Annotated in this window: 41 protein-coding genes and 3 pseudogenes; 27 read left to right on the top strand and 17 right to left on the bottom strand. The window is 42.5% G+C overall.

The features are described 5' to 3' along the window. The first annotated feature begins 254 nt into the window (after positions 1-254). Positions 255-1,781, top strand: a complete 1,527-nt coding sequence (locus DW981_RS07200) for a family 10 glycosylhydrolase (protein WP_118507249.1) — start codon at positions 255-257, stop codon at positions 1,779-1,781. Positions 1,782-1,804: 23 nt separating this feature from the next. Here the strand turns inward: DW981_RS07200 and DW981_RS07195 are convergent, their stop codons facing one another. The 5 genes from DW981_RS07195 to DW981_RS07175 form a co-directional block, all read right to left on the bottom strand. Beyond that, positions 1,805-4,312, bottom strand: a complete 2,508-nt coding sequence (locus DW981_RS07195) for an ATP-binding cassette domain-containing protein (RefSeq protein ID WP_118507248.1) — start codon at positions 4,310-4,312, stop codon at positions 1,805-1,807. Beyond that, positions 4,309-4,770 carry a hypothetical protein gene (locus DW981_RS07190; protein WP_118507247.1) on the bottom strand — a complete coding sequence of 154 codons (462 nt, stop codon included), beginning with the start codon at positions 4,768-4,770 and terminating at the stop codon, positions 4,309-4,311. The genes DW981_RS07195 and DW981_RS07190 overlap by 4 nt, the downstream gene beginning before the upstream one ends. Beyond that, positions 4,755-6,728, bottom strand: a complete 1,974-nt coding sequence (locus DW981_RS07185) for an ABC transporter ATP-binding protein (protein WP_182434181.1) — start codon at positions 6,726-6,728, stop codon at positions 4,755-4,757. Before DW981_RS07185 ends, DW981_RS07190 begins: the two co-directional genes overlap by 16 nt. A 198-nt stretch (positions 6,729-6,926) precedes the next feature. Further along, positions 6,927-7,340, bottom strand: coding sequence for a FeoC-like transcriptional regulator (locus tag DW981_RS07180; RefSeq protein WP_022026037.1), 414 nt, complete (start codon positions 7,338-7,340; stop codon positions 6,927-6,929). Positions 7,341-7,503: 163 nt separating this feature from the next. Next, positions 7,504-9,906 carry a M56 family metallopeptidase gene (locus tag DW981_RS07175; protein WP_118507245.1) on the bottom strand — a complete coding sequence of 801 codons (2,403 nt, stop codon included), beginning with the start codon at positions 9,904-9,906 and terminating at the stop codon, positions 7,504-7,506. Between the two features lie 363 nt (positions 9,907-10,269). On the opposite strand from DW981_RS07175, the gene DW981_RS07170 reads away from it, so the two are divergent. Beyond that, the gene (locus tag DW981_RS07170) at positions 10,270-12,237 is read left to right on the top strand and encodes an NAD(+) synthase (RefSeq protein WP_118507244.1); all 1,968 of its coding nucleotides are present in this window, start codon (positions 10,270-10,272) and stop codon (positions 12,235-12,237) included. Positions 12,238-12,240: 3 nt separating this feature from the next. Here the strand turns inward: DW981_RS07170 and DW981_RS07165 are convergent, their stop codons facing one another. The 5 genes and pseudogenes from DW981_RS07165 to DW981_RS07150 form a co-directional block, all read right to left on the bottom strand. Then, positions 12,241-13,185: a glycosyltransferase family 2 protein gene (locus tag DW981_RS07165; RefSeq protein ID WP_118507243.1), complete on the bottom strand. Its 945-nt coding sequence runs from the start codon at positions 13,183-13,185 to the stop codon at positions 12,241-12,243. A gap of 22 nt (positions 13,186-13,207) precedes the next feature. Beyond that, positions 13,208-13,381, bottom strand: a complete 174-nt coding sequence (locus DW981_RS15075; RefSeq protein WP_182434180.1) for a hypothetical protein — start codon at positions 13,379-13,381, stop codon at positions 13,208-13,210. An 11-nt stretch (positions 13,382-13,392) separates the two neighbouring features. Beyond that, positions 13,393-15,687, bottom strand: coding sequence for a transglycosylase domain-containing protein (locus DW981_RS07160; RefSeq protein WP_118507242.1), 2,295 nt, complete (start codon positions 15,685-15,687; stop codon positions 13,393-13,395). Positions 15,688-16,174: 487 nt separating this feature from the next. Beyond that, positions 16,175-17,269, bottom strand: coding sequence for a leucine-rich repeat domain-containing protein (locus tag DW981_RS07155; protein ID WP_182434179.1), 1,095 nt, complete (start codon positions 17,267-17,269; stop codon positions 16,175-16,177). Positions 17,270-17,344: 75 nt separating this feature from the next. Continuing rightward, a pseudogene (locus DW981_RS07150) lies at positions 17,345-18,751 on the bottom strand (S8 family serine peptidase); the annotation flags it as partial. A gap of 731 nt (positions 18,752-19,482) precedes the next feature. Here DW981_RS07150 and spoIIR point away from each other — a divergent pair. The 3 genes from spoIIR (at position 19,483) to DW981_RS07140 (ending at position 20,983) form a co-directional block, all read left to right on the top strand. After that, on the top strand, positions 19,483-20,289 hold the full coding sequence (gene spoIIR / locus DW981_RS07145) for a stage II sporulation protein R (RefSeq protein ID WP_118507239.1): 807 nt from the start codon (positions 19,483-19,485) through the stop codon (positions 20,287-20,289). A 230-nt stretch (positions 20,290-20,519) separates the two neighbouring features. Beyond that, positions 20,520-20,696, top strand: coding sequence for a hypothetical protein (locus DW981_RS15070; RefSeq protein WP_182434178.1), 177 nt, complete (start codon positions 20,520-20,522; stop codon positions 20,694-20,696). Positions 20,697-20,713: 17 nt separating this feature from the next. Further along, a complete protein-coding gene (locus DW981_RS07140) occupies positions 20,714-20,983 on the top strand; it encodes a DUF1934 domain-containing protein (RefSeq protein ID WP_243034682.1) in 270 nt (89 codons plus the stop codon). Here DW981_RS07140 and DW981_RS07135 read toward each other — a convergent pair. The 6 genes from DW981_RS07135 to DW981_RS07110 form a co-directional block, all read right to left on the bottom strand. Then, on the bottom strand, positions 20,980-21,279 hold the full coding sequence (locus tag DW981_RS07135) for a hypothetical protein (protein ID WP_243034681.1): 300 nt from the start codon (positions 21,277-21,279) through the stop codon (positions 20,980-20,982). The genes DW981_RS07140 and DW981_RS07135 overlap by 4 nt on opposite strands. 222 nt (positions 21,280-21,501) lie before the next feature. Beyond that, a complete protein-coding gene (locus DW981_RS07130) occupies positions 21,502-22,053 on the bottom strand; it encodes a hypothetical protein (protein ID WP_022024456.1) in 552 nt (183 codons plus the stop codon). Positions 22,054-22,128: 75 nt separating this feature from the next. Continuing rightward, a complete protein-coding gene (gene glgB, locus DW981_RS07125) occupies positions 22,129-24,354 on the bottom strand; it encodes a 1,4-alpha-glucan branching protein GlgB (protein WP_118507236.1) in 2,226 nt (741 codons plus the stop codon). A 74-nt stretch (positions 24,355-24,428) separates the two neighbouring features. After that, positions 24,429-25,271 carry a M14 family zinc carboxypeptidase gene (locus DW981_RS07120; protein ID WP_118507235.1) on the bottom strand — a complete coding sequence of 281 codons (843 nt, stop codon included), beginning with the start codon at positions 25,269-25,271 and terminating at the stop codon, positions 24,429-24,431. A gap of 91 nt (positions 25,272-25,362) precedes the next feature. Next, complete coding sequence (locus tag DW981_RS07115; protein ID WP_118507234.1) at positions 25,363-27,093, bottom strand: phospho-sugar mutase; 1,731 nt, start codon at positions 27,091-27,093, stop codon at positions 25,363-25,365. Positions 27,094-27,145: 52 nt separating this feature from the next. After that, positions 27,146-28,507, bottom strand: a complete 1,362-nt coding sequence (locus DW981_RS07110) for a PEGA domain-containing protein (protein ID WP_182434177.1) — start codon at positions 28,505-28,507, stop codon at positions 27,146-27,148. A 397-nt stretch (positions 28,508-28,904) separates the two neighbouring features. Between DW981_RS07110 and DW981_RS07105 the strand changes: the two genes are divergently transcribed. Further along, on the top strand, positions 28,905-29,429 hold the full coding sequence (locus DW981_RS07105) for a hypothetical protein (RefSeq protein ID WP_118507232.1): 525 nt from the start codon (positions 28,905-28,907) through the stop codon (positions 29,427-29,429). Between the two features lie 319 nt (positions 29,430-29,748). Here the strand turns inward: DW981_RS07105 and DW981_RS07100 are convergent, their stop codons facing one another. Then, the gene (locus DW981_RS07100) at positions 29,749-30,822 is read right to left on the bottom strand and encodes a hypothetical protein (protein ID WP_118507231.1); all 1,074 of its coding nucleotides are present in this window, start codon (positions 30,820-30,822) and stop codon (positions 29,749-29,751) included. A gap of 187 nt (positions 30,823-31,009) precedes the next feature. Here DW981_RS07100 and DW981_RS07095 point away from each other — a divergent pair, with 187 nt between their 5' ends. From DW981_RS07095 to DW981_RS06985, 21 genes and pseudogenes are all read left to right on the top strand, one after another. Beyond that, positions 31,010-31,741 (top strand): hypothetical protein, encoded by a 732-nt coding sequence (locus DW981_RS07095; protein WP_022024448.1) that lies wholly within the window; start codon positions 31,010-31,012, stop codon positions 31,739-31,741. Positions 31,742-31,796: 55 nt separating this feature from the next. Beyond that, complete coding sequence (locus tag DW981_RS07090; RefSeq protein ID WP_118507230.1) at positions 31,797-32,348, top strand: hypothetical protein; 552 nt, start codon at positions 31,797-31,799, stop codon at positions 32,346-32,348. Positions 32,349-32,633: 285 nt separating this feature from the next. Next, a pseudogene (locus DW981_RS07085) lies at positions 32,634-35,674 on the top strand (SrtB-anchored collagen-binding adhesin). A 238-nt stretch (positions 35,675-35,912) separates the two neighbouring features. Further along, on the top strand, positions 35,913-36,239 hold the full coding sequence (locus tag DW981_RS07075) for a YdcP family protein (protein ID WP_005339720.1): 327 nt from the start codon (positions 35,913-35,915) through the stop codon (positions 36,237-36,239). Positions 36,240-36,254: 15 nt separating this feature from the next. Then, on the top strand, positions 36,255-36,638 hold the full coding sequence (locus tag DW981_RS07070; protein WP_003432338.1) for a YdcP family protein: 384 nt from the start codon (positions 36,255-36,257) through the stop codon (positions 36,636-36,638). A 98-nt stretch (positions 36,639-36,736) separates the two neighbouring features. Beyond that, the gene (locus DW981_RS07065; RefSeq protein WP_048923953.1) at positions 36,737-37,495 is read left to right on the top strand and encodes a helix-turn-helix transcriptional regulator; all 759 of its coding nucleotides are present in this window, start codon (positions 36,737-36,739) and stop codon (positions 37,493-37,495) included. A gap of 64 nt (positions 37,496-37,559) precedes the next feature. Continuing rightward, positions 37,560-38,954, top strand: a complete 1,395-nt coding sequence (locus tag DW981_RS07060; RefSeq protein ID WP_048923954.1) for an FtsK/SpoIIIE domain-containing protein — start codon at positions 37,560-37,562, stop codon at positions 38,952-38,954. Positions 38,955-39,137: 183 nt separating this feature from the next. After that, on the top strand, positions 39,138-40,334 hold the full coding sequence (mobT, locus tag DW981_RS07050) for a MobT family relaxase (RefSeq protein WP_003062030.1): 1,197 nt from the start codon (positions 39,138-39,140) through the stop codon (positions 40,332-40,334). Between the two features lie 13 nt (positions 40,335-40,347). Beyond that, entirely contained in the window at positions 40,348-40,482 is a 135-nt protein-coding gene (locus DW981_RS07045; protein ID WP_003061156.1) for a DUF3789 domain-containing protein, read from the top strand. Between the two features lies 1 nt (position 40,483). Beyond that, on the top strand, positions 40,484-40,705 hold the full coding sequence (locus DW981_RS07040; RefSeq protein WP_003060793.1) for a hypothetical protein: 222 nt from the start codon (positions 40,484-40,486) through the stop codon (positions 40,703-40,705). Positions 40,706-40,772: 67 nt separating this feature from the next. Then, positions 40,773-41,192, top strand: a complete 420-nt coding sequence (locus DW981_RS07035; RefSeq protein WP_003060053.1) for a nuclear transport factor 2 family protein — start codon at positions 40,773-40,775, stop codon at positions 41,190-41,192. A gap of 90 nt (positions 41,193-41,282) precedes the next feature. Beyond that, the gene (locus DW981_RS07030; RefSeq protein ID WP_008687105.1) at positions 41,283-41,579 is read left to right on the top strand and encodes a hypothetical protein; all 297 of its coding nucleotides are present in this window, start codon (positions 41,283-41,285) and stop codon (positions 41,577-41,579) included. Next, complete coding sequence (locus DW981_RS07025; RefSeq protein ID WP_003062492.1) at positions 41,498-42,001, top strand: antirestriction protein ArdA; 504 nt, start codon at positions 41,498-41,500, stop codon at positions 41,999-42,001. The genes DW981_RS07030 and DW981_RS07025 overlap by 82 nt, the downstream gene beginning before the upstream one ends. Positions 42,002-42,018: 17 nt before the next feature. After that, positions 42,019-42,521, top strand: a pseudogene (locus DW981_RS07020) (antirestriction protein ArdA). 107 nt (positions 42,522-42,628) lie between these two features. Further along, positions 42,629-43,027, top strand: coding sequence for a conjugal transfer protein (locus DW981_RS07015; protein WP_003061368.1), 399 nt, complete (start codon positions 42,629-42,631; stop codon positions 43,025-43,027). Next, positions 43,005-45,455, top strand: coding sequence for an ATP-binding protein (locus DW981_RS07010; protein WP_003060327.1), 2,451 nt, complete (start codon positions 43,005-43,007; stop codon positions 45,453-45,455). Before DW981_RS07015 ends, DW981_RS07010 begins: the two co-directional genes overlap by 23 nt. Further along, complete coding sequence (locus DW981_RS07005; RefSeq protein ID WP_003060083.1) at positions 45,455-47,665, top strand: MFS transporter; 2,211 nt, start codon at positions 45,455-45,457, stop codon at positions 47,663-47,665. The genes DW981_RS07010 and DW981_RS07005 overlap by 1 nt, the downstream gene beginning before the upstream one ends. Then, entirely contained in the window at positions 47,662-48,669 is a 1,008-nt protein-coding gene (locus tag DW981_RS07000; RefSeq protein WP_003059774.1) for a bifunctional lysozyme/C40 family peptidase, read from the top strand. Before DW981_RS07005 ends, DW981_RS07000 begins: the two co-directional genes overlap by 4 nt. A 16-nt stretch (positions 48,670-48,685) precedes the next feature. Continuing rightward, positions 48,686-49,597 (top strand): conjugal transfer protein, encoded by a 912-nt coding sequence (locus DW981_RS06995; protein WP_003062215.1) that lies wholly within the window; start codon positions 48,686-48,688, stop codon positions 49,595-49,597. Between the two features lie 144 nt (positions 49,598-49,741). Then, the gene (locus DW981_RS06990; protein WP_003061887.1) at positions 49,742-50,056 is read left to right on the top strand and encodes a DUF6442 family protein; all 315 of its coding nucleotides are present in this window, start codon (positions 49,742-49,744) and stop codon (positions 50,054-50,056) included. Between the two features lies 1 nt (position 50,057). Beyond that, positions 50,058-50,267, top strand: a complete 210-nt coding sequence (locus tag DW981_RS06985) for a helix-turn-helix transcriptional regulator (RefSeq protein WP_007286202.1) — start codon at positions 50,058-50,060, stop codon at positions 50,265-50,267. The last annotated feature ends 105 nt before the right edge of the window (positions 50,268-50,372 follow it).

Below are 50,372 nucleotides of genomic sequence, written 5' to 3'. Positions count from 1 at the left end.
GTTCTCTGATGGCAGAAACCGTTCTTTGGCGGCTGCAAAATATCATATAGTTATTGACATAATAAGCAATATGTGGTTGTGGAGGATTTGAGGTATGGGAAGTTTGAGTATAGTATAATATCGCAGGAGTTACTCATTGTAATTACGATGTCAAACACCAGATTCAAACCTTTTGACACTGTAATCTCATTGTACAAATAAGCTGAAACACCGGCTTTTCTGTGCAAAACAAATAAGAAAGTGTAGAGGAAATTATGCATTACCACAATCCATTTCATCAAAAAAGACATACCACGAAAGCATCTCATGGTATAAAGTTTGTTACTTCAATCACTACGACCATTGCGCTGATCTTGGTCTGTGCGCTGGCAGTTTCGCAGATCATTCCGACAGACCGGACAAATCGATCTGCCAAAGTCGCACAGGGTAAAACAACCAGATCAAAAAAGCCTGTGAAAACGACATTTACCCCGGCTTCCGGTGAATTTCGCGGTGTATGGATCTCTTTTCAGGATATTGGAGAAAAGCGCTACACCAAAAAGCAGTTTGAGAATTTCATCAACAAGACGTTTGATAACTGCAAAAAAAATGGATTTAACGCTGTGATCGTTCATGTTCGTCCATTTGCCGATGCCTTGTATCCGTCCAGCTATTTTCCATGGTCTCGCTATGTATCCGGAAAAGCCGGGAAACATCCGGGATTCGATCCGCTCTCCTATGCGGTCAGCGCGGCACATAAACGGGGCTTAGCTTTCCATGCATGGATCAACCCTTATCGCATTGCCAGCAATACGACCAACGTATATAAACTCCCGAAAAAATCCATTGCCAGAAAATGGGCTGTTTCCAAGAAAGCTTCCAAACGCCGCAATGTATTAAAATGGGATGGGAAACTGTACTTTAACCCGGCTTCCAAAGATGTTCAAAATCTTGTTTGCAATGGTGTCCGTGAGATCGTGCGCGATTATGCTGTAGACGGCATTCATTTTGACGATTATTTTTATCCGAATCTGGGTGCGAAATACAAAAAGGTATTTGACTACAAAGAATACAAAGCATACGCAAAGCGCTGCAAAAAGAAACACAAGAAAAAAGTTTCGATCGTAACTTGGCGCAGAAACAACGTATCCAACATGTTAAAACGTGTTCGAACCATCGTACATAGATTGGATAATAATTGCGTATTTGGCATCAGCCCGGCAGGCAATATCCGTAATTTATATGCAAAAAATAATTATTACGCAGATGTCAAAAAATGGATGCGTTCTTCCAAATATATTGATTATATCTGCCCACAGATTTACTGGACATTCAGTCAAAAGACTTGTCCTTTCCGCGAAACCACAAACAAATGGCTCGCGATACCACGCGCAAAATCCGTAAAAGTATATGTCGGTCTGGGCGGTTACCGCGCCGGCATCTCTAAACGGGAGGCAAAATTAGGAGCGGACGCAGAGTGGGGCACAAGCCGCACTAATCTCAAACGCCAGCTCCTATACTTACGCTCACAAAACGGTTGTGGCGGTTTTATGTTGTTCTCTTATTCCGATTTGATCCGCAAATCGGCACGCTCAGAAATGAAGCGGTTTACAAAATTGCTGAAAACTGTACCTTCAAATGCTGTAGGACCAACTGCGACGCCAACGGCAGCTCCAACCACTGTACCGACGGCAGTACCAACAGAAACTCCAACAGATGCTCCAACGGACAGCTCAACAACTGCTCCAACAGAAACTCCAGCGGCAGCTCCAACAAACTCACCGACCGTTACCGGCAACTGATCCCGGAACGCACGGTGAAACCGTTACTTAACAGCTAACTCCGCAGGCGGCTTTGCCAGTATGTTGTGCACCGGAATAACGCTTACAATTGCATTTACCAGCATAATTGCCGCTATCAACGTTATCGCGCCCCACCATGGAAAGCTTAGATTCATTCCAAGGGATGGCACGGATGCGGCGAACTTCATAACACCTGTCGTGACCACAACCCCGGGAAGTGTCGTATAGCAATTGATCAGCAGCATTTCAAGTATAAAAGAACGGATAATACTTGCCTTGGAAATTCCAAGCAGGCGATACACCGTCAACTCCTCCATTCGTGATGATGCATTGGAGCGGATCGTATAATAAATGATCAACACAGACAAGATGACAGCAATCATTGCAAACAATGCCTTGCTTCTCGTCTTGTCTTTCATTTTGTTCCGATAGGCTTTCACTTGTTGCTCTGCCGGAATCGTCACTTTGACCCGAAACATTTTTTGATACGGTTTCAGTTCACTTTGCAATTGCTTTACCAGCTCTTCCCGCTGCTCCAAATCATCCACATAATATTTTATCTTCTGCATTCCAACTGCCAACTGGTCTGCTAATTGCTTACCGGCGGCATCTGTCAAAACATAATCAACATCACAGGAATTGTCAAATCCACCCACTACAATGTAATTTTCTCCTGCATTACTAACCGGTTCCTCTTCGTAAGACACGGAACTATTACCAAGCTGTTGCACCGGATATTCTTTCTGGTTTCCCTGAAATTCCTGATAACTTTTGATCTGATCATATTTTGACTGCGGAACCAGCATCTGATCATCCTGCAAGGTTACATTATCGTACTTACCCGGATACATCTTCTGCAGCTCTGATAATGACATGACCGAATAGGAACTCGCAACCATTCCTAGCAGCTTTGATTGACTGCAGTAAATGGACGCCTCGTTGTTGCCACTAATGCCAACTACCGTCAGATCTTTGCTGAATGTGTTAATAGAAAGTGTCTCTCCTAACAACTCCTTTGCGGACGCATATTGACCGGAAATAGCCGTGTCACTTTTCAAGAAACGATCCGCAACCAGCTTATCGATAACAATCTCATCCGATTTCTTTGGAAGCCGTCCATATAACAGATCTTTCTTCGTAACTTTCGATATGTCCACATAGGAAAAGTCGCGGATCACCTGGCTGCTCCCCCGCATCTGATATAACGTATCTGCCTGTATCACCAGGTCACGCGCAGCATCGTAAAACATCATATCCTTACGTTTCCCTTTCGAAAGCACCTTATTATAACACTCCTGCATGGTATCACCAACGGCATATTCTTCTGCCGGAGAAGCCAGTTTCATCTCCACCTGTACATAATGTGAATCATCCTTCACAATCTCTTCCCGATGCACCGTAACTGCTGTGATCAAGTCCGATATCGTCAGCGAAAGCATGATTGCTGTTATTAAAAGGATGACAACGATAAATGCCTGCTTTTTCCCCAACAACTTCAAATTTTCTAGTGTCATTCGCCAGGTTGCTTTCCAGGACAACCCGGATTTTTTACTCATTTCCAATGGAGGTAATTCATATGAGAAGTTCTCAACATCTTCCATCTCCAGTTTTTGTCTTGGCTCATCAAAGATTTCACATCCGGCTTCTTCCCCCGCAAAGATCACATCACTTGCCATGTCACTCCGAATATAAAGTTTCCCACTTTTCCATGCCATTTTTAATCGAATAGGTTCCTCTTTGCTGTCCGCATTTTGGTACACTTCAATTTCATTTTCATCGCTTTGCATGGCCTGACATGTGAGCTCCGGCAAATAAATATTACCATCGTCCGATCGTTCATAACTGCTGCCGGAATGATTATCGTAATCTTTTGTAATCTCTCCATCCTTGATCTCTAGAATACGATCCGCAAAAAACTCAGCAATACGGCGCTCGTGCGATACTAAAATAACCAGACATTCCTTGGAAATCGCACGCAATATACTCATTGTACGTATTGTATTTTCCTCGTCCAGATTGCCGGTCGGCTCATCTGCCAATATGATCTGCGGTGATTTCACAAGTGCCCGGGCAATAGATACCCTCTGCTGCTGTCCACCCGACAATTTGGATACCAGCTTCTTTTTGTAACGGCCTATTCCAAGCTGCTCCAATACATACGATACTCTCTCATCTTTTTCCTCATCCGTCAGATCATAATGACTAAGTGCAAGCTTTACATTATAAGCAACCGTGTAATCCTGCAGCAAATAATAATTTTGGAAAATATAGCCAAATTTTTCACAACGCAAATGCTCAATTTTCTTTGGCTCGTACTTCTTTAATATCGTTTCGTCTACAGTAAGTGTTCCTCCCTGAAACACATCCAATCCACCAATGGTATTTAATAACGTGGTTTTTCCGGAACCGCTTTCCCCCAAAATACATACCAAACCTGTCTGTGGCAGCTCCAATGTAATATCATTCAATACATGAAGCTCACTTCGTTTACCGCGGTTAAAATATTTCTGTAAATGTTCTATCTTGATCATTCGCTCACCTTCCCTTTTAACAAATGATTAAACGCTGCTACCATCACCATCGCAGCCACATAATTGTACATAAAGTACGCTAGGTACCCCGGCCATTCATAATAGTAGAGCATAGCACGCAGCGCCGGCACAAAGATTCCAACTACATTCATCACTACCGCGACCACGATAATAGCAGTAATACTGTATCGACGCATCTCCATATAATTGATCTTGCCGATCAATTTTGTGGACATACCCATGAATTTTAAGATTTTCTGGTCTTTGATCTGAATCTTAAATATAGAACGTAAGATCAATATCTCAGCAGCCATCATCACTAATAGTATTGCCACTGCAATGCCGATCGTCCTTAAACGTTCCTGTACCAGATCTGAATCGTATTCATCTGCACCAAAACGCAGTGTACTCACAGCCTCATACCCGGCTTTATCCAATGCCTTTAACACATGATCCATTTTGGCGTAACTTGTAATATATACCGATGCCTGCCTGCTCTCGGTGCGATAATACTTCTCATAAATATTCTGAGAAACCTCTGCAAAATTTGCCCACAGCCATTTATCTTCTCACCGGTTTCTACATTCTCGATCTGTTTGACATCCTTGCTTTTCATATCCTTGTCATACTGATCAATATGCAATAAACCGGACTGATCTAAAAGAGTCAAGTCATTATCTTCTGCCCGATACACCGCTGCTTCATATGCACCTGATACACAAAGTTCGTTATCCTTCTTCACGATATCGCCAACAATCGGCCACAATGTTGCCTGTCCCTGATATTTGCCAAGTTGTTGATTATAGGCATATTCATAGAATACTTTGCCACCGGTTACGGTACTTTGCAGCATTGTACATATCTCCGGCGAAAAGTACACCTGTTTATCCTTATTTTTTAACAGTCCGCTTACTTTCATCTTCCGCTGTATATAATTCTCCGTTGATGACCAAAGCACATCGCTTGTATAGAAAAATGTAATCGTATCACCAACCTTATATTTTCCCCGATCGTACAGTACAACTTCATCGATCTTCTTTGGCAGACTGCCCTTTACGAGATCCGATTTCTTCAAGCAGGAAGATGATCGCATGTATTGATCTTTCTTGACGTATTCAACGTTCTGCGAGTCGTACAGCCCCCCTTCATTGCTCGTACTCATCCTATTATAGCCGTACTCCTGTCTATAATCTTTTCCTTCCTCAAAATAATAATTGACGTCATTCACAATATCGTACTGATCCACCGAAACGACGTGCTTCATTTTGGTGAGTCGGTCAATATCTTTTTTCGTCATAAACTTTTGATCTTTACGTCTAATTGAAATGCGCTTATCGTCTTTGCGCGCAAAAGATGTTGCTGAATACTTTTTGGTGTAAATATCATCTGCATTCATTAGCAACTGCCCGATAAATAAAAACGATACGATAGCAGCAGCTAAGAAAAATCCCATAAACAATGCGATTTTTTCCGGCTGTCTCACTGCATTCATTCGCACAAAGATCCGCCCTATGGTACGATCGCGAAGTCGTTCCTCATTGCTTTCAGACTTTTTACCGGCTGTCATTTTCTCGTTGTTGTCCACATTCTCGGACATCTCCGATTTCTGATCCGTGTCCGTATTTTCGGATACTTCTGACTTCTGATCCGTGTCCGTATTTTCGGATACTTCTGACTTCTGATCTATGTCCGTATTTTCGGATACTTCTGACTTCTGATTCGTGTCCATATTTTCGGATACGTCCAAGATCAATGATCCATCATGCAATCGCACTTTTCTGGTAACATATTTTTCTACCTGTTCATAATTGTGAGTTACCATTATAACCAAATGGTCTTGCGAAAGATCTCGAAGCAATTTCACGATCTGCGCTCCGGTTTCACTGTCCAAGTTACCGGTTGGCTCATCCGCCACAATAATATCCGTATCCTTTGCCAACGCACGAGCAATCGACAATCTCTGCTTTTGACCACTGGACAACTTAGACGCACGCTGGTCTCTCTGTGCACTCAGGCCTACCCGTTCCAAATAATGAATTGCCTTGTCTCCAGCTTCTTTCTCTGGCACTCCCATGATCAAAAGTGCACTGACAATATTTTCTTTGGCGGTATAATGACCGATCAAACTATAATCTTGAAAAACAAAGCCGATCTTAGTACGACGATATTCTTCCCAGTCATCTTCATCATACTGAAATGTCGGCTGTCCATCCACATAAAGCTCCCCATCATCAAACGTATCCATACCGCTGATGATCCTAAGCAATGTTGACTTTCCGCTGCCGCTTTCCCCTGTGATCGCAACAAATTCTCCCATGCGAAACTCCAGATTGATACCCTGCAATGCCTGTGTCACTGCTGTTTCGGAATAATAATACTTCGAAATATTTTGCAACTTAATTCTTACTTGCTGCATATTTCCCTCCTTTTTCACGTTGTACATACTTTGACTCCCAACATACTTTGACTCCCAACATACTTTGTACTTTGACTCCCAAAAAAGCATATCATAAAAAAAGAGGCGAATCTTCCTGGAAAATTCTACCTCTACTAATATATTTTTTTCCGATTTCTGGAAATTTTAATGCAACATTCTATAATTATTGCTGTAATTTCACGTCCTGTCTTTGTTAATGAAACGCATCTGTCCTGCCTCTTCTCCATAACGCTTTGCAACAACTTCCAATCCCTGCAAATGACGACATTCGGAACATAAATTCCCGAAATCCAACGGCTTACCGCAGATCTGACAATACACCTGCGACACTGTTTTGCCATCTGTATTTTTGTACTGAATACGACCTTCACGGATCCATGCGCGTACCTTCGCATTGGAAATGCCAAAATGGTCAGCCACCTGAGATTCGTTCACATCATTTTTACGAATATAATCTTTCACTTCATTAAACAGATTCATTTCCATGCATGCCGGACATATATCTTTATTATATTCAGGATGTAATCTGCGTCCACACTGCTTACAGCTCTTTATCTCCGAATCTCCAAAACGATTTCTATCTACGATCATATTTTCCCTCCTCTTCTCATATTTCTGCAGCTGCCTTTATTCATAAAGCCGGCTGCCACGAACTTTCTGCTCTTATAAGAATAGCACTCTACGAAAATACCGTCAAGAAAAGATACGATCGAACCAGACTTCGTAAATTTGGAACATTGCTTGTCCAAGACCATCACGGATCTAAATAATCCCCCAAATTGCTATTTATTGTCGGAACAGGCTGTGGCGTTGTTGTGTTCTTACGTTTCGAGCTGCTGTCTGTTCCCTTATTTGAGGAAGAAGAATCGCTGTCTGTCCCGGCATTCCCGGTTGACGAATTCTTGGTCTGCGTATCATCATTCGACTGGTTATACTGCAGATTGGAAATCTGTTCACTATCCATATCATAAACATAACTTCCACTCACATCTACGCCATCTTCTGCTTCTGCCGCAAAATCAATCGTTAGCCTGCTCCCATTTTGTTCCGCGAGCTTGTACACCGCAATTGCTCCACTTTTAAACTGAATCTGTGTGTCATTATATTTGGCAAAGATACTGCTGAGAATATCATTGCCGTCTTCCTGCCGGTACAGTTCCGTAGCTTTATCAACATCATACAGCACAAATGTCTGTGCTTTAGTGCCATTATAGATCAATACTGCATATCGTCCGGACGAAGCATCAGATTGCGGCACCCACTTCAACTCGCAAAAATATCCCTTGACCTCGTTCATCTTTTTCTTGTTTTGGGACATCATGATCTGACCGATTTCCGGACTTCCGGTCGTGTCAGTGGTCGTCTGCACGCGCATACACTCGTTGCCATCGGCATCTTCCAAAGTCTCTGTCTTGCTGACTCCCGCTTCCTCTGTTCCCTGTGACGCCCTTCTATGCTGATTCAATTCATCAGACGATAATTTCTTTGCCAGGAACTTTGTTGCATCGCTGTCCCAAATATAGTACAGCTTTCCATCGGAGAGCTGCATATAAAACAAGTCCTTCACGTCCGATTCCTGACTCGGCTTCACAGACTGCATCGATGCCGCCTGCTCCCCATATACCGCCTCTGAGACGATCTGCAAACCGGTCTCCTGCATCTGAAACATTACGTACACATACGTCCGCAAGTTCTTAACCTGTTTTGCTGGTGTCGGCGTGACGTTCTCGTTGCCCATGCTTGACGCTGTTTTTGACTTGCTGTCCGTTTTGTTGGACAGCAATCTCCCGATCTGCTTTTGCTCTGTTGCATCCCACGCTCTCTGCTGTCCCAAAAGCAGTTCTTGAATCCCATCATTATTATAGTCACCGGTCTGCAGCTTCAATCCCTCCGGGAAATAAAGCGTATCCTTCGCAATCCCCTGCTCTCGAAACACTTTCTGCAGGTCAACAACTGCCAATTCACTGCCTGCTGCATCCGCAAGCTGCAGCTCATAACTGTTTGCCAGGATCCTGCCGTTGGCTTCATTACGCTTATGCCGCAAGGAAACTGTCTGTTTCAGTCCACTTGGCGACAATACATCTGTCTGCGAAATGATGAGATTCGTTTTCCTCGTGTCCTTATTTGCGGACAGTTTCTCACTCCCGGCATTCCACGTTCCTCCCGCCCATACATTTTGAACCGGACGCAACAAAAAAAGCCAGAAAAACATCAAAAGCAAAAGGATCACACCGGTCATTTTATAACGCATTCGGTCGGATCCCTGATGCAGCAAACGCTGCGACCGTCTCTCTAAGTCTGTTTCAAAGCTTGCACACGCAGTAAATGGCACACGGCTTTCCTGCGGTACAATGTTCAAAATCCCTTGTATATACGCATTCTTGTCTGCCGCACTGCATCCGTCCACGGCACATTCATCGCACGCCATCTGCTCATCCCGTCTAACCAAAAATACGGCAGCCCATACGCAAGGATCGTACCAATGCAAAAGCAGCGCCGCTACATAAAACGCATTCCAAAGATTGCTTCTGCGAGCACGTCGACACTCCATATGTGCTAATGTATATTTCGCCTCCTGCACATTCATCGTTTCCGGCAAAAACACACGATTCACGAACAGACCTGTCATGACCGGCAATTCGACCGCTGACTGGTACAAAGTACCCTCCAGTCGTTTTTCCCGCATACGGATCGCGGAACGCACCTTTCCCGCCCGAATCACCAAAAGAACTACCAATAACAGCATTCCTGCAAAGTATCCTATCGCCATGATCCGATAGAGAGACGTTACTTGTATGTTCGCTTGCCATACATCGCGCAGACTGCGAAGCAGTCCGCCATGCTGCGCATCGATATCAAGTCCTACATCTGCTAAAAATCGATGGTAACTGCGATTCCACGGCGGAACAATACTAAACGTACTGGAAATCTGGATCGGACACACGATCCGCAAAAAATACAACCGCCACAGCCATACCATATATTTCTTTGGCAGACCACTTATAACCACACGCAAAAACAGCAGCGGCAGGAACAAACTCACAGCCGCCGCTTCCATTGCGATCACAGTATAAAAAAAACGATACAAAAAAGCAAAGCCAGCGCTTTGCTTTGCAAGAATTGCTAAAGCAATTCTTGGCGATGTCGCGCTACACAACAGCAGTTTCCTATAAATGAAAAAGCAAAGCCAGCGCTTTGCTTTGCAAGAATTGCTAAAGCAATTCTTGGTGATGTCACGCCACACAACAGCAATTTCATATCAATTAAAATATCCAAGTGCATTACTATGCCTCCGCATTCACCTTCATTTTTGCCCAATTACACATTATAAAGCGGTTTGTCGCAATACGCAAGCAGGAATACATCGGTTTGCCGTAATACGAAAGCAGGAATAAAGCTGTTTACCGTAATACGCAATACGCAAGACTGAACTTTGGTTGCAATTCCCATGCCAACGTGGTACATTTGAACTACCGCTTAAAATGATAGCTAGATCATAATAGAAAAATAAGGAGTGCCTATGAACGATTTATTTTTGAAAGTTGCTGCTGCAACGCCGGACATCCGTGTTGCAGATCCCGATTACAATACAGAGCAGATCATCAAATGTATGCAGAAAGCAAATGCAGAGCATGCGAAGCTGTTGGTTTTGCCGGAACTTTGTCTGACCGGCTATACCTGTGGCGATCTCTTTTTACAAAAGGCGTTATTAGACGGTGCCATCTCCGGCCTGAACCGTATTCGGAAAGTGTCCGCTAATATGGATATGATGACCATTGTTGGTCTGCCTTTTTCTTATATGAACCGGCTATATAACGTAGCCGCTGTCGTATTCCATGGAGAAGTAATATGTCTGATCCCCAAAACTTTTATTCCGAATTATTCCGAATTTTATGAAGCAAGGCATTTTACAGCCGCCCCGAAAGAGGGCATTTTCCTTCATATGCCGGAACTTTGCGATGAGGAGGGATTAGATCTCATCTGGTTTGGCAGCAAGACCTTGTTTCAAGCAGACAATATGCCGGGATTGATCATTGGTGCGGAGATCTGCGAGGACTTATGGACTGCAGCGCCACCTTCTACCGCACACGCTCTGCACGGTGCAACCGTCATTGTTAATCTGTCGGCCAGTGACGAAACAACCGGCAAAGATATCTATCGCCGTGAGTTAGTAACCGGACAGTCTGCCCGCCTTTTGTGTGCATATATTTATGCAGATGCAGGAGAAGGCGAATCCTCTACGGATCTTGTATTCGCCGGGCATAATCTGATTGCCGAAAACGGTACACTGCTCAACGAAAGCAAGCGTTTCCAAAATGGTATGATCCTGTCTGAGATCGATCTGGGGCGTTTAACCAGTGAGCGTAGACGAATTTCCACGTTTCCACAAATTGTTCCGGGCACCGATGAGTCAGAGAAAGATGCTTATCAGATTATTCATTTTACATTTCAGCAGGTGGAAGAGACAACGCTCACAAGACATTATGAACGAACACCGTTTGTCCCGAACAGTAAGGCAGACCGCGACCGCCGCTGCGATGAAATTTTACACATTCAGGCGATGGGACTCAAAAAAAGATTGGCGCATACCCATTGCACCAGCGCTGTGATCGGCATATCCGGCGGATTGGACTCAACGCTGGCTCTGTTAGTTACTGCGAAAGCCTTTGATCTGCTTGGACTTGACCGAAGTGGAATCGTTGCCGTCACGATGCCTTGTTTTGGCACGACCGACCGCACTTACCAAAACGCCTGCACACTCACAAAGCAGCTCGGCGCAACACTAAAAGAAGTCCCGATCCACGAAGCAGTTGAACTTCATTTTCGGGACATCGGACACGATCCGAGCAGCCATGATGTTACGTATGAAAACTCACAGGCCAGACAGCGCACACTGATCTTAATGGATCTTGCCAACCAGTCAAATGGTATGGTGATCGGTACCGGTGACATGTCAGAGCTGGCACTCGGCTGGGCAACTTACAACGGCGACCATATGTCCATGTATGGCGTCAACGCGTCCGTTCCAAAGACGTTGGTTCGTTATTTGGTATCCTATTATGCGGAAACAACGGAAGATCCTTCGCTAAAAGCTGTGTTATTAGATGTCTTAGATACCCCGGTAAGTCCGGAACTCCTGCCTCCAAAGGACGGCAAGATTGCTCAGAAAACAGAAAATATTGTAGGTCCTTATGAACTGCATGATTTCTTCTTGTATTATCTAATGCGTTTTGGATATGCACCGACGAAAATCTTTCGTTTGGCAAAATATACATTTGCGGGAGAATACGATGATAAAACCATCTATAAATGGTTGAGAACATTTTATTGGCGTTTCTTCGCCCAGCAATTTAAGCGTTCCTGTCTGCCGGATGGGCCAAAGGTCGGCAGCGTTGCATTGTCACCGCGCGGCGACTGGCGTATGCCTAGTGATGCCTCCGCTGCTCTTTGGATGAAAGAATTGGATACGATCGAACAATCTCTTTGATTATCAAAAACGTTCTAATGCCCGTGTCGGAATTTCATTGCCGGTGCGGGCATCTAATATGCTCTCTGTTTCGCTCAGTGCATTCTGATACCACATTGCTGCTTCCGCCAGATCCCCACACTCTTCAAAATAAGCTCCAAGTTCACAGCATAGCTCAGAAGTAGGTGCCGTCACTGCATCCCGCAATGCATATGCCAAAAAATGCGAAACATCTCCCTCCAAACGATAACCTCGTGTCAGCACACAGATTGCCTCTCGAAGCGCATCCTGTCCACTGTCCGGATCCTCCATTACTCTTTGGAAAAATCCCTTCGCTCTGTTAAAATCGCTGACGTCTCCACAGCGATACAATTCCATTGCGTACATGTGGCGCAATTTGTCGGACAACAGTTTCTCACGATCCGCTGCGGCTGCCAGTGCCTCTAGGTCTCTTTTGGCATGTCCGGGCGATGGTCTGTGCTGAATACGTATCTCACTGTCAAACACAACCGGCTCCAAACGTAACGTCTCATGAATCGGATCGATCCAAGTAAACGAACGCAGTCTCTTATATAATTTAGGGCGGTACTCCTCCGCAAAATTATATACGGTACTAAGTTCCGGCGGTGTGCAATATAGCATTTGCACGATCTCAACCTCAGGCAGCAATACCTTTTTGAGCTGCAATAATTTCTGCAGCTCTTCCGGCTCCAAATATTCATCGGCATCTGCCGTATAAATGTAATCACCGGTTGCCTTGGAAGCTGCATAGTTCCTTGCCTCTGCAAAGTTTCCTGTCCACGCAAAATCATAGATCTGATCGGTATACGCTGCGGCGATCTTTTTGGTTGCATCGGTAGATCCGGTATCCACTATAATGATCTCATCCATCGCTGATGCCATGGACTCCAAGCACCGATTCAAAACTGCCTCTTCATTTTTCACAATCATACAAAGGCTAAATTTCATGCCCTTCTCCTCCTGGCACACACTACTGCAGTGTCTCGCGCTTCATTCTGACATAACTTATTCTGCAGTGTCTCACGCCCTGTTCCAATGCACACACTACCGCAATGTCTCGCGCTTCATTCTGACACAACTTATTCTGCAGTGTCTCACGCCCTGTTCCAATGCACACACTACCGCAGCGTGTCTCATGCCACATCCTGATACATCTTATTCTGTGTCGTCCCCGGTATCGCCTCCGACATCATCCGGCTGTGTATTATCGCTCGGCACATCACTTGGGTCATCATCAATAGTCGTTGGTGGTTCCGTTACCTCCGGCTCTGCCTTTGGTGTTGCCGTAACAACCGGCTTTTTGGTTGCTTTTGGCTTTGCCGTCTCCTCCGGTGTTTCTGTCTCACGAGCCTCAGGATCGATCGTTTCACGTGGTTTTGTCGAGTAACTTCCATCTTTCTTGTCTGACTTGCTGCTTGATGATTCCGATTCCACAAAATCCTTATTCTCCAGGCCGATATGAATCTCATTCATAAAGTTTTCCCAAATTGTTAGCGGATACGTACTTCCGTACAGATCCTCTAATGTTCTTGGCGAATCATATCCCACCCATACCGTCGTTGTATAATATGGAGTAAATCCACAGAACCATCCATCTTTTTTGTCGTTCGTCGTTCCCGTCTTACCGGCGCAAGACATATTGTTCAATTCATGTCCTGCTGCTGTACCACTTGTCAATACACCGGTCAAAATATCTGTCATGGAACGTGCTGCATTTTTCTCATAGACTTTCGTTCCTTTCCGCTTGGTTCCGTTATTCTTCAAAATAACATTTCCCTCGGAATCTGTAATCTTCTTAATGCAGGTCGGCTCGCGGTAAACGCCATCATTTGCGATCGTCGCATACGCAGAAGCCATCTCGACCGTTGTCACGCCGTTCGTCAGTCCACCAAGCGATGCAGATAGATAATAGTCATTGTCTACAATATTGGCAAAATGCATTTTGAGCGGATAACTAAGACCAACCTTCGGCGTAATTTCCTTAAAGATCTTCCAAGCGACAACGTTCTTGGACTTCTCTACGGCACGGCGCAACGTGATCTTTCCAAGATAGCTGTTGCCCGAGTTGCTAGGGCCACCCTTAAACCTTGAATCATCTACGATCGAATTCGGTGTATAGCCGCGTTCCAATGCAGGCGTATATACCGCTACCGGCTTAAAGCAGCTACCCGGCTGACGATAACTCTGGAAAGCTCGATTCAACGTATAACCCGTCGTTGATTTCTGCTTACGTCCACCGACAATTGCAACTACGAATCCCGTCTCATTGTCAATGCAAGTAGCCGCGCCCTGTAACTTGTAAGTACCATCCTTTGTTTTTTCCTTAAATCCTTTCAGAGCATCATTCACACTCGTCTGCAGTTTTTTCTGTCTGGAACGACTGAGCGATGTATAAATATGATAGCCGCCGGTATTCAACTGTGTTCTACACTCGTCGTACAGCGTATCGTACTCTTTTTGATAATTTTTGCGATCCGCGTCATTGGCAAATTCATAGCGGAACTCAAATCCATGTTGCTGCATCAACGCTTTTGTCGCACAACTGATCGCATACGTAGCCATATAGTCCTGACTCTTGATCGCCTCTGCCGGATCCAGGACAATCTCCGTATAAGAAGCATCGCTGTACTCTGCCTCCGTAATTTTCTTTTCCTGCAAAAGCTGTTTCAAAATACGGTCTTTACGCTTGATCGCATTGTCATAATGTTCCAACGGATTATACGTTTCCGGTCGGTTCGGGATCGAACACAAAAATGCCACCTCTGCAAGATTCAGCTCCGAAGTTCCCTTGCTAAAGTAAGCTCTGCTGGCTGACTCGATACCGTACTTCGCATTTGCAAAACATACGTTATTAATGTAAAATTCCAAAATCTGGTCTTTGGTATATTTCTTCTCCAGCTCCATTGCGTAAAAAATTTCACGCACTTTTCGCTCATACGTTTTATCATCCGTCAAATAGATCTTACGGGCAAGCTGCTGCGTGATCGTACTTCCGCCTCGAGAAATCTTTTCATGGAACAAACGACTCTTTACAAGCAGCACTGCCGCTTTCATAGTGGAGAGAATATTCACTCCGTCATGTTCATAAAAATCTCGATCTTCCGTCACGATAAAACAATCTTTCACCGATTGCGGAATTTGATCAAACGCCAAATAATAGGAATCTTTGTCTCCCCGCAACTTGGCGATCACTTTTTTATCTGCCGAATAAATAAAACTGGTCTCCGAAGAACGGAACGTTTCCGTCGTCGATGACTGCACATCCTGCTTTGCCTGATTGCGCCAACGCAACAGATCATCTCCAAATTTAACGTAAAAAACAATCATTACTGCCATGATGATCAATAATATGACAAGCAATGCAATTTTCATCGCCAACCGAAGCTTCGGATGCTTTCGCTCTTTTTTGCGGTGTGAACTTTTGTCCCCCGCTACTCTAAATCCACTCATATCCTCCTCTTTCTGCGCAGTCTTATATCAACTTTTTGCGCCCCTTATTTTCTGTATCACATTTAGCAATTTCCCCTTAACAACTCGCAGATCCACTCTTCTAGAGCTTTCCAGCTCGTCTCGCACGCTGATCTGCTCGCTTCTCCAAGAGGCTCATTATATGATATTTCGTACTTTTTACGGCATTATAATAGCATATTTCTATAAAAATTTCATCCTTTCCATAGCATTTCACAAAATTGTAAGATTCAGTCATGATCTCGTATGACATCTTTTTTAAGCCTTATTTCATAAATTCCATTAATAAGAACAAAGCCAGCGCTTTGCTTTGCAAGAATTGCTAAAGCAATTTTTGGTGGTATAACGTAACAGCACGAGTAATTTCCTATTCCGTAATAAAAGCAGAGGATGTACTTTAGTCACATCCTCTGCCAGTAGTTATACACTTTTTAGTTGTCAACTCATGTTTCAAGAAACATAGTAAACATTACTTGATGACTTTCACTTTTATCTTGTATCGTTTCTTTAAAAATTTTCGTTCCTTATACATTTCTGAGTTCTTTGGTGTTTTTATGGTAATGTTGGAAAGGTTGCACTTTAATCCCCGATAATAAAATATGCTGTCAATGTACATCCAAAGATTTTTTATGCCTTTAGGAACCGTCACACTTCTCAGTTTCGGGCAACTAGTAAACACATATTCTCCAAGTTTCTTAACTCCTTTTTTTAGCACTACAGACTTTAACTTTTTGCAATCTGAAAATGTTTCATCCAATTCCACTTTTCCGTATATGGTTATCTTCTTCAAAGCAGATTCTTGAAATGCACTCCCGCCCAATTCTTTCAGTTTCCTAGGCATCCTAATGTAATTCAACGAACAGCGCACAAACGCACTCTGTCCAATCACCTTTACCGTATCCGGCAGGATCACCTTTTTAATGTTGGTGCAGAAGGAAAAAGCGAAATCTGCTATCTTTGTTGTTCCCTTTTTTACTTTGACCGTTTTTGCCATATACTTCCTTGGTACAAGAAGCAGTTTCTTTCCATTTTTCGTATACAACATTCCCTTGTATGACCTATACCACTTGTTAGCCGATGCCACGTTAAATTTCTTCAGATGTACCAGATAAGACTGCAGTTCTCCGCAATACCCTTCCGTCAGCCCTATTCCTGCATAAATATTTATAACCTTGACTGTCTTCGGAATACTCAAGTACTCAACCTTTGGAACCGGATTGTCCTCATGTTCTCCGTAAAATTCATCTCGAAAATAGTAATTTGAGCTACAGCTAAATACATCCATCAGTTCAATCTTCGTTACTGTTTTACCATTGATCTTCTCCGGTACGGCAACCTTTTTTTGTTCCATTGGTATCGCAACGATCGTTGCCGTATTCTTCTTATCCGAATAAAGATAAGTAAATCCGTCTTTCTGACCAAATTTACCATAATCCTCCGCAAATTCGGTAAAATATCTTTCACACAGTTTTACGTATCTGTCATCCGCATTTGCCGTTGTCGACTTCGAAAATATTGTTACGATACACAATAGTATCATCACTGCATAATACCTGCTTTTCATAATAATCACCTGTCCTTTCCTGCATCTCCGCCACATAATTACTGACTGTTACTGATAACTTTATTTCATAATAAATCAACCATCTCCCCGCGAATATGTTCGCCATGTGGATGTTGGTGCAAATGACGTATCCAACTTTCTTGCATATGTATAAATCCTAAACATGCATATATTATTTTTTCCGGGAACCACTGTATCATATGTCCCGCCGAAATTATTAAATACATTATGTTCAAACTTATTATGACGGTAATAATAATCTTTCAACAATCCTGTGACCACAACCTTGGCACCATGAGTATATCTTCTTCCACTTGAGCCCGGACTATCCGCATAATTTTGATGTGATTTCTTTTTTCTTCCGGAATCCGCCACGTTATCATCCAAAGCCGAATATGTCATTCCTGTCGTTGATGTATAAGCATCTAATTTTTTTATTATTTGCTTATACTCATCTTTAGTAAATATATTCTTTCCTCCTTCTCCGATCACATTGACCTTAAGTTTACTTTTCATGTCGTCACTATTTGGCACAATCGATTTGTGAGAAAATGCATCCCCTGCTACATGCAGTGCCATGCCAAGCACCCGCAGTGCTCTGTTATTGGCAGCCGCATTGGTCCCGGTATAGGCATTTGGGATGTTATAAGCCTTACCGCCTTTTTTAAGTTCTTTGGTACAGATAATATTGATCGCCTTATTGATATATGACAGATTTGCCAGATCAATGACTGCACCTTTGGCAGAATCGCTGTTCATGATCTCCGTAATGCTTTTACCCGGATTCTTTTTCTGTAAATATGCGATCTTATACAGGTAATAGACTGTTGTAATATAATTGGTAAATTTGTGCGCATGCAGGTTCGGTACATCCTTTGCCAAGGTGAGTTTTGTACCCCCGCTTGTTCCACTGCAGGTATCCACTGCCAGACTAACCGCTTTTAGCACAGCTATCTTTTTATCCGTGTATTTTGATTTCAAGTTCGCATCCGATACAGCATCGCTAATAAGACTATTGTGTCCTTTTTCCATCCACTTCGCCACCACTCCCGGTATCTCATACCGGTCTTCTGCAGTAACATGGCTCCCACACTCCGGCAGATCACTTGTGCTGCAATTAGGCTTATAAACAACATCAAAATCTTTCGCCAACTCCGATGCAGCTTTATAGTCGACGATCTTTCCGTTCCCATCAGCAAGCTGTTTGGCACTGACATCCATGCATTGTCGTATCTTATCGGCAGACCAGTCTGCATGGTTCTCCCACAGTTTCGCCGCTACCGCAGCAATATGCGGTACTGCCATACTGGTACCGGATTCCACGGTCAATCCTCCCAACTGGGCAAGTACCGGAATATACTCTCCCGGTGCTGACAGTTCAACGTCCGCTCCCTGTACCGAACAGTCTGCCGGCGACATATCTGCACTGACACCACCAACAGCCATGACTTCCTCATATGCGGCCGGATATAATATTTGATCCGTTTCTTTTTCATTTGCTCCTCCTTACCCATGTCACTTTTCACATGTAAAAAATAGATACTCTAGATACAAAAAATAATTCACTCTATACAGAACTTCCGTTAGTTACATCTTTAGTACACCATAGATCTGTTACCTTGTCAACAATATCAGCGTAATCTTAATAATTCTTAAGAATTTGGACATATCTGATCATCTATATAAAAAAACCTCGCCCCTTTTGAGATGCGAAATTGATGGATATCTGGTTGAAGATTCACAAAATACTCGCAAGGAAAATTCAAACCTTTTAACACCTTAATCATCATGAAAAAAAGTGATTAAATAACTGGAACATTGAGGGCAAAACATATATCCATAAAAAAGCACACATAAGCAAGCTAAATTTCCCAAAATCCTAATTCCAGTCACCCAATTCAATTCGTCCCTCCCCCTACTTCAATAACATAGTAAATGAATATCATATTATCTTGCATTTTCCATACCAAATGCTACTGTTATCTATATCTGCCATATATTTCCTATTATATGGACTTGTAAAATCTTCTGGTATGGAAAGTTTGAGTTGATTTTTTCTGTATAACACGGAAAAATATGGGAATGCTGTCATTGAAAGCAAGATTGATCACCTTGCACAAAGCGAACGAATTTCGCGACACCAACATGATACCTGCAATATGATGCTAGGGCTCCCCTAGATTTACAGGATCAAAAAAGACAGGAGGATTACTATGTTTTACCATAACTTATCTGATACAGACACCATTCTTACGCGCGTTTCCACTCGGCTGCAACAGCCTCAAAACACTGGCCGCAGGAGACGTTATAGCAAAGCTGTTGCATTACTGTTGCTTTTTACAGTGTCTTTCGCTACATTGTTGACCGGACTGCGTGCAGTAAATGCAAACGCTGTACATACCAGCTTCACCCATTCTCAACAAGCAAAGGCCAAGGCTCATCAGATAAATTCCCCATCGACTGATCTTGTCGATAGTATGATTCGACTGCACGTCATTGCCAATAGCAATTCGACTGCCGATCAAACATTGAAATATCAAGTACGAGATGCCATTATTAACGAGCTGCAGCAAGATTTGGCAAATGCAGCAGATCCACAAGAAGCAGAACAGCGAATTTGCGCCGAAAAAGATTATATTATGAATACTGCTGAAAAAGTGATTCGCTCACACGGTTTTTCCTACCCGGTATCTGTGTCACTGGAAGATCGCTATTTTCCAACCAAACAATATGGCGATTTGACCTTTCCACCGGGAACGTATCGTGCACTTTGTGTGGAAATTGGCAAATCCGAAGGCCGTAACTGGTGGTGTGTGCTATTTCCATGTCTTTGTTTCGTTGACGAGACTACGGCTGTAGTCCCAGAAGACTCTAAACAAAAGTTGAAGCAGCATATAACCACAGAAGAATATAACCGCCTTACAGCCACTTCCTCTCCGGCGCCAAAGAAAAAAACGCCATCGCCTTCTCCCAAGGTCTCGTTTCACTCCGGCATCTATGACTGGATTACCTCTCACTAGTCAAATAGGTGTTGAAACAAGCTCCCTTGCGTTGCGAATTTGTGATATAATGAGCCTCAGAGAAAAACAAGCGGCTGTGAAGCAGACATTTGTTTTTCTGGGCTCATTAACGAGCAAATAAGCTTGTGAAACAAGCGAATAAGCTCTGAAAGAGCGTATTTGCGAGTTTAATAAAAAGGCTAATTGATGGATATTAATAAGCCTCAGAGAACAACAAGGAGGATACTTTTTTGGATAATAACGTAGTATTGACATTACGAATGGAACAATTAGACAGCGAAGATGGTGATGGAATTATAAATACATATCCAGCAAAATACCGTAAAGTCGGTGACTGGCATGTATTTTCCTACGAGAAACCGTCTCCTCAGACCCTGGAGACCGCACCAAAAATCTTCTTAAGATAAGAGACGAAGAAGTAATCTTGATCAAGAAAGGTACCATCAATTCTACCATGGAATTTCGCAATGATGATGTTTTCCGCGGTTTTTATGACACACCTTACGGAGCTTTGCAAATGGTGCTCAACACTGGTCTGGTACAGATGACAAACGATCCGGACACCATAAAGGAACTAGAACTGGAAGGTGAACCGGATCTCTATACTGCCATTGAGTATGAACTTCAGATGGGCGGAAATAGTCTCGGCAAATACGCTATGGAAATATTGATCAATAACAAGCCGATCGCTTAATTGATATCAGACCATTTTGGATATTTTCCATTGTAAATATCTCGGATTTGTTTGGTCGATAAGTCTGTGATTGGATTGTTCTTTTGCAGCACGATTGCAATCGCATCATCAAAGAGCTTGGTGGAAAGCTGCATACACTCTCGCAGCTCTTCGACAGCCTTTTCCGACAATTTATTTCCATGTTTCTTCATCAGCAGATAGGACTGCTCAATCTCATCACAACGGTCAGCGATTCTCTCAATATTATTAGATACGCATAATAACCCCGCCGTCTGCTCTGACTGTAACTCTGTCAAATTACCGCTTGCAAACATCTTCGAAATATAATTCGAAATGCATACCTGCAGTTCCTTGACATTGTCTGAACATTCTGCAAATCTGCCTTCTGCCGCCTTTGCTTTTCTTTCCCTCTACGTTACGAGCATTTTTCTATACTGTAAAAAAGCAAAGCCAGCGCTTATAAAACAAAAAAACCTGCAAAGTACATTACATACCTTGCAGGTTCCATGTTTGAAATCTTATTTATGTTTCTTTTTGGTGTCTTTTTCAAGTTCTGCACGTTTCTGATTCAGTTCTTTTGACTTCTTCTCAGCACGTTCACGCATACGCTCACCAAGCTTTTTCTTGCCCTTAGGTGCATGCTCTAAATTGTTGTGAAGTCCCTTTACATCCATAATGTAAATTCCGCTGATCGTCGCACGAATCTCTTTCTTAACCGGAATCAGATCAAAGATCTTGTCCTCGCAGATAAGAGACATGATTCTCGGACCAATCTTTGCTTTGACGATCGGCACCTTGCGTCCGCGCATATACTTCGGCACCTGTTCAAGCACCATTGGCGGCAGTCCCGAATCTTTGAACTTCATCTTTTTCTTATCAATGACCAGAAGCTTGGCACTTTGGGCAGCCTCCTGCAACTGTCTCTGTGAATCTTCCTGTCTGTCCTGCAGTTTCTTACCATAAATACTTAACGCAACCAACGCCGCAATCAACAACACAATAACAACGAGCATTACTATGACCCATGTTGATACACCGTATACCGGCATTACATTCCATGTGTAATCCATCTTAATTCCTCCATCTGTTCATTCTATATACCAGCCATTGACAGCTACGCATACTGTGTTATCATAGCACACTTCTTACTTATAATCAAATTGATATACTGTAACAGATAATGGAGGCAGTGTCATTTTGATCGAATAGTCTCTTCCATCAAAAGTAATCTTGTCCGCTGTCACCTTCTTCGCATTGCGCACTCCGGTTCCACCATATGCTTTATCATCCGACGTCAGGATCAACGAATACTCTCCGCTGCATGGAACACCCACCCGGAAATCTTCTCTTTTCACCGGAGTAAAGTTACATACAAAGAGAAGCTGTTTCTTCGTCGTTTTACCTCGGCGCACGAAAGATACCGTACTCTGATCTGCATTCAGACAGCTCATCCACTCAAAGCCCATAATATCATAATCATTCACATACAGCGCTTCATTTTTGCGATACAGTGCATTCAATGCTTTCACATAAGCCTGCATCTGTTTGTTGCGCTCTTCACCAAGCAAATACCAATCCAGACTGCGGCTTTCGCTCCACTCACGATATTGTGCAAATTCTTGTCCCATAAACAATAACTTCTTACCGGGATGTCCATACATGAAGCCATATGCTGCTCTCAGGTTAGCAAACTGGTCATCCAATTCTCCCGGCATTTTGTTGATCATTGATCCCTTACCATGAACAACCTCATCATGCGACAATACCTGAATAAAATTCTCACTATACGCATAATCCATACTAAATGTCAGCTTACCATGATTACCGGAACGGAACAATGGATCCATATGCATATATTCCAAGAAATCATTCATCCAGCCCATATTCCATTTGAATGTAAATCCAAGACCTCCATCGCGCACACTTGTGCTGACTTTTGGCCAAGCTGTAGACTCTTCGGCAATGATCATGCAGCCCGGTACCTGCTTTTCAAATTCGCTATTCATATGACGGAATAAGTTGATCGCATCGTAATTCTCATTACCGCCATCTTCGTTTGGCAGCCACTCGCCATCATCTTTGCCGTAATCCAAATACAGCATAGACGCTACAGCATCTACTCGCAGTCCATCTACATGGAACTTTTTCATCCAAAACAAACCATTGGCAAGCAGGAAATTGCTGACCTCACGCTTGTTGTAATTAAAGATATATGTACCCCAATGCGGATGTTCTCCACGTCTTGGATCCGGATGCTCATACAATGGCTGTCCGTCAAACATACCAAGTCCGTACGCATCTTTCGGGAAATGTGCCGGTACCCAGTCCAAGATCACGCCAATCCCCTTGTCATGCATATAATCTACAAAATACATAAAATCATCCGGATTGCCATATCGTCTGGTCGGAGCATAATATCCCGTCACCTGATATCCCCAAGAGCCGTCAAACGGATGCTCCGCAATTCCCATCAATTCAACATGTGTATATCCCATTTCATGGACATACTTCGCGATCATTGGCGCAAGCTCTCGATAGGAGAAGAATCCATTATCATCATCTTCCACACGTTTTCTCCAAGAACCCAAATGCATCTCATAGATCGCCATCGGCTTCTGCCCCAGAGACTGTCTGGTCTCCTTAGCACGGTCATGCATCCAGCGGTGATCATTCCAATGATATACATTCAGATCTGCCACAACAGATGCGTTATTTGGACGCAACTCAGCACAGTTAGCATACGGATCTGACTTCATCAAGATCTCTCCGGTACGAGTTAAGATCTGGTATTTATACACAGCCCCGGTCTTTACACCCGGAATAAAAATCTCATAAATACCGGACACATTTAACGTACGCATCAAATGCAGTCTGCCATCCCACATATTAAAATCGCCCACAACACTGACCGCTCTTGCATGTGGTGCCCAAACGGCAAAATACACACCCTTTACGCCATCGATCGTCCGAGGATGTGCGCCTAATTTTTCATAAATATTATAGTGATTTCCCTCCGCAAATAAATACAGATCATCATTCGAAAGCTGCGGATCGAATGAATATGGATCCGCTGTCGTTACAATATCATTTTCTCCATATTGAATATGTAAAAGATACGGTTTTTTGTACTTATGATCCGGCACGTATTTTCCAAAAAATCCACTGCCTTCCTGTATCTCTTCCAGTTCTAATGCGTGCTTGCCATTCTTGTCCGTCACAGTAATCTTCTGCGCTTCCGGACGATATACCGTAAACACCTGTCCTTTGCCAAATTCATGTAAACCCAATAAATTATGCGGTGCATTATGATGACCGGCTAGCAGCTCATCATACTCCACCCAGTTGATCCACTGATCCATTTTTTCCTGCATACGTCTTCCCCCATAATTTGTATTTTCCCGGGAATGACCATCGGTCATTCAAAGGCAATTTTAGTATTTCCATTTTAGCATAAAAGCGATGCAAGAACAAGCGGAAGCAGGCTTTTCTGACGCATCCACCAAGCATAGATCTGCATATGTCCCACCGGTGCTTCCCACGCTCCCGTCTCGATCGTACACCACTTTTTACCCTGCTCTGTCAAATAATCTCCAAATGATCCAACGGGCTTTCCGGTCTCTAACACAAGGGGATATCCGGTGCGTCTGCTCATGTATTCTAATGCCGTAAAAAACTGTCGGTAAAAAATAACCTGTCCGGTAGAATGATAATTTATTGTCAACTGCGGTGATACTGCGTTGACAAGATCACGCAGCACGATACTTTCCGGCTGATCTAACGCTTCTTCCGTAAAAATACGGTTGAGATCAACTCCCTTCGCATTTCCTTTCCAGCGTCTTGCCTCTCTCTGTGTCGCGATCTTTTCCTGTAATTCCTGCCGAAGCACCGGATCGATAATGCCTTCGGAGCCAAATTGGCTGATCTGAACGCCATCCGGATTGACCATCGGCAATATATAGACATCATAATGCCGCAGCAATTGCCGATATGGAATCCCCTCCCAAAGAATATCCTCCCCATAACAGCGAAGAAAACGTTCTGCCATCATCATCAAAAGCTGCGCATTTTTCCACTCCCTTGCATGCATTGCCGCCTGAATTACCACGGCATGCTTTGTGAAACCTTTTGTTCCATGTATCCGCAAGCAATATATCTGCCGGTGATCTAATGTTTGACCAAGCGAAGTCAATTCCGTGGAATCCGGATAGCAGATGGCAAGCTCCTGCAGATCACGCTCTAAGTCATAATATGTATACAAACGGTTGTGAATACTGACAATTCCCGACACAAAAAATACCTCCTTTGCATATCATCACGTAATACATACCCTTGTGATTATATGCGTCAGGAGGCATTTGTATTCCTTATTTCTTACATTTTTACAGAGAAGCCACTAATGCATCTACTGCTTTTGCCATCTCTTCCGACTTCTTGTCTGCATCTTCCAGAGACTCTCCAACTACACCAAAGTAGAACTTGATCTTTGGTTCTGTACCGGATGGACGTATACACATCCATACCTTGTCGCTCATATCAAAATACAGTACATTCGACTTTGGCAGGCCGGTAGGCTTAACCTCTCCGCTCGCAATGTCTGTGATCGTATCTGCCTGATAATCACGGAAAGACTCTACCTTATATCCACAGAACTCTTTTGGTGGATTCGTGCGAAGCTCATTCATGATCTCCTGAATCTTCTCCAGTCCTTCGATTCCCTTCATTGTCACAGCCTTCACACCGTCTTTGTAGTATCCGTAACGCTCATACATGGCAAGCATTGCATCCCACAAAGTCATATTTTTGGTCTTATAATATGCTGCAGCCTCGCAAAGAGCCATCGTAGCAACGATCGCATCTTTGTCACGCGCATGTGTGCCGATCAGGCAGCCATAGCTTTCCTCAAAACCAAACAGATACTCACCTTTACCGGTTGTCTCAAAACCGAGGATCTGCTGTCCGATATATTTAAATCCGGTCAATACTTCGATCAAATCAACGCCATAGTATTCTGCGATCGCATCCGCAAGATTCGAAGTAACGATCGTTTTGATCAATTTGCCATCTGCAGGAAGACCCTTTGTCTCCTTCTTCTGAGAGATCTCATAATCTGCAAGCAGGCAGCCTGACATATTACCGGTCAGAGTAATGTACTCTCCGCTCTTGGTATCCTTGACATAAACGCCCAAACGGTCTGCATCCGGATCTGTTGCCAATACAAGATCTGCATCTTTCTCTTTCGCCAGTTTCAGTGCAAGCTCAAATGCTTCTGCTGCCTCTGGATTTGGATAACTTACCGTTGGGAAATCTCCATCCGGAAGTTCCTGCTCCGGAACAACATATACATTCTCAAAACCGATCTCTTTCAATACACGTCTTGCCGGGATATTACCGGTTCCATGAAGTGGTGTATATACGATCTTAAGATCTTTACCGACCTCTTTGATGCTATCCCAATGAATAACCTGTTTCTTTAACTCTTCAATATATTTGTCGTCGATAGCAGCACCGATCTGCTCGTACAATCCCTTTGCCACTGCATCGGACTTGTCCATCGTCTTTACTGTCGCATAATCTGTAACAGCCTTAACTTCATCCATAATTCCTGTATCATGAGGTGGTGTGATCTGTGCACCATCTTCCCAATATACCTTATAACCATTATACTCTGGCGGATTATGACTTGCTGTAATGTTGATACCGGCAACACACTTCAATTCACGCACTGCATAGGAAAGCTCTGGTGTTGGACGAAGAGATTCAAACACATACGCCTTAATTCCATTTGCTGCCAGGCAAAGTGCCGCCTCATCTGCAAATTCCGGTGACATATGACGGGAATCAAAAGCAATTGCAACACCCTGTGCTGCCTTACCTGCTTTGTTGATATAGTTTGCAAGCCCCTGCGTTGCTTTACGCACCGTATAAATATTCATGCGATTCGTGCCTGCACCGATCACTCCACGAAGTCCGGCAGTACCAAACTCAAGATCCTTGTAAAAACGCTCCTTGATCTCTCCATCATCGTTTGCGATTGCTTTTAGCTCAGCCTTTGTCTCCTCATCAAAATAAGGATTTGCCAACCATGCTTCATAAATCTTCTTGTAATCCATTGCTTACATCCTCCTGCTTGTGCCTTGTTCTTACCTGTTCCTTTCCCTACCCTTATCGACTACTGGTTTCTTTCACCAAGTCTGCAAACTTCAACGTGACATCCTCATCATCATCCAAAATATCAATCGAATAACTTTTCGTCACATACCCGGTCTGGCTCAAAGTTACTGTCTGCGAGCCTATCACCTTCTTGAATTTGCATGGTGCCAACCCTTTATACACATTATCTAAATATACTTCAACACCTCGCGGTGCCGTTACCGTAATCGTATGCGAACTGTCCACTTTCTTGGACGCCGCACTGCTGTCTGTCGATGAACTGCTTGACGAATCGCTCGTTGTCGAGCCTGAAGGGCTGTTGTTATCTCCCGCCGCACTTGCCGCAGGTGTCGCTGTCGCACTGTTATTTACCGTCGCCTGCTCCTCGATCAGATCAATATGCACCGGTACCGATGCATCTTCAACATCCAGCGTACCACTATAGGTTTCGTACCCTGTCATGGCAACTGTGATCTTATACTCTCCATAGTTTAATGCAACCGGCTGTGAATAGTCAACCGTTGTCCCGTTGATCGTCAAGTCTGCCCCTTCCGGCTCGATATCAAATGTAACCGTTCCAATATCTTTCGCCGTAGACACATAATCCGAAAAATCAACGGTTACCGTCTGATCCTGCTGCACCGTCGCTGTCTTGCTGGCAATCGACACTCCCTTGCACAAAGTTACACGGTAAATGCCTGCCGGTGCCGTGATCAACATATTATCTGCGATCGGCAGAATAATACGGTTACCAACCTCAACCATGCCGCCTGTAAAGTCCTCATATCCGGTCAGCCGAACATAACCATGCCCCGCTGTTCGTGTAATAGAATAGACATGTATGCCTACGCCCCGCACCGTCAACGTATCTTCTTGATTAAGCTCTGCAAGTGCAATCTGCTGCCCGGACGATGAAATATACGTATTTGCTGAGTATTGATATTTTTTATCGGCAAAACGCATCATATTCTCTTCTGCCCGAAAAGAAAAGGAATCCACTTCGTCATACTCCCATACATCCTCCGGTACCGCCGCCGACACCAGCAGTGTATCTGAAGTACGATATGCCAACTCCAAAATCTCGCCCGTTGTTATTTGCTCTGCCGTGATCGTCTCTCCAAATTTGTTGGTTACCGCTGCGGTAGAGTCGTAATACAGTACCGATTCCAGATTGCTATCAAGCTCTCGCACGGTAATATTCTGTTTCTCTACATCCTGTCCGGTCACCACTCCGGTCAACGTCTTCGTGTTCACCGGCGATCCTGTCGCAGAAACACTGTTACGCTGTCGACGATGTTTCACGGTACACGCTGTCAGCATGCATACACACAGCAAACACATCATCAAAAGCAATATTTTCTTACTGTTCTTCAATTGCTCCTCCATCTGTGTTTCTTTTTACGCAATCTTCCATGCACTCACGGCCTGTGATGTATAGACCGTTAAGCATGATAATCACCCCATCCAATTTTACCCGCATTGTTTATATTACCACAGAGATACCCAAAATAAAAGACCTTACGCGCAATTAACATACACCATTTGAACTTTGAATCGCCAAAAAATGCAAATCTGCAAACTCCGACAGAGCCCTCACATAATGCGGCGGTTTTTGCAGCACAAATGGAAATATAAATATAACAAGCAAATAAGCTTTTGAATCAAGCGAATAAGCTCTGCAAGAGCGGATTTGCGAGTTTGATCAAAAGACTAATGGATGTATGATATTAGAAACCATAAAATTCATGACTTAAGAAGGGGGTATACGATCATGATGACAAAGAAGCTATTATTACAGATTAGTATTATATTGCTGGCCGGAAGCTTATTTTATTTACCCAAATCTGCTGCTGCCCAAGCAACAGACTCCGGCTCCTCCTGCCGCTCAGCGTACCAAACAATCCGTCACACGCTAAATCACTATGCCAAAAACAAGATGAAACAGGAAATCAATGACTGGATCCCTCTATTATTAGAAGACGATTATAAAAATTCCCGTATTTCTGCAGCATCCATAACGACCGGTGATCCGTTCTTTTATTTTGATGTAAAGAAAAGCACCCAAGACGCTGCCGTAAATTACCCACTTTATTATAAACATAATATCATCGGTATCTTTTCCTTATCTCAAGAAAATGGAGACTGGCAGATGTCCATAGAAGGGAAAAGCGAACAAACTGACGCTTTAAATAAGATGTCAAAAGCGGATACCCCTGCTATATTTTACGTACTTGGCGTCGGTGAATGTGGTGACGTTGTTATGATCGAGAATGAAAAAAACACACTCGCTATATAGATGGGCAAGGTGACATCTCTTACACAAACGAGGAAAAAAGCTTTGCCAAGAAGACCTACGATGCAAAGATACAGTACATTGCAGATCACTTAAAAAATTTCGGAGCGTTGTCATTCTCCACGGCAACACCCGCAGCTAAGACACACGCCCCGACAAAAATGCAATCCTCGTTGAAACAGAAACCACAACATAACGTGAGTAAATCTCTGCAACTCTTCTTTGCAGCCGTTGGAATATTGCTCGTGTTTATATCTGTAATATTCCTTATTCTGTCGCATCACAGAAAAAATCTCCTCAAAGAGCACAGATAAAATGAGCATTAAAATAAAACGTCTTTTATCATTTCCAGAAACTGAATCCGCCCCTCTTCCTGCCCGCGTATGCGCAACAGTTTCTCATAACTCTTTGACGACATCCATGATTTCTTCCCATTATAATAGAAGTTACACTGTTTCCAATACTTCTCCGGATATAGAAGAAGTGTATACAACAAATGCCTCTCCTCCTCCGACAGCGAACGTTTTTCCTCATAAGAGGCGATCATGCGGCGTCCCAAATCCTGTTTCCATCCATTCTTTTCCATGGTTTTGCGCAGGAATCCATATAAATCCATAATCTGTATACCCACTTTGGCGTTCTCAAAGTTGGAGGTGACCACCTCCCGTCCTTGAAATACAATATTGTGATAATTATAGCTTCCATGCATCAGCTTGCCTTGTTCTACCGCTTCCCGCTGCAAATAATCATAGTTATGCTCTGCAGTCTCCAACTGCTCTGCCTCGCAGCCCTGCTCATAGTAATGGGCAAATGCATCTAAAAGCGCAAGTTCCATTTCATTCTTTCTTCTTTTTTTGCGAATATATGTATGTACACGTTTTAATTCCCGGTTGCGTCGTCCAAAAAAATCAATCGGCGTAAACGCTGTCACTTCCGCCGCCTGCAATTCCTCCCCGCCAAGATCCGTTTCCCTGCCGCTAGATGTCAATTCCTCCGCATTTTCGGTTTGCTGTGTGCGAATATCCTCATGCTGCTCACTCATCCATAAATGCAGCATCGCCAAATGAGACATTGCTCTGCACACCTGTTTTGCGTCCTTTAGATCGCACTCCCTCCCGGCAAACCAACGCTTCATAAGCCAAATATTTCCCGAACCATCACGTGTCAACAGTTCCCCTTGTTTATTGGCCAGCGCTTTGTCCACTTTACGATAGCCATGACTCATCAAACTCTCCTTGATGCGTTCTTCTCGCTCAAGGTGGCTGGCAGAGCCATTATATTCTCGCAGCAAATACTGCCCTTCTCTTGTCTCCAGCAGAATTGCCCCACGAATTCTTTTTCTGCTCTCAATCTGTACCGGATACTGCGCGAGTATCTCCTCTATCTTGTCATCCATCTCGTCGTCCTCCCACTGGATAAGTCTGTTTCATCTTATGCGAAGAGCACACGAAAAATACATACACAGTTCAAACTTCCATGGCGGTTTTTTCCGAAAAGGTGGTAATATAATTTAAGAAGTATTTTCAGATACACAGAAATAATGCGTTAAACAATGTATTGATTTCAGAAAGGTTGATTTATATATGAAGAAAAAGTATTATATTATTGCATTATGTATTTGCATTATAGCAATATTTATATGTTCAAAACAGTTTTATATCGGAAATAATGAGCAAAATAAAGCATCAACGAATCATAAGGATTCCGTTGAAAAACCTCCAAAAGCCAATTTGGATACTGCCTATTATCTTAACGAAAAAGATATTACCAGATGCAAAACAGATAGCCTATTTGTTGACGTAGACAAATTCTTGAAAACCAAATCCACCTATGACGACCTAGTTAGTTTGATTGATGCAATGGCCAACGAAACGCCTAGTTCACCTGTATACGGAGAAAAGATTTTTTATGTATCCAAAACGGCTATTTATTATTGGGAAATCAATGATAAAAATATAAATACATCCCTCATCGATCTATTTGTATTTTCTCAAGACAAACAACACATATTGCAATATACTATGTTATATCGTGATGGCAAATTTATTGATGGTGGTATTAATGACTTGGACGATTTCTCACAAAATGTTTTGATAAAACATAAGTCAAAGCGTTTTGTATTCCTTCATGAGGTGGATAAAAATTGTGATTCCTCCGCCCCTATCTTATTGGATGAAGATAATCAACTATACCAAACAGCCACTAGTGGAGATTATGTTGTAAACGGTGACTATTTCAAAAAACTATCCACAATATCTGTTTCATATAATGATCTTATTAATAAGGGGAATTTGAAGAAAATTGTTCTAAAGTAACTTTGCCGCCACAATACAATACGTGAAAAGTTATCAGGAAAGGAGCGTGTAACTCATGAAAAAAATTTGTTTTATATTAATTATGTCATTGTTTGTTTTAAATAGCAGTGTACCTGTTTCTGCCAGCGAATCCATCCGGCAACAAGTAAAGAATATTTTTGCAAACAAGAAAAAGGCGCAAAGAAACGATTTGAATAAAATTAAAAATGTACTAGAAAAAGAAAAAAAAGCCAATCAAGAAGGAAGTTCCAAAACAGAGACCATTTCAGACGCAGAAACTTGCCTCGGACGAGAAGAATATCAATATAGCACAGCATATACGCTGTCTTCTACAGAGTATTTTTTAATTTCCGAATACTATAAACAAAATAAAAATTTTGATAAAATAATTTTGAGTTCCTATGGATGGCAAGTCCCCTATAAAACCGCTAATGGCGAACATGGTGTGGCATCTTTGGCACCAAAAGCAAACTCTTTTGAATGGGTATCAGAAACAGATAACGATCAGGGAAAAGCAATTTGGCCGCCAAAAGAAGATGAAATCATCTCGATTCTAACTAAAAATTTGAACAAAAACACAAAAATTAAAGATATAACATTTTTGTAAAAAAACACAATAAAAATCTGATTATCCGCTAAAATACAGTATCTATCAGCATTTTCAAGGAAACAAACTCATCAATTTACTACTTATTTACTACCAACGAATGAGCCTTGATACGCAAGTTTTCCTAGATATGCAAAGATATGGTACAGCACATCAGTATTGAAACAAGAAAAAATTGAATATTTCATAGACTATGGAACGCCTAAAATGACGTTCCTTTTCTATTTTCAGCCGTTCTTATTGGACGGCTATTTTATTACCCAAAATGAAAGGAGCATTAGATTTATGAAAAAGATATTAAAACGATTGTGTACGGGCTTCTTAGCTCTTGCAACTGTCGTTACTGCTTTACCGACTACACCCGTTCATGCAGAAAGTAAGCAATACTGGACGGAAAGTGCAGAGCGTGTCGGTATCATTGAAAAAGTAATGAATGACGGTTCTATTGGTTCTACATTCAATGAGGGCATGATGAAAGTTGAGGCGAAACTGCCTATTGTATCGACATCAATACAGATTTTAAGAATGGCTACAAGACCAGAGCTGACGCAAGCTCACGCATGAGTGCCGACCAGATTTCAGATGTGGCGTTATCCTTAGAATATGTCAAACAGTATGGCGAAGCACAAGGAACTGAACTACAAACAAGTTTATCTATTGGAACAATGTGTAGTCTGGCAGAGATTGAGCGTACATCTCGGCTGGCAATGTGATAACGTGCGAGCTTCTTATGATGAAATTCCAAAGGCAACGCAGGACGAAGTTTTCTCTGGTGCAAGAGCCTTTGTCAAAGAAAATAAAGGACGCTATGAATGTGGCGGTTATATCTATCTGGCGAGGGGCAGGAATTGGGACAATTCTGGGCGAAGCTGAATGTCGGAAATGCGAAATTACAAAAGACTTCCAGTAATACTAGCATTACAGACGGTAACGGGAATTACTCTATTGCAGGTGCAACCTATGGTGTCTTTTCTGATAAGGACTGCACGAAACAGCTTGCTCCCCTTACGACTGATGAAAACGGAAATACAGATATTGTAGAGGTAAAAGCAGGCACAGTCTATATCAAGGAATTATCCGCACCAGCAGGATATAAAGTGGATAAAACTGTATATTCCTTAAAGGTTGAAGCTGGAAAGACAGCAACATTGAAAGTATCTGATACGCCAAAAGTAACGGACACTTTGATTGAGCTTTTCAAGATTGATATGGAAACACAGAAAGACAATCCGCAAGGGAGCGCTTCTCTAGCAGGCGCGGAATTTACATGGAAGTATTATGCTGGCTTCTATAATAAAGACAATCTCCCTGCCGAAGCTACTCGTACATGGGTTACAAAGACAATCGCTGAAACAGACAGCGACGGGACAACTCACTACATCACAAAATTAGCGGACGCATACAAGGTATCTGGAGATAGCTTCTATATGCAGGACGGCAAGGCGGTTCTTCCACTTGGAACGCTAACCGTTGAGGAAACGAAAGCTCCAAACGGCTACTTGTTAGAGGGTGCATATATGCAGTCTGGCGATAAGTCCGAACAGATTAAGGGCTTATATGTAACACAGATTACCGAGGACGGCGACCTTGCCGTATTATCTGGAAGTAACCAGTTTTCCGTATCAGACAAGGTTATCCGTGGCGGTGTCAAAATTCAGAAACGAGATTTAGAAACGGGCGATACAAAGCCACAAGGAAGTGCCACTCTGAAAGATACTGTCTTTGACATCATTTCCTTAAATGATAATTCTGTTTTGGTTGAGGGCAAGCTATATAAGAAAAATGAAGTCGTAAAAACTATTCGTACAGATATTGAGGGTATCGCTTCTACTTCTTCTGACCTCTTACCTTATGGAAAATTCCGTATTGTTGAGAGTGAAGCTCCCGACGGTTACTTAACTGACGGTGCAAAACCGATTGATTTTACAATCACAGAAAATGGAAAAATCGTGGACTTAACCGACGAAGCTCATTCTATCTACAATCAGATTAAGCGTGGAGATATTGAGGGTGTAAAAATCGGTGCAGGCACACATAAGCGTCTTGCTGATGTTCCTTTTAGGATCACAAGCAAGACAACGGGCGAAAATCATGTTGTGGTAACTGATGATAACGGGCAGTTTTCCACTTCTGCTGACTGGGCTTCTCATAAGCACAATACAAACGCAGGCAAGACCAGTGAGGACGGTGTGTGGTTTGGGACTTCTGAACCAGACGACAGCAAGGGGGCATTACCTTATGATACCTATATCATTGAAGAAATGCGTTGCGATAGTAACAAAGGCTTTGAACTTATCCCACCTTTTGAAATCGTGGTATCAAGAAATAACCTTGTGATTGATTTAGGAACGCTGACTGATGAATACGAAAAAGAAATCTCTATTCATACCACAGCGACCAGCAAAGACGGCGAAAAGACTATCCTTGCAGGAAAAGAGGTTACAATCGTTGATACTGTCAAATTAGACGGACTTACAAAAGGCACAAAGTATCAGCTCAAAGGCTGGCAGATGTTAAAGGAAGAAAACGCCGAGCTTATCATTGACGGGAAACGTGTAGAAAACGATTATACCTTTGTCGCTGATGATGAAGAAATGAAAGTGGAAATTTCCTATACATTCAATGCGTCTGCTTTAGGTGGCAAAAACCTTGTTACCTTTGAAGAATTATATGATTTCAGCAATTCAGACGAACCCGTAAAAGTTGCAGAACACAAAGACATTGAGGACGACGGGCAAACGGTACTTATCACAGAGCGTATCATCAAGATACATACTACCGTTACCGATAAGGACGGCAATAAAGAGCTTAAAGCAGGAAAAGACGTTACAATCATTGATACCGTAACCTTAGAGGGCTTAGAAGTCGGTACACAGTACAAACTTGTGGGCTGGCAGATGTTGAAAGAAGAAAATGCAGAACTTCTTATCAATGGAAAACGTGTGGAAAGTGATTACACTTTTATTGCTGACAGCGAAGCTATGAAAGTGGAAGTTGCTTTTACGTTTGACGCTACTTCTCTTGACGGCAAACAGCTTGTAACTTTTGAGGAATTATACGATTTAAGCAATCCAGACGAGCCGAAGAAAGTTACCGAGCATAAGGATATTGAGGATAAGGGACAGACGATTACCTTTAAGGAAAAGCCAGAAGAACCAGAGAAACCCGAAACACCACCGACACCGGAAAAGCCTAACAGACCTAGCGACAGTCCCAAAACGGGCGACAGTACAAATGTAATGGCATTTATCGTGATGTTGCTTGCGTCTGCTGGTGGACTGGCTGGAACATATCTTTACAAACGCCGTAAAATGAAGAAATCATAAGGCGGTAACGGTATGAGGAAAGAAAAATCACGCTCTCCGCCGAAGCTGTCAAACGGCAGATTTTTGCTTATTCTGGCTTGTCTGCCAACAACCTGCAAGAACACGGATAGTCAAGGGTGCGTAAGCATTGATTTTACCCTTTACTATCTGGGGGATTGCTGGTACTTCCCAAACCGCCAGAATAAGAAATCACAATTAAAAAACTTATCAAATATAGAAAGAAACGAGGTAAAACAATATGGAAATGAAATATGTCGTGCCAGATATGGCACAGTCTTTTGGAACTCTTGAATTTGCAGGCGAAAGCGAGCCAGTCTTTGAAAGAGATAAAAATAATCGCAGGGTCTTAGCCAGACGAAGCTATAACCTTTATTCCGACGTACAGAAAGGCGAAAATGTTGTGGTAGAAATTCCCGTGCAGGCTGGCGAAAAGAAGTTCAAGTATGAGCAGAAAGTAAAACTTGTCAATCCGAAGTTATACGGCAGAGGTTACGCAATCGGGGATATGGGACATACCGATTATGTATTAGTTGCTGATGATATTGTAGCAGTTGAAGAAAAGTAAAGGAGTGAAGAAGTTATGAGATTATCAAACGGATTTGTTATTGACAAAGAGAAAACATTTGGAGAATTAAAATTTACAGCAGTGCGTGATGTGTTCTTACAGAATGAGGACGGGACACCGAGTACCCAGCTTAAAAAGCGTATCTATGATTTGAAGTGCAGTCTGCATGGTGGAATTATCCCCGTATCTGTACCGCCAGAAGTACCGTTAAGAGAATTTCCGTACAATGCAGTTGTGGAACTTGTCAATCCCGTAGCCGATACGGTATCACGAAAGACCTATACGGGTGCAGATGTGGACTGGTATGTAAAGGCAGAGGATATTGTATTGAAGAATAAAGGAAACCAGAACGCAGGAAGTCCACAGAACCATACACCGCAGGGACAGCCGAAAAAATAAAAATTCTCCTCATAAGTTAGAAAAATAGAGGTACTCTCCCGTTAGTAGATTGCCTACCTTATCGTAAATGGTTAAAATAACGATAGGAGGTGGCACAAATGTATCAAATCAACAATGAAAAATTTGGACAATTTTTAGCCGAAGTGCGAAAAGAAAAACAAATGACACAAAAGGACTTAGCAGATAAGTTGTTTGTGTCGGATAAAACAGTTAGTAAATGGGAACGTGGAAACAGTATGCCAAATGTTACATTACTTATCCCTATTGCTGATATACTTGGTATTACAGTAACAGAACTTTTACAAGGAGAAAAATTAAAAGAGAACAAGACATTAAATAGTGATGTGGTAGAAACTCTTGTTGTAAACTCGTTAGACTTGTCGTTGCGTGATACAATTCATCAACGAAAAAAGAACTGGATATTTGCATTTCTTATCTCAATCGGTGTGGTAGTTATAGAGGCAATATTATTAACTGTTTCTGGAATTTCCATAGAACAAATGGGAGATAGTTTGTATATATCTTTGTTAATGCTTTTGTTTGCAAGTTGGCTTTGCATTTTTGCGAAAGAATTATTACCGACATATTATGATACAAATAAAGTTAATTTTGTATCACAAGGAATTTTCAGAATACACATGGCAGGGCTATCTTTTAATAATGCAAACTGGGGATATGTATTAACAGTATTTAGAGTATTTACATTAGGAACTGCTATTCTATATCCTATTATTTGCTATATCAGTTTTTTAGTTGGTGGCATTTCATTATGGAATACTGTAAAACATCCAGCTATAATTATTTTGCTGATAGGAATGTTAGTAACAACCTATATTGTTGGGAAAAAACACGAATAATGATATAAGCAGTTAGTCTTAGGATTGACTGCTTTTTTCTTACCCAGAAAGGAGTGATTGATTTATGCGTAAGATTTGGAACAAAGGACACCGTATCAGAGCCAGCGACAAGCACCTTGTCTACCATTTTTCCATAGGAACGCTTCTGTTTATATTCGTGGCGGTTCTTCTGCTACTGAATATAAAACAGCTCATGCGTACCGATTGGGAGCATTTCAGCTTGTTAGAAAACGGCTTGACGCTCTCCCCTTACAACTTCATAACCATACTGATAGCGACTGGTGTTTGTGCATTGGTCGTTTTTCTGTATTACCGATTCTGTTACGACAGTTTCAAGAAGCTCCTGCACCGTCAAAAGCTGGCAAGAATGATACTGGAAAATAAGTGGTATGAAGCCGATACCATACAAGACAGCGTTTTTTTTACTGACCTGCAAAGCAGATCAAGGGAAAAAATCGTCTGGTTTCCAAAGATTTATTATCAAATGGAAAAGGGACTGCTTCATATCCGATGTGAAATCACATTAGGAAAATATCAAGACCAGCTTTTACGGTTAGAGGATAAATTGGAAAGTGGCTTGTATTGTGAGCTGACCGACAAGACCCTGCATGACGGCTATATCGAATATACCCTGCTTTATGATATGATAGCGAACCGCATTACCATTGATGAAGTACGGGCAGAAAACGGCTGTCTTAGACTGATGAAAAATCTTGTCTGGGAATATGACGCACTCCCTCATGCTCTGATTGCTGGTGGGACTGGTGGCGGTAAAACCTATTTTCTGCTGACGCTCATTGAAGCCTTACTGCATACCAACGCTGTCCTTTATATCTTAGACCCGAAGAACGCTGACCTTGCAGACTTAGGGACAGTTATGGGAAATGTGTATCACACCAAAGAAGAAATGATAGATTGCGTCAATGCCTTTTATGAGGGCATGGTACAGCGAAGTGAGGAAATGAAGCGACACCCGAACTATAAGACGGGCGAAAACTACGCCTATCTGGGACTGCCACCCTGCTTTCTTATCTTTGATGAATATGTGGCGTTTTTTGAAATGCTGGGGACAAAAGAAAGCGTGAGCCTACTTAGCCAGTTAAAGAAAATCGTTATGTTAGGGCGACAAGCAGGTTATTTCCTTATCGTTGCCTGCCAGCGTCCAGACGCAAAGTATTTCTCGGACGGTATCAGAGATAACTTCAATTTCCGTGTGGGACTTGGGCGTATCAGCGAATTAGGTTACGGTATGCTGTTTGGTTCAGATGTGAAAAAGCAGTTTTTCCAGAAGCGTATCAAGGGGCGTGGCTATTGTGATGTGGGAACAAGTGTTATCAGTGAGTTTTACACGCCTTTAGTCCCGAAAGGACATGATTTTTTGCAGACTATCGGCTCTCTTGCACAAGCAAGGCAGGACGGGACGGCGACGTGCGAAGCGAAAGGCGACGGCACGGACTAGCCGTTGCTGGTGTGGCGTCAGCCACGCCAGCAGGTAAAACCCCTCGGTATCTAACAGAGGGGTACGTTTGCAAATAGACAATAGACAAAAAACATAGGAAACATAAGGCTTCTGGCATGGTTTTCTAGCAAAAATCGGCTGTGAAGTCGCCTTAAAAAACTTCACACTTTACAGATTGGGGGTATGGTTCTGAATGAAGAACAACGGATAAAAGAATTACGGGAGAAACGGATTGCTTACGGTATCTCACAAGGCAGGCTGGCGGTGGCTTCTGGTATCACAAGGGAATATTTCAACAAGATAGAAAGTGGAAAAATGAAGCCGTCAAAGGAACTTCTGGAAACTCTGCATAAGGAACTGGCAAGGTTCAATCCAGAAGTACCGCTTACCATGCTGTTTGATTATGTGAAAATTCGTTTTCCCACGCTGGATATACAGCACATCATCAAAGATATATTAAAACTGAATATCAATTATATGCTCCATGAAGATTACGGACATTACAGTTATACGGAGCATTATTCTTTAGGGGACATCTTTATCTATACGTCGGCTGACGAAGAAAAAGGTGTCCTTTTAGAGTTAAAGGGGCGTGGTTGCCGACAGTTTGAAAGTTACCTGCTGGCACAACAAAGAAGTTGGTATGACTTTCTCATGGACGCACTCATAGACGGTGGCGTGATGAAGCGTATCGACCTTGCTATCAACGACCATACGGGTATTTTGGATATTCCAGAGCTTGCGGAAAAATGCAGGAAACGGGAATATATCGGAAAGTCCAGAAGTTATAAGTTTTATCAGTCGGGCGAGCTTATCAAGCATAGAGAGGACGACAGAGAATATATGGGACGCACCCTTTATCTTGGTTCGCTAAAATCAGATGTGTATTTCTGTATCTATGAAAAGGACTATGAGCAGTACGTCAAGTTAGGGACACCGCTGGAAGAAGCCGACATTATCAACCGTTTTGAGATACGGCTTAGAAATGAACGTGCCTATTATGCAGTACGAGATTTGCTGACCTATTATGACGCAGAGCAGACTGCCTTTTCTATCATCAACCAGTATGTGCGGTTTGTTGATGAAGAAGCAGACAAGCGAAAAAATGACTGGAAACTCAATGACCGCTGGGCGTGGTTTATCGGCGATAACAGACAGAGCTTGAAGCTGACGACAAAGCCAGAGCCTTACACCTTAGACCGTACATTGCGGTGGGTACAACGGCAGGTAGCACCGACCTTGAAAATGCTGAAAAGGATTGATAAGGGAAACGGAACAGACTACATGAAAACTATCGAACAGCAGGCAAAGCTCACAGAAAAGCATGAAATGATAATCAAACAGCAGACGACCCCTGCAAAAGATTTAGTAGAAAGTTAGGAGTGATGAAAAAATGTGGGAATTATTGAAAGACTTCCTGCTGGTATCTGTTGGAACGGGTATCGGCGTAGCCTTGATGTGTATTTTAAGTGTTGGCAAAGGAGCTGACTATGAAATGAAGAAATTAAAAGAAAGCGAGGACAAATAACATGAATTTCGGGCAAAATTTGTATCAATGGTTTTTAAGCAACGCACAGAGCTTAGTGCTTATGTCGATTGTGGTTATCGGTATCTACTTAGGGTTCAAGCGTGAGTTTTCAAAACTTATCGGTTTCTTGGTAGTTGCCTTGATTGCTGTCGGCTTGGTATTCAATGCTGGCGGTGTGAAAGATGTACTGTTAGAGCTGTTCAATAAGATTATCGGTGCATAAAATTTTATTGTGGGGCTGATGTATGGGTGCTATAATGTGAAAAAAGAAGTAATCGAGGTGTTCTATTTTGAATGAGAGAGAAAAAATTATTCGTTTATGGTTTGATATGTGGTTGAAACAGCAAGACTTAGGAATAGATAAAATTTTTACAGAAGATGTTGTTTATACGGAAAGCTGGTGTCCTAAATATGAAAATCTTAAAACAGTAAAACATTGGTTTAATGAATGGAATACTCGTGGTAAAGTCATTATTTGGGATATTAAACAGTTCTTTCATAAAGAAAATCAAACTGTCGTAGAATGGTATTTTAAAAATGAAATGAATACGGGAAGCGTTGAAGAATTTGACGGTATTTCCTTAATTGAATGGACAGAAGATAACAAAATCAAATCATTAAAAGAATATGGTTGCAATCTGAATAACTATAATCCATATCAACACAGCGATAACCCTCAATTTAGAGATGAAAAAACAAACTGGTTTTAAAACTTAATCAAATTATATCCATATACATAAAGCAGTTAGTCTTAGGATTGACTGCTTTTTTCTTACCTAAAATCAGATTGGAGTGATGAAATGAGCGATATTTTTAAGGATATGCAGGCAAACGTCGGCTGTGATTATATTTCTAACCTGCCCTCTTACAAGCGTAAAGTGTGGCATGAAATGAAGCGATTACCGCTTACGAATTATGATATAAAACAGTTAGAAGATTTTTCAAAGTATGTGTTTGGTATGTCGTACCAGAGCTTAAAAGATGTGATGAAGCAACAGAAAGGACGTGAGGAACAATGCAGGAAACAAGGGTGCTGGTGGAAACGAGAGGAACAACTGGCGAAGAAACAATATCATACTGGTTCGACCTGCCGATAGATGTTGCCGAGTTTGAAGAAAAGTTAGGTATCGGTGCAGAAAGTGGGGATTATCGTATTATCGAAAAGGTGTTGCCTTATGCTGATGAAGTCCACGAACACACCAGCGTGTACCAGCTCAACGAATTAGATTTTATGTACCGCCAGCTTTCAAGTGATATGCAGGAAGAATATGTATCACTACTTACGGTGTTTGAAAATTTAGAAGCACTTTATATTTGCAGGAACGTGATTATTGTTTATCCCGACTGTAAAAGCATGATAGATGTTGCAAGGCAAAAGCTGATGAACGACCCGATGTTCAAGCATTTATCCGAGGACTGTCAAGAATACTACTTTGACTTTGAAGCCTACGCTTCTCACTTGCAGGAACACGGGAAATTTTTAGTAACAGAACACGGTATCTTTGAACTGCCAGAGTAGGAAATGAGGTGGTGCTTATGATTGATGATATGGCGGTTTATATTGCTAATCTTGGCAAATACAATGAGGGCTATTTAGTCGGTGCTTGGTTCACGTTCCCCATTGACGAGGAAGATGTGAAAGAAAAAATCGGCTTGAATGAACAGTATGAGGAATACGCTATCCATGATACCGACAACTTTCCCATTGCGATTGGCGAGTATGTTTCCATTGAAGAACTCAATGAGATGTATGAAATGATAGAGGAACTTCCCGACTATATTGTAGAGTGTCTGGACGAATTTATCAGCCACTATGGGACGCTGGAAGAAGTCGTGGAACATAAGGACGATATTTACTATTATCCCGACTGTGAAACCATGACAGATGTTGCCTACTACTACATAGACGAATTGCAGGCACTTGGGGACATTCCACCCAGCTTACAGAATTACATTGACTATGAAGCCTACGGGCGAGATTTGGATATGGGCGGTTGCTTTATTGAAACAAGCGAGGTATGTGCGAGATACCATATTAACGCTGGAAGATCAGCGACAAGCATTGTTGCTACTGACAGCGTATTTCTCTTTAAGGGACAGTCTGAAAATGGCTGTCCTTTTCTATTTTGAAAGGAGCTGAAAGAACTTGAAAAAGATTAAAAGCTACACGGGTATCTGGAACGTGGAAAAAGTCTTGTATGCAATCAATGACTTTAACTTACCCTTTCCCGTTACTTTTACACAGATTACATGGTTTGTGATTACGGAATTTATCATCATTCTGTTTGGGGATATTCCCCCACTTTCCATGATTGAGGGAGCATTTCTCAAATACTTTGGTATTCCCGTTGCTCTCACTTGGTTCATGTCGCAGAAAACCTTTGACGGAAAGAAGCCGTACAGCTTTTTGAAATCACAGATAACCTATGCCCTGCGACCAAAAATCACTTATGCAGGAAAAGCCGTAAAACTGCATAAGCAGATATTGAATGAAACAATCACGGCAGTAAGGAGTGTGAACTATGTTCCCGATAAAATATATTGACAATAACCTTGTCTGGAACAAGGACAATGAGGTGTTCGCCTACTATGAGCTGATACCATACAACTATTCTTTTCTATCCGCAGAGCAGAAATTTATCGTGCATGACAGTTTCCGACAGCTTATCGCACAGTCCCGTGAGGGTAAAATTCATGCGTTGCAGATTGCCACAGAAAGCTCAATCCGCAGTATGCAGGAACAGTCAAAGAAGCTGGTAACTGGAAAATTAAAGGAAGTTGCCTGCCAGAAGATAGACGAACAGACCGAAGCGTTAGTATCTATGATTGGGGACAATCAAGTGGACTACCGCTTTTTTCTTGGCTTTAAGCTCATGGTTACGGAAGAACAGCTCAATCTGAAGAACATCAAAAAATCGGTGTGGCTGACGTTCACAGAATTTCTCCATGAAGTGAACCACACGCTGATGAATGATTTTGTTTCCATGCCGAATGATGAAATCAACCGTTACATAAAAATGGAAAAGTTACTGGAAAATAAAATCTCCCGTCGCTTTAAGGTGCGTCGCTTGGAAATCCATGATTTTGGGTATCTCATGGAACATCTTTACGGCAGGGACGGTATCGCTTATGAAGATTATGAGTACCAGCTACCAAAGAAAAAATTGAACAAAGAGACGCTGATAAAATACTACGACCTTATCCGTCCGACAAGGTGTGTGATTGAGGAAAGCCAGCGGTATTTACGATTGGAACATGAGGACAAGGAAAGCTATGTGTCCTATTTTACCGTCAATGCGATTGTAGGAGAGCTTGATTTTCCGTCGTCTGAAATCTTCTATTTCCAGCAACAGCAATTCACATTCCCCGTTGATACGAGCATGAATGTAGAAATCGTGGAAAATCGGAAAGCATTAACGACCGTCCGCAACAAGAAAAAGGAACTGAAAGACCTTGATAATCACGCCTATCAAGCAGGAAGTGAAACCAGCTCAAATGTGGTGGACGCTTTAGACAGCGTGGACGAGCTGGAAACTGATTTAGACCAGACAAAAGAAAGTATGTATAAGTTAAGCTACGTCATACGGGTGTCTGCACCCGATCTTGACGAGCTGAAACGCCGTTGTGATGAAGTCAAGGACTTTTACGACGACCTCAATGTAAAGCTGGTGCGTCCTGCTGGGGATATGCTGGGGCTTCATTCTGAATTTTTACCAGCCAGCAAGCGATATATCAATGACTATGTGCAGTATGTAAAATCAGATTTTTTAGCTGGGCTTGGCTTTGGTGCGACACAGCAGTTAGGAGAAACTACGGGTATCTATATGGGCTATTCTGTTGATACGGGAAGAAATGTGTACCTGCAACCGTCCCTTGCCAGTCAAGGTGTAAAAGGTACAGTTACCAACGCTTTAGCGTCTGCTTTTGTCGGTTCGCTTGGCGGTGGGAAATCGTTCTGTAACAATCTTCTGGTATATTATGCGGTGCTGTTTGGCGGTCAAGCACTTCTGTTAGACCCTAAAAGTGAGCGTGGTAACTGGAAAGAAACGCTCCCAGAGATTGCACATGAAATCAATATCGTAAATCTTACCAGCGATAAGGACAATGCAGGGCTTCTTGACCCGTTTGTGATTATGAAGAATGTAAAAGACGCTGAAAGTCTGGCAATCGACATCTTAACATTCCTTACGGGTATTTCTTCAAGGGACGGCGAAAAATTCCCCGTACTTCGTAAGGCAGTACGCTCCGTTACCCAGAGCGACAGTCGGGGCTTGCTCCATGTGATAGACGAGCTACGCCGTGAAGATACGCCCATATCAAGAAATATCGCAGACCATATCGACAGCTTCACGGACTACGACTTTGCACACCTGCTGTTTTCAGACGGTACGGTAGAAAATGCTATCAGTCTGGATAATCAGCTCAATATCATTCAAGTAGCCGACCTTGTACTGCCAGATAAAGATACCACTTTTGAAGAATACACGACCATTGAATTGTTGTCTGTGTCTATGCTGATTGTGATTAGTACCTTTGCCCTTGATTTTATCCATTCGGACAGAAGCATTTTTAAGATTGTCGATTTAGACGAAGCGTGGGCGTTCTTAAATGTGGCACAAGGAGAAACCTTATCAAATAAGCTGGTTCGTGCTGGGCGAGCTATGCAGGCAGGCGTTTATTTCGTTACCCAGTCTGCCTATGACGTGTCAAAGGAAAGTCTGAAAAACAATATCGGCTTAAAGTTTGCATTTAGAAGCACGGATATAAACGAGATAAAGCAGACCTTAGAGTTTTTCGGTATCGACAAGGACGATGAGAACAACCAGAAACGCTTGCGTGATTTGGAGAACGGACAATGCTTATTGCAGGACTTATACGGGCGTGTCGGTGTGGTGCAGATACACCCAGTCTTTGAAGAACTGCTACACGCCTTTGATACCAGACCGCCCGTACAGAGAAATGAGGTGGAGTGATGAAAGAAAGGATAAAAGGTGTGTTCACAAAAAAGAAGATTTTCCACTTTCTCAAAATGGCTCTGTTCGTGGTGGCACTCTCCCTTATCCTGCTTTCACTTTTGGGGACGGTGGCTCATGCGACGGGGCTTGTAGACGATACCATAAACGCAGAAAATCTTTATTCAAAATATCCCCTTTCCAACTACCAGCTTGATTTTTTCGTCGATAATAGCTGGTCGTGGCTTCCGTGGAACTGGCTCGACGGTATCGGAAAATCGGTACAATACGGGCTGTACTGCATTACCAACTTTGTCTGGACTATCAGTTTGTATTTGAGTAATGCAACGGGCTATGTGGTGCAGGAAGCCTATAAGCTGGACTTCATCAATGATATGGCAGACAGTATCGGAAAGAGCATACAGACCCTTGCAGGCGTTACCGAGAACGGCTTTTCTTCTACGGGCTTCTATGTTGGTTTCCTGCTTCTCATTATCTTAGTGGTGGGAATGTACGTTGCTTATACGGGACTGATAAAACGGGAAACCAGCAAAGCACTTCACGCTGTTATCAACTTTGTGGTGGTGTTCGTGCTGTCCGCTTCATTTATTGCTTATGCTCCCGACTATATCAAGAAGATAAATGAATTTTCATCAGACATCAGTACCGCTTCTTTGGATTTGGGAACAAAAATCATGCTCCCTAACTCCGACAGCGAGGGTAAGGACAGCGTGGACTTGATACGGGACAGCCTATTTTCTATTCAAGTGGAACAGCCGTGGCTCTTGCTTCAATTCGGGAACAGCAACGCAGAAGAAATCGGGACAGACCGTGTAGAAGCTCTCGTATCGGCAAGTCCAGAGGACGAGGACGGGAAAACCAGAGAGGAAGTCGTGAAAACAGAAATCGAGGACAACGACAATAACAATCTGACAATACCGCAGGTCGTGAACCGTTTGGGTATGGTGTTCTTCCTCTTGTTCTTTAACTTGGGTATCACGATATTTGTATTCTTGCTTACGGGCATGATGTTGTTCAGCCAGATACTTTTTATTATCTTTGCAATGTTTTTACCTATCAGTTTTTTACTTTCCATGATACCGAGCTATGAAAGCATGGCAAAGCAGGCAATCGTGAGAGTATTTAATACCATAATGACACGGGCAGGAATAACGCTCATTGTAACGGTGGCATTTAGTATTTCCAGTATGTTTTACAACATTTCCACAGACTACCCATTCTTTATGGTGGCGTTCTTGCAGATAGTATGTTTCGCTGGTATCTACATGAAGCTGGGCGACTTAATGAGTATGTTCTCACTTAATGCTGGCGACAGTCAAAGCATGGGACGACGCATATTCCGCAGACCGTATCTGTTTATGCGACATCGGGCTAGGCGTATGGAACACCGTATTGCAAGGGCGGTAAGTGCTGGCGGTATTTCGGGCGGTGTAGCTGGTGCGGTGGCTGGAAGTGCCGTTGCTGGCAAGAGAGCCGAAAGAAAAAATACGGCTTCTAAAGAAAATCGGGGCAATACCACTTCCAGCATGGGACAGCGTGCAGGTTCAAAAGTCGGTGCTGTTTTAGATACGAAAAATAAAGTGAAAGACAAGGCAAACGCTGTCAAAGAGAATATCAAGGATATGCCGACACAGACCGCTTATGCGGTGTATTCCGCAAAGGAAAAGGCAAAGTCCAGCGTGTCCGACTTCAAGCGTGGCATGGTGCAGGAACAGCAGTCCAGACAGACGGGACGCTTGGAAAAGCAGGAACAGCGTAAGAAAAATATCGCTGACAAACGTATGGAGCTTCAAAAGGCACAAGAAGCAAGGCAGGTACAGCGAAAGGCTGACGGATCAGCGACAACGGGAGCTACCCGTCCCCATGAGCGACCAGTCACAGCTTCAACCATTCCAAAGCCGAGTGTTGAAAAAATGCAGGAAGTCAAACGCCCAGCCACAGCTCCAACTCCGAAAGCAAGTGAGCCAGTCAAGACAAATGTTATCAAAGAGCGTCCGTTATCTTCTGGTGCTTCTGATAAGAAAGCACCCCAGCCTACACAGACAGTACATAGGCAGAATGTAGAAAAAGTGGTATCGCAGGAAACACGCCAGAATGACACCAAAGACCGCAGGATAAAGGTTCAGCAGACCCAGAGCGTCCAGAAGAACCAGCAGACCATAGAGAAAACCCGTAACCTTGTAACGAAGAAAGGACAGAAGAAAAAATGAAACTGAAACATATCGCTATCATTGGCAGTCTGTTTCCTATCCTCTTTTCTCTGGTGCTTTTCTTTGGCGTCCTCATTAGTGCGGACAGCGACGACGAGAACAGCAATTTTTCTTCTGGCATTACGGGTATGAACCTATCCGCAGAAGTCTTGAAACATCAGCCTATGGTAGAAAAATACGCCAGAGAAAACGGTATCTCCGAGTATGTCAATGTGTTACTTGCTATCATTCAAGTAGAAAGTGGCGGTACGGCAGAAGATGTTATGCAGAGTTCGGAAAGTCTTGGTTTACCGCCTAATTCCTTAGATACGGAAAGCTCAATCAAGCAGGGGTGTAAGTATTTTGCGTCCCTGCTTTCTTCCTGCAAAAATCAAGGTATCGACGACTTGAATGTAGCGATACAGTCTTATAACTATGGCGGTGGCTATGTGGGATATGTGGCAGGAAAAGGAAAAAAACACACTTTTAATCTTGCAGAGAGCTTCGCCCGTGAGAAATCGGGTGGAAAGAAAGTAACCTACACCAACCCGATAGCCGTTGCTAAGAATGGGGGCTGGCGGTATGGCTATGGAAATATGTTCTATGTGGAAGTAGTCAATCAGTATTTAGCAGTTCCGCAGGTATCGGGAGAACTGGCACAAAAGGTAATGAATGAAGCGTTGAAATATCAAGGCTGGAAGTATGTGTATGGTGGCAGTAACCCGAATACTTCCTTTGATTGTTCGGGATTGACGCAATGGTGCTATGGAAAAGCTGGTATCTCCTTACCGAGAACAGCACAAGCACAGTATGACGCAACCCAACATCTGCCACTCTCGCAGGCAAAAGCAGGCGATTTGGTGTTTTTCCATTCCACCTATAACGCTGGTTCGTATGTAACACACGTCGGTATTCTTGTTTCGCCGACACAGATGTACCACGCAGGCGACCCGATAGGATATGCAGACCTAAGTAGTAGTTACTGGCAACAGCACTTAATCGGTGCAGGACGAGTAAAACAATAGAAAGGACTTGAAAAATATGTTTAAGAAGAATAAGAAACAGACAGAAACTATCAAAGAACCAAAAGAAAAAAAGGTGCGTACTGTCAAGGTAGGCACACATAAGAAAACCGTGATTGCGTTGTGGGTGGTGCTTGTCGCAAGCGTGAGCTTTGGGGTGTATAAGAATTTTACGGCTATCGACCAGCACACCACCCATGAAAAAGAAATCATTGAACTTTGCTTGCAGGACACCAACGGGATAGAAAATTTCGTGAAAAACTTTGCGAAGTCCTATTACACATGGGATAACAGCAAAGAAGCTATCGAAGCAAGGACGCAGGCAATCAGCGGTTATCTGACAAAGGAATTGCAGGACTTAAATGTAGACACCATTAGAACCGATATACCGACCAGCTCCACGGTTACAGATGTGATTGTATGGCATATCGAGCAATCGGGAGCGGACACTTTTTCTGCTACCTACGAAGTAGATCAGCAGATAAAAGAGGGAGAACAGACAAGCAATGTGAAAGCAACCTATACTGTAAAAGTCTATGTGGACGCAGACGGGGATATGGTAATCGTTCAAAACCCTACCCTTGCACCAGCAGTTGAAAAATCAGACTATGAGCCTAAGACACCAGAAGCAGACGCAAGCGTGGACGCTGATACGGTAAATGACGCTACCGCTTTTCTGGAAACATTCTTTAAGCTGTACCCAACAGCGACGGAAAAAGAGCTTGCTTACTATGTATTGGGAAATGTGATTGAACCTATCGGCAGGGACTACCTTTATTCTGAACTGGTAAACCCTATCTTTATAAAGGACGGCGACAATGTGAAAGTCAAGGTTGCGGTAAAATTCATTGATAATCAGACAAAAGCGACGCAGGTATCGCAGTATGAGCTTGTGCTACATAAGGATAGTAACTGGAAGATTGTAGGATAAATGATATAGCGTGCATTTCCTATCAGATTTGCACGCTTTTACAAAACGACAAGAAAACTGTGCAAAAATATTGACTTGTAATGACCGAATGCTATAATATAAATGACAAGTGTACTTGGTATTATTTGAAGGGAGCGTTATATAATGGATAAAGAAAAAATACTATCACAAAACAAAAAAGAGAATCTATATCTTGATGAATACGAAAAACATATTAAACTTCAAGGGAAATCTTTTGGCTTAATGTTTGTTTTATTTATCTGCATTTTAATTCTTTTCATTAAAGCAGTTTGTAAAGAACCTTACTATGACATAATGACAATTATTGGGTCTGTGGCATTTGGCTCTATGGGTTATGAAGCACATATTTCAAAAAATAAATCCAAATTTGTTATTGCTTTATTCTTTTTTCTATTTATGGGGTATTACTTTTATAAATTTTTAATGGTAGGTTTATAGAATGGACGAACATTTAATTTTGCGAAACAGATTAAAAACTGTACGAAAAGAAAAAAAATTATCACAAACAGAATTAGCTGAACTAGTCGGGGTTTCTCGGAATACAGTTAGTTCTATTGAAACTGGACAATTTAATCCAACAGCAAAATTGGCATTAGTGCTTTGTATAGCTTTAGATAAAAAATTTGAAGAATTATTTTATTTTGATTAAAGGAGAGAACGATTATGGAATTAGAGGAATTGATTGTTGAAATAGTTATAGGATTGTTTTTACTTTTTACATCTTATCAAATAGGTATAAAAGAGAATATTACTT

This window comes from Clostridium sp. AM49-4BH, from assembly GCF_003478335.1.
GTDB lineage: Bacteria > Bacillota > Clostridia > Lachnospirales > Lachnospiraceae > Butyribacter.
This window is presented reverse-complemented; position numbering and strand designations above follow the sequence as displayed.

What these genes read in the sequence shown, in the direction of transcription:
- DW981_RS07040 (WP_003060793.1), top strand. Translation starts at nt 40,484, where the DNA reads ATGAATTTCGGGCAAAATTTGTATCAATGGTTTTTAAGCAACGCACAG.
- DW981_RS07190 (WP_118507247.1), bottom strand. Translation starts at nt 4,770, where the DNA reads ATGGATCATGTGTTAAAGGCATTGGATAAAGCCGGGTATGAGGCTGTG.
- DW981_RS07170 (WP_118507244.1), top strand. Translation starts at nt 10,270, where the DNA reads ATGAACGATTTATTTTTGAAAGTTGCTGCTGCAACGCCGGACATCCGT.
- mobT (WP_003062030.1), top strand. Translation starts at nt 39,138, where the DNA reads ATGGTTCTGAATGAAGAACAACGGATAAAAGAATTACGGGAGAAACGG.
- DW981_RS07010 (WP_003060327.1), top strand. Translation starts at nt 43,005, where the DNA reads ATGTTCCCGATAAAATATATTGACAATAACCTTGTCTGGAACAAGGAC.
- DW981_RS07000 (WP_003059774.1), top strand. Translation starts at nt 47,662, where the DNA reads ATGAAACTGAAACATATCGCTATCATTGGCAGTCTGTTTCCTATCCTC.
- DW981_RS07065 (WP_048923953.1), top strand. Translation starts at nt 36,737, where the DNA reads ATGTATCAAATCAACAATGAAAAATTTGGACAATTTTTAGCCGAAGTG.
- DW981_RS07165 (WP_118507243.1), bottom strand. Translation starts at nt 13,185, where the DNA reads ATGAAATTTAGCCTTTGTATGATTGTGAAAAATGAAGAGGCAGTTTTG.
- DW981_RS07185 (WP_182434181.1), bottom strand. Translation starts at nt 6,728, where the DNA reads ATGCAGCAAGTAAGAATTAAGTTGCAAAATATTTCGAAGTATTATTAT.
- DW981_RS07025 (WP_003062492.1), top strand. Translation starts at nt 41,498, where the DNA reads ATGCAGGAAACAAGGGTGCTGGTGGAAACGAGAGGAACAACTGGCGAA.
- DW981_RS15075 (WP_182434180.1), bottom strand. Translation starts at nt 13,381, where the DNA reads ATGTGGCATGAGACACGCTGCGGTAGTGTGTGCATTGGAACAGGGCGT.
- DW981_RS07155 (WP_182434179.1), bottom strand. Translation starts at nt 17,269, where the DNA reads ATGAAAAGCAGGTATTATGCAGTGATGATACTATTGTGTATCGTAACA.
- DW981_RS07115 (WP_118507234.1), bottom strand. Translation starts at nt 27,093, where the DNA reads ATGGATTACAAGAAGATTTATGAAGCATGGTTGGCAAATCCTTATTTT.
- spoIIR (WP_118507239.1), top strand. Translation starts at nt 19,483, where the DNA reads ATGTTTTACCATAACTTATCTGATACAGACACCATTCTTACGCGCGTT.
- DW981_RS07005 (WP_003060083.1), top strand. Translation starts at nt 45,455, where the DNA reads ATGAAAGAAAGGATAAAAGGTGTGTTCACAAAAAAGAAGATTTTCCAC.
- DW981_RS07180 (WP_022026037.1), bottom strand. Translation starts at nt 7,340, where the DNA reads ATGATCGTAGATAGAAATCGTTTTGGAGATTCGGAGATAAAGAGCTGT.
- DW981_RS07195 (WP_118507248.1), bottom strand. Translation starts at nt 4,312, where the DNA reads ATGATCAAGATAGAACATTTACAGAAATATTTTAACCGCGGTAAACGA.
- DW981_RS06985 (WP_007286202.1), top strand. Translation starts at nt 50,058, where the DNA reads ATGGACGAACATTTAATTTTGCGAAACAGATTAAAAACTGTACGAAAA.
- DW981_RS07075 (WP_005339720.1), top strand. Translation starts at nt 35,913, where the DNA reads ATGGAAATGAAATATGTCGTGCCAGATATGGCACAGTCTTTTGGAACT.
- DW981_RS06995 (WP_003062215.1), top strand. Translation starts at nt 48,686, where the DNA reads ATGTTTAAGAAGAATAAGAAACAGACAGAAACTATCAAAGAACCAAAA.
- DW981_RS07160 (WP_118507242.1), bottom strand. Translation starts at nt 15,687, where the DNA reads ATGAGTGGATTTAGAGTAGCGGGGGACAAAAGTTCACACCGCAAAAAA.
- DW981_RS07200 (WP_118507249.1), top strand. Translation starts at nt 255, where the DNA reads ATGCATTACCACAATCCATTTCATCAAAAAAGACATACCACGAAAGCA.
- DW981_RS07100 (WP_118507231.1), bottom strand. Translation starts at nt 30,822, where the DNA reads ATGGATGACAAGATAGAGGAGATACTCGCGCAGTATCCGGTACAGATT.
- DW981_RS07030 (WP_008687105.1), top strand. Translation starts at nt 41,283, where the DNA reads ATGAGCGATATTTTTAAGGATATGCAGGCAAACGTCGGCTGTGATTAT.
- DW981_RS06990 (WP_003061887.1), top strand. Translation starts at nt 49,742, where the DNA reads ATGGATAAAGAAAAAATACTATCACAAAACAAAAAAGAGAATCTATAT.
- DW981_RS07090 (WP_118507230.1), top strand. Translation starts at nt 31,797, where the DNA reads ATGAAAAAAATTTGTTTTATATTAATTATGTCATTGTTTGTTTTAAAT.
- DW981_RS07060 (WP_048923954.1), top strand. Translation starts at nt 37,560, where the DNA reads ATGCGTAAGATTTGGAACAAAGGACACCGTATCAGAGCCAGCGACAAG.
- DW981_RS07095 (WP_022024448.1), top strand. Translation starts at nt 31,010, where the DNA reads ATGAAGAAAAAGTATTATATTATTGCATTATGTATTTGCATTATAGCA.
- DW981_RS07045 (WP_003061156.1), top strand. Translation starts at nt 40,348, where the DNA reads ATGTGGGAATTATTGAAAGACTTCCTGCTGGTATCTGTTGGAACGGGT.
- DW981_RS07130 (WP_022024456.1), bottom strand. Translation starts at nt 22,053, where the DNA reads ATGGATTACACATGGAATGTAATGCCGGTATACGGTGTATCAACATGG.
- DW981_RS07070 (WP_003432338.1), top strand. Translation starts at nt 36,255, where the DNA reads ATGAGATTATCAAACGGATTTGTTATTGACAAAGAGAAAACATTTGGA.
- DW981_RS07105 (WP_118507232.1), top strand. Translation starts at nt 28,905, where the DNA reads ATGATGACAAAGAAGCTATTATTACAGATTAGTATTATATTGCTGGCC.
- glgB (WP_118507236.1), bottom strand. Translation starts at nt 24,354, where the DNA reads ATGCAGGAAAAAATGGATCAGTGGATCAACTGGGTGGAGTATGATGAG.